We start from the raw sequence: 55,492 nt of genomic DNA on the forward strand, positions 1-55,492 counted from the left end.
CATCGAGGCGCGGGGCGACACCCCCACTCAGACGCCGGATAGATGAAAGCAAGCCAAACACGCATCAAATACAGTATTGCAGAAAAGGGGGTAACCATAGATGTAGGAGCGAGCTTGCTCGCGATGGGGCCCTCCGGATCGACATAGATCCCCGAGCGGTACTTGCATCTTGCGCACCCACCCGCATAACTAGCTGCATGAACCTGCCCATCCCCGCAGACAGTGCCCTGAGCGGCTTTCATCCCGCCGTCAGCGCCTGGTTCAACCACACGTTCGCTGCGGTCACCGCCGCCCAGGCCCGGGCGTGGCCGTTGATTCGCCAGCGCCGTTCGACCCTGGTCGCCGCGCCCACCGGCTCCGGCAAGACCCTCACCGCCTTTCTCGCCGTCATCGACGACCTAGTACACCGCGGCCTGGAACGCCCCGAAGGCTTGCCCGACGCCACCCTGGTGGTCTACGTCTCGCCTCTCAAGGCGCTGTCCAACGACATCCAGATCAACCTGCAAAACCCGTTGGCCGGCATTACCGAGCAATTGCGCGTGATGGGCCTGCCCGAACTGCAGATCAGCACCGCCGTGCGCACCGGTGACACGCCGCAAAAAGACCGCTCGGCGATGCGCAAGACGGCGCCGCACATTCTGGTGACCACACCGGAATCCCTCTACGTGCTGCTCGGATCTGATTCCGGCCGGCAGATGCTCGGCACGACACAAACGGTGATCATCGACGAGATCCACGCCATGGCCGCCAGCAAACGCGGCAGCCATCTGGCACTGAGCCTTGAACGCCTGCAAGCACTCTGCCCGGAACCACTGCTGCGCATCGGCCTGTCGGCCACGCAAAAACCTATCGAAGCAGTCTCGCGTTTTCTGGTGGGCCGCGATCGCCCCTGCGAGATCGTCGATATCGGCCACGCCCGCCCTCGCGACCTGGATATCGAAGTGCCGCCCGTGCCGCTGTCGGCGGTGATGGCCAACGATGTCTGGGAGCTGGTCTACGACCGCCTCGCCGCCCTCGCCCGGGAACACCGGACCACGCTGATTTTCGTCAACACCCGACGCCTGGCCGAACGCCTGAGCCGGCACCTGAGCGAGCGTCTGGGCAAGGATGCCGTGGCGGCCCACCACGGCAGCCTGGCCAAGGAGTTTCGCCTGGAAGCCGAGCAGCGGCTCAAGCGCGGCGACCTGCAAGTGCTGATCGCCACGGCATCGCTGGAACTGGGGATCGACATCGGCGACGTCGACCTGGTGTGCCAGATCGCCTCGCCGCGTTCGATTGCCGGGTTTCTGCAACGGGTTGGCCGCTCCGGACACCAGGTCGGCGGCACGCCCAAAGGCCGTTTGTTCGCCACCACCCGCGACGACCTGATCGAATGCGCCGCACTGCTCGACTGCGTACGCCGGGGCGAACTCGATACATTGCTGATCCCGCAAGCGCCGCTGGACGTGCTGGCTCAGCAGATCATCGCCGAAGTCAGTTGCCAGGAATGGCCGGAGCAAGCGTTGCTGGAGATGCTGCGCCGCGCCTCACCCTACGCCGCACTCGACGACAAACACTACCAGGCGCTGCTGCACATGCTCGCCGAGGGCTACAACGGCCGTCAGGGCATCCGTAGCGCCTACCTGCACCGCGACGCCGTGAGTCGCACCCTGCGCGGTCGACGGGGCGCGAAACTGACCGCGGTGACCAGTGGCGGGACCATTCCGGACAACGCCGACTACAGCGTGCTGTTGGAGCCGCAAGGGCTGAACATCGGCACCATCAACGAAGACTTCGCGGTGGAAAGTATTGCCGGGGATGTCTTCCAGTTGGGTAACACGTCCTATCGAATCCTGCGCGTGGAAAGCGGCAAAGTGCGGGTCGAGGATGCCCAGGGCCAGCCGCCGACCATTCCGTTCTGGCTCGGGGAAGCGCCGGGGCGCAGTGCCGAACTGTCCTCGGCGGTGGCGCGTTTGCAGGCACAACTCGACGACCTGCTGGGTGCCGCGCCAGGCAACTTGCAACCAGCACTCGACTGGCTGACCGAGACCTTGGGCCTGAACCTCGCCAGCGCCGAACAACTGGTGGACTACCTGGCCCGTGCGCGACAAACGCTGGGTGCCCTGCCATCGCAAGACACGTTGTTGATGGAGCGTTTTTTCGACGAGTCCGGCGGCACGCAACTGGTCATTCACACGCCGTTCGGCAGCCGCATCAACCGCGCCTGGGGCCTGGCCCTGCGCAAGCGTTTCTGTCGCACCTTCAACTTCGAGTTACAGGCGGCCGCCAGCGAAGACGCCATCGTGCTGTCGCTGTCCACCAGCCACAGTTTTGAACTGGACGATGTCTGGCGCTACCTGCACAGCAACAGCGCCGAACGCATCCTGATCCAGGCCGTGCTCGACGCGCCGCTGTTCGGCGTGCGCTGGCGCTGGAATGCCGGCGTAGCCCTGGCCCTGCCGCGCTACAGCGGCGGGCGCAAAGTCCCGCCGCAGATCCAGCGGATGAAAAGCGAAGACCTGATTGCCAGCGTGTTTCCCGATCAGATCGCCTGCGTGGAAAACCTCGCCGGTGAACGGGAGATTCCCGACCATCCGCTGGTGGAGCAAACCCTCGACGATTGCCTGCACGAAGCCATGGACACTGAAGGCTGGTTGGCCTTGTTACGGCGCATGGAACGCGGCGACATTCGCCTGATCAGCCGCGACTTGCCGGCGCCTTCGCCGCTGGCGGCGGAGATTCTCAGCGCCCGGCCCTATACCTTTCTCGACGATGCGCCACTGGAGGAACGCCGCACCCAGGCGGTGCTCAATCGGCGCTGGAGTGATCCGCAATCCACCGACGATCTCGGTGCACTGGACACCGAGGCGATTGCCGCTGTGCGCGACGAAGCCTGGCCAGCGCCCACCGGGGTCGATGAAATGCACGAAGCCTTGATGAGCCTGGTGTGCATCACCGATGCCGAGGCCGGCGCCAATGCGCAGTGGTTCGACTGGCTCACGATTCTCGCCGACAGCGGACGCGCAAGCCGTTTGCAGATCAACGCCAGGCAATCGTTGTGGCTGGCGCTGGAGCGTCTGACCTGCCTGCGGGCGATTTATCCACAGGCCAAATTGACGCCCGCCCTGCAAGCGCTGCCAGACTTCGATGACGTCTGGGAAGCCGACGAAGCCGTCTTCGAACTGATCCGCGCGCGGCTCAGCGCCTTCGGGCCACTTGCGATCGACCGCATTGCCGAACCACTCGGCTTGCCCGCTGCTCAGGTTAATCAAGCACTGGCGCAACTGGAGCGCGAAGGCTACGTGCTCCGCGGTCGCTTCACCCCAGGCACCAGTCAGGAAGAATGGTGCGAGCGGCATTTGCTGGCACGGATTCACCGCTATACGGTCAAGCGCCTGCGTCGGGAAATCGAACCCGTGGCATTGCAGGATTTCATGCGATTCCTGTTCGATTGGCAGCATGTATCGAGCGCAAGTCAGGGCCAGGGGGCGGCGGTACTGCCAGCCGTCGTCGCGCAATTCGAAGGCTACCCCGCCGCTGCTTCAGCCTGGGACAGCGACATCCTGCCGGCGCGGATCAAGGACTATTCGGCGACCTGGCTGGATGAGTTGTGCCGCAGCGGCAGACTGGTGTGGACACGCCTGACTGCGCACAACAAAAGCGCCAGCACCGCGCTGCGCAGTACGCCGATTGTGTTGCTGCCGCGCAACCGGGTCGGCCTCTGGAGCGGCTTGACCGAACAGACGCCGATCAACGAACTGTCGCCGAAAACGCAAAAGGTCCACGCCGCCCTCAGCCAGCATGGCGCGCTGTTTTTCGATGAGCTGATCCATGAGGCCCACTTGCTGCGTTCGGAGCTGGAAATCGCCCTGCAGGAACTGGTGGGCGCAGGGCTGGTGAATGCCGACAGCTTTGCCGGATTGCGCGCATTGATCACCCCGGCCAGCAAGCGCCAGCCGCGCAACCCTCGGCGCGGGCGCGGGGCATATATCGGAGGCATGGATGACGCCGGGCGCTGGGCTTTGTTGCGACGCGCGCCTGCCACGACGGTGGTGCAAAACCAGCGCCCCGCACCGATGCCTGCCGACACCCTTGAACACATCGCCATGACCTTGCTGCGCCGCTACGGCGTGGTGTTCTGGCGTTTGCTGGAACGTGAGGCGGACTGGTTGCCGAGCTGGCGTGAACTGCTGCGCACTTTCCATCGCCTGGAGGCGCGGGGCGAGATTCGTGGAGGGCGCTTTGTCAGCGGTCTGGCGGGGGAACAATTCGCCCTTCCCGAGGCGATTCCATTGCTGCGCGAGGTCCGGCGTCGGCCCCATGACGGCAGCCTGGTCGCGGTGTGCGGGGTCGATCCGCTGAACCTCGCCGGCACGCTATTGCCTGGCGCGAAAGTCCCGGCGCTGGCGAGTAATCGGCTGGTGTATCGCGATGGGTTGCCGGTGGCTGCCGAGATTGCCGGCAAACAACAGTTTTGGGGGGAACTGGATCAACAGGCGAGTGCTGAAATACATAAAAAACTGATTCAACACAATTACCTGTAGGAGCTGGCTTGCCAGCGATGAGGCCGTCAGGTTCAACATCAATGTTGCCTGACCCGGCGCCTTCGCTGGCAAGCCAGCGCCTACAGGGGGGTTGTCATTGAGACCGCGGCCGATCCGGCATCAGCACCGCCGCATGCTCTGGCTCAACCTCGGGTGGTGCTTCGACCGGATGCCGCGGTACCAGCGCCTGTTGTGGATAAGTCTGCGCAAAATTCACCCACGGGCAGTTATCCACAAGCTTTTTCAAACGCTGGTTGAAGGCTCGGCTCACCGCATATTGGCCACCAGACACCGTGCGGAATTGCGCAGTCAGCACCACACCGTTGAGGTCCATCTTGTCGACGCCGAACACATCCAGCGGCCCTTGCAGGTTGTAGCGCAGGAACGGGTCGTTGCTGATGGAGTGTCCGGCCTCGCGGATCAGTTCGATGGCCTTGTCGACATCGGTGTCGTAGGTGAACTGCACCGAGAAAAACGCATAAGCGAATTGCCGCGATTGGTTGGTCACGGCCTTGATCTGGCCGAACGGTACCGAGTGCACGAAGCCCTTGCCGTCGCGCAGGCGTAAGGTGCGGATGGTCAGGCCTTCGACCGTGCCGGCATGCCCGGAATCAAGCACCACCCAGTCGCCGATGGACAGGGTGTCTTCGATGATGATGAACAGCCCGGTAATCACGTCCTGCACCAGTTGCTGGGAACCGAAACCGATTGCCAGGCCGATGACCCCGGCACCGGCCAGGAACGGCGCGACGTTGATGCCCAGGTTGGCCATGGTGGTGATCGCGCAAATCACCACCAGGATGATTTTGATCGCGTTGCGCAGCAGCGGCAGGATGGTTTTCACCCGCGTGCTCGGTTGGCGCGCCGAGCGCTTGTTGGTCGGTGGTTTCAAGGCCTCCTGTATCGCCGTGTCGAGCAACACCCAGACCATCCATGTCACCAGCAGGATCAAACCGATGTGGCTCAGGGAATCACTGATCGCCCGGCCCACGGCATTGGTCACTGCGAACTCGAACAGCGACACGCCCCAGATTCGCCCGAGAATATCGATGAACACGATGGCCATGCCGATGCGCAGCAAGGCATGGGACAGATTGAGAAAGCGTTCCTTGTAGGCGCTGCTGCGGCGCAGGTCCGCTTCGCTGCGGGCCTTGAACAAATGGTGCAGCGTGGTACTGAGAAACACCGTGGCAATCAGCAACACCGTGGAGAACAAGGCGCTGCGCAGGACTCTCTGGTTGTCTGCCCCGGCGCCGATCAGGTTGATGATCGAGACCAGCACCATCAACAGAATCGGCCAATACCAGAGCCCGGAAAATATCCGCAGGGTTTCACGCAATGCCGGTTGGCTGAGGCGCTGGGCCAGCGGCAGGATGCGGATGACCTGGGCTACCGGGCGACGCATGCGGATCACCAGCAAGCCGAAGGAAATCGACGCTGCCAATCCGGTGAACACGGCGATGCTGCTGGTGAGATTGCTGCCCAGTTGATGGGCGATCTGCGGACTGGTCAGGGCATCGCTCAAGGCCACCAGAAAGCCGATAAAGAACAAGGGTCGGGGACTCTTCTCGCGGATGATCTGCACCGCCCGCCGCTTGTGCCCGGCATTGAACACCACCACCAGCGACAGCACCAATGACGCGGCAAATATCCCTGCGCTAGCGGCATAAGCCAGACACAGCGCCAGCGCCCGCCCCGCCGATATCGGCAAAAACTGGCTGGCATAAATGGTCAACGGCAGACTGACCACCGCCGGAAGGGTGTAGGGCAGTACGTAACCGAGCAACGCCTGGCCCCGTTCACGACTGAGCAGCAGACGATGCTCGCACAGGCGTCTGGCGGCCATCCGCCCAAGCAGCCAAAGACAGGCAAACACGGCCGCCCATACGCAGGTCAACAGCAGGAAATCGCCCGCGACGCTCCAGGGCGAACGGGCCGATGGCTGATTGACCAACTGATCCACTTCATCGGCCGCGCGGTCGGCACGCAGGCGCCAGACGTCGACGAGGTTTTCGTTGAGATCGAGTTTGGTCTGGACCTCGTCGATGCTTGAGCTGATGGCCCCCAATAATCCGCCTTGCACCAGCGGTTCGGGGTGCGCCGGCGGCGTCGCGGCGGTCGCGGCGGCCGGCAATCCCGGTATCGCGGCGGCCTCCAGTTGCTCGCTGCCCACGAACAGTAATGCTCCCAGCAGTATCGCCGTCTTGAGCCTGATCAAAGCACCCGCTCCTTTGGCTGTGTCTGTAAGAAACTGATCGAGAAATGCCGGCCAAGTTCGGATATTGCCACCGCAAAACCGGATGGCAATACCCTCTGTGGCGAGGGGGGTTGTCGGATCGCCGCATCGCCCCGCTCGGCTGCCAAGCAGTCGTAAACCCATTGCATGCGGTGTATCAGATGAACTCGAACGGTAGGTTTTAGGGGCGCTTCGCACCCCAACGGGGGCAAGCCCCCTCGCCACAAGTATGCCCCCGCGCTCGCGATCTTTGCGTCCAAGGCAAATATCAAATGTCCATCCCTGTATTTTTCTGAACGAGCCAAATCCCGACACTGCACTCCATCACATCATTGCACCGGAGTTGCAGCCATGCCCATTGCCTTGCTCGCGCTGACCCTCAGCGCCTTTGCCATCGGGACGACCGAGTTCGTCATCGTTGGCCTGTTACCCACCATAGGCGCCGACCTCGGCGTCAGCCTGCCATCCGCCGGGTTGTTGGTCAGCCTGTATGCCCTTGGTGTCGCCGTCGGCGCCCCGGTACTGACGGCCCTCACCGGCAAGGTCCCGCGCAAGTTGCTGTTGTTGTCGCTGATGGTGCTGTTCACCCTCGGCAACCTGCTGGCCTGGCAAGCACCGAGCTACGAGTCGTTGATCCTCGCACGAATCGTCACCGGCCTGGCCCACGGGGTGTTTTTCTCGATCGGTTCGACCATCGCCACCAGTCTAGTGCCGAAGGAAAAAGCCGCCAGCGCGATTGCCATCATGTTCACCGGCCTGATACCGGCGTGCCGCTGGGGACATTCATCGGCCAGGCTGAGGGCTCCCTCCGCGTTGTAACAGGTCACTGAAAATCCCTGTGGGAGCTTGCTCGCGATGACGGCGGACCATTCAACATGGATGTGACGGATAAACCGCTTTCGCGAGCAAGCTCTCCCACACTTGTTCGGTGGTGTTCTGTAGAAAATGTACCGCCCGTAGCCCCATCGAAACTTTCGTCGCCGCCCCAGAGTCATCCAAAGACAGAAGCCGTCAGGCGGGAGGCGACATGACAGTGAATCACACCGATATTCCCGCACACTCAAACGTTACCGATATACGGGGACAGAGTCCGTCCGTCACTTGTCGCTTCACGGTGCTGACGGTCAACACCCATAAAGGTTTCACCGCGCTCAACCGGCGTTTCATCCTGCCGGAACTGCGTGAAGCGGTGCGCAGTGTGTCTGCCGATGTGGTGTTTTTGCAGGAAGTCCACGGCACCCACGAACAGCACCCCAAGCGCTACACCAATTGGCCGGCGATGCCGCAATACGAGTTTCTCGCCGATACCCTGTGGCCGCAGTTCGCCTATGGCCGCAATGCGGTGTATCCGACGGGTGATCACGGGAATGCACTGTTGTCGAAGTTCCAGATCATCCGCCACGACAACCTCGACGTGTCCATCAGCGGCCACGAGAACCGCGGGCTCTTGCATTGCGTGTTGCGTCTGCCCGGCGACGGTCGGGAGGTGCATGCGATTTGTGTGCACCTGGGGCTACGCGAAAGCCATCGCACCGCGCAACTGAAGTTGCTCACCCAGCGCCTGGATGCCCTGCCCGGAGATGCCCCGGTGATGGTCGCCGGGGATTTCAACGACTGGCGCCAGCGCGCCGATGCGGTGCTCAAACCCAGTGGTCTGCGTGAAGTCTTCGCCGCGCAGCATGGCAAACCGGCGCGCAGTTTTCCCGCGCGCTTGCCGGCATTGCGCCTGGACCGCATTTACGTACGCAATATGAAGGCCAGCCATCCGCAAGTACTGACCTCCCGGCCCTGGTCGCACCTTTCCGACCACGCCCCGCTATCGGTGGAGATCGAGTTATGAGCACCCGACCGATGGAAAAAACCACGATGGAACACATCCCTGCTCCGCCCACGCGCGAGCCGACAGCGGTCGATGTCGAATACGGCTGGCAAGGCAGCAATCGCGTCGAGTTGCTGGAAAATGGCGAGGAGTACTTTCCCCGGGTGTTTGAAGCCCTGCGTCGGGCACAGAGTGAAATCCTGCTGGAAACTTTCATTCTGTTTGAGGACAAGGTCGGCAATGAGCTGCAACAAATCCTGATCGAAGCCGCTCAGCGCGGTGTGCGCACTACCGTCAGCCTCGACGGCTTTGGGTGCGGCGAACTGAGCACCGGGTTTCTCACCGCCCTGACTGCGGCCGGCGTGCACCTGCAGATGTTCGACCCGGCGCCGAAACGCCTGGGTATCCGCACCAACTGGTTCCGGCGCCTGCACCGCAAGATTGTGGTGGTGGATGGCAGTATCGCGTTCGTCGGCGGGATCAACTTTTCCGCCGATCATCTGGCCGACTTCGGTCCCGAGGCCAAACAGGATTATTCCGTGGAGGTGCAAGGCCCGGCCGTGGCCGATATCCATCACTTCGCCCTGCTGCAATGCGGTCGCCCGGTGCGGGCCAAATACTGGTGGCAACGGCGCCGGTTGCGGCGTTCGGAACTGGCCTTCAGCGATCACGATGGCCAGGTGCGTCTGGTGTACCGCGACAACGGTGAACACCCGACCGACATCGAAGAGGTTTACCGCCAGGTATTGCGCCAGGCACAGCGCCGAGTGGTGATCGCCAACGCTTACTTCTTTCCCGGTTTCCGCCTGCTGCGCGAGATCCGCAATGCGTCCCGCCGGGGCGTGGAGGTACGGCTGATCCTGCAGGGCCAGCCGGACATGCTGGTGGCCAAGCTCGCTGCGCGCATGACCTACGATTACCTGCTCAAATCCGGGGTGAAGATCTACGAATATTGCGACCGCCCACTGCACGGCAAGGTCGCGTTGGTGGATGAAGACTGGAGCACCGTCGGCTCCAGCAACCTCGACCCGTTGAGCCTGTCGATGAATCTGGAAGCCAACGTACTGATCCGCGACCGCGGCTTCAATCGACATCTGTTCGATCGCCTGGAAGACCTGAGCGACAACCACTGCAAGATCATGTCTTGCGACCTCACGCCACGCGGGCGTGTCTGGCACATGACCATCGGTTTTCTGGTGTTTCATTTCCTGCGGCATTTCCCGGCATGGGCCGGTTGGTTGCCGGCGCATAAACCTCGCCTGAAACCCTTCCACCCGCCAACCGGGAGCGCCGACCATGAACCGCGCTGAGACCCACGCGCCAGCCCACGCAAACAGCTCGGGCAAGCCCCATTGGAGCCGCTGGAAACGACCACTGACGATGCTGTTTTTCCTGATGCTGATCGTGCTGTTCGCGACACTCGCCCAGCGCATCGAATGGAACGAAGTGTTCGATAACCTGGCCGATTTCAAAGTGCGCACGCTGATCATTGCCTCGGGGCTGACCCTGGTGAGCTTTCTGGTGTACGCCTGCTTCGATTTGATCGGCCGCACCTACATCCGCCAGAACCTGACATGGAAGCAGATCCTGCCCGTGGGGATCATCAGCTACGCCTTCAACCTGAACCTGAGCGCCTGGGTCGGCGGCATCGCCATGCGTTACCGGTTGTATTCGCGGCTCGGGGTCAGCAAGAGCAACATCGCGAAAATCCTCGGCCTGAGCCTGGCGACCAACTGGTTCGGCTACATGGTGATTGCCGGCGCTGTGTTCAGCAGCGGGTTGGTGCGCATGCCACCGGGCTGGAAGCTCAGCAGTAGCGCGCTGCAAGGCGTGGGGGTTTTGTTGTTGCTGCTGAGCGCCGGGTACCTGGCGGCGTGCCGGTTTGCCAAACGTCGGGAGTGGGCGATTCGTGGCATCGAGATTGACCTGCCGTCGCTGCGCATGGCAGTGCTGCAACTGGCCCTCGGCGCCCTGAACTGGTCGCTGATGGCAGCGGTGATTTTCACCTTGCTGCCGGGCAAGCTGGACTATCCACTGGTGCTGGGCGTGCTGTTGATCAGCGCCATCGCCGGGGTCATCACCCACATCCCGGCCGGGCTCGGCGTGCTCGAGGCGGTGTTCGTGGCGCTGCTGCAACATGAGGCTTCGCGGGGCAGCCTGGTGGCGGGACTGCTGGCCTATCGGGCGATTTACTTCATTCTGCCGCTGTTGATTGCCCTGGTGATGTATTTGCTGGTGGAGGCCAAGGCCAAGTCGTTGCGGATTTCCAGGAAACCCAAGTGATTTTGTGTTGATTGTGAGGACGCCTTCGCATCCACCAACAGACCCTGTGGGAGCGGGCTTGCCCGCGAAGGCGTCCGCAAGATCACCACAAATCTCAGGACGATTGAATAATGCTCAACCGCTCCCCCACCACCATCTCGGTAATCCAGTCGACGAGAATCGAGGTGTACGCCTGTTGGGAAACCGGCTCGCTCAAGGCATGGTCGGCGCCGTCGATGATGCGGTGGGTCAGCGAGTGCGTCTGCTGACACGCCGCGCGGTAACTCATGATCGTCGCATGGGGCACGTGGTCGTCAGTCTCGGACTGCACCAGCAGGACATCCCCGGTGAATTGCGAACAGGCGTGCAAGGCGCGGTTACTGTCGGCACGCACCAGAGTACTTCGATAGTCACGCAGATCCAGCTTGTCCAGCTCGCGTTTCGGCGCGTGCCATTGCTCGTCGCGATACAGCGCCGGTACCCGTAGCGCCAGCCAGCGCACGGGTCTGAGCGAGGTCAGGATCGAGGCCAGATACCCCCCGTAACTGGTGCCTACAACGGCAATTGCCGAGGTATCGAGCGCTGGGTGCGCGAGCAAGCGGTCATAGGCGGCCAGCAGGTCGCGCAGGTTGTCTTCGCGGGTTACGCGGGACAATGGAATGCCGGTGCCGCCGGTGTGCCCGCGCAGGTCGAAGGTCAGGCAGACGCAGCCCAACCCGGCGATGCCTTTGGCGCGCTCCAGGTCCCGCTCCTGACTGCCGCCCCAACCGTGCACGAAGAGCACGCCGGGGACTTTCGATTTTGGGCTCAGAAAAGTCCCGCTCATCTGTTCGTTGTCGATGTCGATCTGTATGGATTCGCTTCTAGCCGTCATAGGATTTAACCGTTACGTACTTGAGAAGAAAGTCACTGGACTGCGCCGGCCCGCGATACACCTCGATAGCGTCTGCCGGCAACGGCTGATCGCTGTAGGTTTCCACCGAAGACACACGAATCGCGCGCATCTGCGGATCGTTGACGAAACTCTGCAAGGCCGCCACCTCGGCGCTGCTGGCACCGCCCATACGCCAGGACTGTTCGAGCACGCCGCTGCGCGGCTGGCCGTCACTGTCAACGCCCTGGGCGATGTCGTAGTTGCGCCGCGAGGCATAAAAACCGGGATAGGCTTCATCTGCCGCCGTGTCGAACACCTGTGCCTGATGGATTGCCAGGCGCACATCTTCCGGCAGATCGAGCTCCAGCAATTGGTCATAGCCACCCGGTACGACCAGCAGGTTGGACCCGCCATATACAGCCTCGCCCTGCGCGTCTTCAGTCAGGTATTGATCACCGCAGTAACTGAGCACCTTGCCACCAATAAAACTCTGGCCGACGCTGTGGGTGATCACCTGGTCCAGATCCTGTTCGAACACCACGCCTTCGCTGAACGTAGTCTCGGCCTCCGGCCTGGCAAGCACTTCATCGAACTGGTCGAGGCTTTTGACCACTTCCTGACCACGTCCGGCGCAGGCATGGATCGGCTTCAGGCGGATCGGCCCGGTGTACAACAGATGCTCCGCCGCCGGGCGCGCGTCCTTCAGGGAAAACACGCTGAGACCGTCGAGCACCACGCTGCGCACCCGCTCGGCAAACAATGGCGCCCAGCCTGGCGGCGCATGGGCGTGGCGGTTGAGCAATCCGTGACTGATGGCCTTGGTGCAGATGAAGTCGTGGTCGACATAACCACCCCACAAATCTTCCGGCCCCTTGATCCCCAGTTGCCTGGCAGCCGCAGCGCCCACAAGAGTCTGAGTCGGCAACAGGTAGAGATCCCGCCCGTCGTGCAACTGCGGGTCGTAGCTGCCGCCGTACTTGAGCCCCAATATCTGCGCCAGCCAGCGGGCCAGCGCACGGTTGGTTTCGACTTCATGCAGCGGTGCGTCGGCGAGCACCGAATGGGCGACCACCAGTTTCTTGCTATTTGTTGGGGTCATGCATCCCCCTTCAATCGACGCTTGATGAATGTAGCTGAAGGGGTGCAGGGATCAGGCCAAGGCTCGTTTCGGCATAAGGCGTATTAAATCAGCCCGTTGCGCAGAAAGTGATGGCGGGGGGCCTGTTTTATTCTGCACGACCCCCGTCGAAACTCCGGCATTTTGCACGACTCCAACCAGCACACCCGCTCCTGTGGGAGCGAGCTTGCTCGCTCCCACGATGGATTTGTGGTGCTGCGCCTACCGCGTCGCGGCCCCCGGCGTCACCCCAAACCGCGTCCGATAATCACTCGGCGCCAGCCCGGTGATTTTCTTGAATGTCGCGCGAAACGCCCCGGGATCCTGATAACCCACGGTCCAGGCAATGTGGTCGATGGTGCCGTTGGTGAATTCGAGCATTTCCCGGGCCTTGCCGACTCGCAGATGCTGGCAGTATTCGGTGGGTTTGAGCGCGGTGGCCGCACGGAATCGTCGCAGGAAGGTACGTTCTTCCATGCCTGCCTTTTCGGCCATTGCCGCCAGCGATACATCAGTCGCCCCGGTGCTTTGCAGCCAGTGCTGAACCTTGAGGATCGCGACATCGCCATGGCTGAGAATCGGCGCAAAATTACTGCCGCACTCACTGGCACTGTCGCTGTGCTCCACCACCAGAAACCGAGCGGTGCTGGTGGCAATGCTCGGCCCCAGGAGACGGTTGACCAGTCGCAACCCCAGCTCGGACCAGGCCATCAACCCGGCGGTGGTGATCAGGTCGCCGTCATCGACGATCGGCGTATCGGCCTTGAGCCTGATTGCCGGGTAACGTTCGGCGAAGGTTTTGGCCGAGGTCCAGTGGGTGGTGGCGCTGCGACCGTCGAGCAGGCCGCTTTCGGCCAACAGGATAGAGCCCACGCAAACCCCGCCTAGTGTCGCGCCCCTGGCATGTTGCTCGCGTAACCAGCGGATCAATCCCAGTGGGGCTTGGCCCTCGGTAAATCCGGCAATCGACGGTGGAATCAACACGGCCACCAGAGCGCGCTCCGGGGCGGGATGACTGTCGAAGACCCGAACCGGCGGTTGATCGCCCTCGACCTGCCAATGGCTGATGCGCAGTAGCGGCAACTGCGCAGACTGATGTTCGGCGGCGATCCGGTTGGCCACCCCGAACAAGTCCGTCAAGCCATGCACCGCCGCCATCTGCGCGCCGGGATAGATCAGCACACCGAGTTCGGCGATTGCCCTTTCTGCGTCCATTGTCAGTTTTCCCCCTCTTATTGTCGGTGCGGCCAATCCCCGGATCGCCTGCCAGCGCCAATACTTGATTCCACACCAATACACACTTCGAGGAAACAGTCATGGCCAAGCAAGCGCTCATCGTAGTCGATATCCAGAACGACTACTTCCCCCAAGGCAAGTGGCCGCTGGTCGGTGCCGACGCCGCTGCAGACAACGCCGTTCGCCTGATCAAGGCCTTCCGCGACGCAGGGGATTCGGTGGTGCACATCCGCCACGAATTCACCTCCGAAGAGGCGCCGTTTTTCACCCCGAACTCCGAAGGCGCCAAGCTGCACCCCAAAGTGATCAACCGCGCCGACGAGCCAGTGGTGCTCAAGCATTTCGTCAACTCGTTCCGCGAAACCGAGCTGAAATCTATCCTCGACGAGCAAGGCATCAAGGAGCTGGTCGTCGTGGGCAGCATGAGCCACATGTGCGTGGACGGCATCACCCGCGCGGCGGCTGACTTTGGCTACAAGGTGACCGTGATCCACGACGCCTGCGCCACCCGTGACCTGGAATTCAATGGCGTGAATGTACCGGCGGCCCAGGTTCATGCAGCGTTCATGGCGGCCTTGGCGTTTGCGTATGCCAGCGTGGTGTCGGCCAACGATTTTCTCGCGGCCTGAGTCTGCGATTAAATTCCACCGCCCATAAAAAACCCGCACTTCCAGGGAGGTGCGGGTTTTGTGTTTCAGCTTGCCGCTTGTAGCTTGAGGCTTGAGGCTTGCAGCTGCTTTAGAACGGAATATCGTCATCAAAGCTGTCGAAGTCCGGAGCCGGCTGAGGAGCCGCCTGCTGTGGAGCAGGACGCGACTGTTGCGGCGCCGACTGCTGTGGACGCGGAGCCTGTTGGCGCGGAGCGGATTGCTGGTAGTTGTTACCGCCACCCTGGCCTTGTTGGTCGCCCTGTGGACGGCCGCCCAGCAGTTGCATGGTGCCTTGCATGTCGACCACGATTTCGGTGGTGTAACGCTTGATACCGTCTTTTTCCCACTCACGGGTCTGCAGCTTGCCTTCGATGTAGACCTGCGAACCTTTACGCAGGTATTCGCCAGCGATTTCCGCCACTTTGCCGAACATCGAAACACGGTGCCATTCGGTCTTTTCGACTTTCTGACCGGTTTGCTTGTCGGTCCATTGTTCGCTGGTCGCCAGACTCAGGTTGGTCACGGCGTTACCGTTAGGCAAGTAGCGAACTTCGGGATCCTGGCCGCAAGTGCCGACCAATATGACTTTGTTAACCCCACGGGCCATAACGTTCTCCTAGGCTACGCACGCTGCCCCGGCCGGGTTGTTCACCAGGCGCTCAAGGGTGGTGCGATCCAATAGTTCGGTGTCCAGTTTGATGTAAATCGCCGCCTCTTCCGCGACGATGACTGCATCTGTTACCCCTACGACCGCCTTCAGGCGCTCGACCAGACCCGCTTCGCGGATCGCCTCGGGCGACAACGGCAAGCGCAGGCTTGTGACGTAGGGAGGTTCGCGCATGGTAACAGCAAAGGCCAGCCAGAGGGCAGCGAGACCGGCGCATCCGAGGAACACAACCGACAGACCGCCATGCTGGAACAGCCAGCCACCGAGGATTCCCCCCAGTGCCGAACCAAGGAACTGGCTGGTGGAATAAACCCCCATCGCCGTGCCCTTGCCACCTGCCGGTGAAACCTTGCTGATCAGCGACGGCAATGAAGCCTCCAGCAGATTGAAAGCGGTGAAGAACACCACCGTACCGATCACCAGAGACCGCAGGCTGTCGCCGAACTGCCAGAAGAATAGCTCAGTGAGCAGTAGCGTCACGACGGCGCCGAGCAAAACTCGTTTCATTTTGCGTTTCTTCTCGCCGTAGATAATGAACGGGATCATGGCGAAGAAAGAAATCAACAGCGCGGTCAGGTACACCCACCAGTGCTGCTCTTTGGGCAGCCCCGCCTTCTCGACCAGCGCCAGCGGCAAGGCGACGAAGCTGGACATCAGCATCGCGTGCAAGACAAAAATGCCCAAGTCCAGGCGCAGCAGGTCCGGATGCTTGAGCGTCGGCATCAGCGCCTGGCGCGCGACACCGGATTCGCGATGCTGCAACGGGCCGGTGGAGCGCGGCACCATGAACATCACGATCACGATGCCGATCATTGCCATGCCGCCGGTGGCGAGGAACAGCCCCGACAGGCCGAAAGCGCGGGTCAGCAGCGGGCCGACCACCATGGCGACCGCAAATGACAGGCCGATGGTCATGCCGATCATGGCCATGGCCTTGGTCCGGTGCTGCTCGCGGGTCAAGTCAGACAGCAAGGCCATGACCGCCGCAGAAATCGCCCCGGCGCCCTGCAGGATTCGCCCGGCGATCACGCCCCAGATCGAATCGGCATTGGCTGCCAGCAGACTGCCGAGGGCAAATACGATCAGGCCCAGGTAAATCACCGGGCGGCGACCGATGCGGTCGGAAATGAAACCGAAAGGAATCTGGAAAACCGCCTGGGTCAGGCCATAAGCGCCAATCGCCAGGCCGATCAGGGCCGGCGTGGCTCCAGCCAGGTCCATCCCATAGGTCGCCAGTACCGGCAACACCATGAACATGCCAAGCATACGGAAGGCGAACACCAGGGCCAGACCGCTTGCTGCGCGGGTCTCGCTACCACTCATGCGCTCGCTGTGGGGATCGTGCATGGAAAAACCTCATGTGAACCGGCGGCGATTCTACCAGTCCCATCGATTGGCGGGGTATATCGCGACGCTTTGACGCGCATTGCTGACACACTCTTCATGTAAGACAGTAACCCACTCGTTTGATAGTGTGCATCCATCCAGTATTTGGCCGTATACTCCTACGTTTTCGACGCCCGCCGAGCGAGGCCACCTTGGACAAGATCCTGATTCGTGGGGCTCGAACCCACAACCTGAAGAACATCGACCTGACCCTGCCACGGGACAAGCTGATCGTCATCACCGGCCTGTCCGGCTCCGGCAAGTCGTCCCTGGCTTTCGACACCCTGTACGCCGAAGGTCAGCGCCGCTACGTCGAATCGCTGTCGGCCTACGCCAGGCAGTTCCTGTCGATGATGGAAAAGCCCGACGTCGACACCATCGAAGGCCTGTCGCCGGCAATCTCCATCGAACAGAAATCCACCTCGCACAACCCCCGTTCGACGGTCGGCACCATTACCGAAATCTACGACTACCTGCGTCTGCTTTATGCACGCGTGGGTATTCCTCGTTGCCCGGATCACGACATCCCGCTGGAAGCACAGACCGTCAGCCAGATGGTCGACCTGGTCCTCGCCGAGCCGGAGGGCAGCAAGCTGATGCTGTTGGCCCCGGTCATCCGCGAGCGCAAAGGCGAACACCTGTCTGTCTTCGAAGAGCTGCGCGCACAAGGGTTCGTCCGTGCCCGAATCAACGGCAAGCTTTACGAGCTGGACGAAGCGCCCAAGCTCGACAAGCAGAAAAAACACACTATTGATGTCGTGGTCGACCGCTTCAAGGTCCGCGCCGACTTGCAACAACGCTTGGCCGAATCCTTCGAGACCGCGCTGAAACTGGCGGACGGCATCGCCCTGGTGGCACCGATGGACGACGAGCCCGGTGAAGAGATGATCTTCTCCGCACGCTTCGCCTGCCCGATCTGCGGTCACGCCATCAGCGAGCTGGAGCCCAAGCTGTTCTCCTTCAACAACCCGGCCGGCGCCTGCCCGACCTGTGATGGTCTGGGGGTAAAGCAATTCTTCGACATCAAGCGTCTGGTCAACGGCGAACTGACCCTGGCCGAAGGGGCAATTCGCGGCTGGGACCGGCGCAATGTCTATTACTTCCAGATGCTCGGGTCGTTGGCGGCCCACTATAAATTCAGCCTGGAAGTGCCGTTCAACGAACTGGCCGCTGATCAGCAGAAAAATATCCTGCACGGCAGCGGCTCGCAAAACGTCGACTTCAAATACCTGAACGACCGTGGCGACATCGTCAAACGCTCGCATCCGTTCGAAGGCATCGTGCCGAACCTGGAGCGCCGTTACCGCGAAACCGAATCGGCATCGGTGCGCGAAGAGCTGGCCAAGTTCCTCAGCACCCAGTCGTGCCCGGACTGCCGTGGCACCCGCCTGCGTCGCGAAGCGCGGCACGTTTGGGTCGGCGAGAAAACCCTGCCGGCGGTGACCAACCTGCCGATCGGCGATGCGTCCGAGTACTTTGGCGGGCTCAAGCTCACCGGCCGGCGTGGCGAAATTGCCGACAAGATCCTCAAGGAAATCCGCGAGCGCCTGCAGTTCCTGGTCAACGTCGGCCTCGACTATCTGTCGCTGGACCGCAGCGCGGACACCTTGTCCGGTGGCGAGGCCCAGCGTATTCGCCTGGCCAGCCAGATTGGCGCCGGCCTGGTGGGGGTCCTGTACATCCTCGACGAACCCTCCATCGGCCTGCATCAGCGCGATAACGACCGGCTGTTGGGCACCCTCAAGCACCTGCGCGATATCGGCAATACGGTAATCGTGGTAGAGCACGACGAAGATGCCATTCGCCTGGCTGACTACGTGGTGGACATCGGCCCGGGGGCTGGCGTGCACGGCGGTCATATCGTCGCCGAAGGCACACCGGCCGAGGTCATGGCGCATCCAGACTCGCTGACGGGCAAATACCTATCGGGCCGGGTGAAAATCGAGGTCCCGGCCAAGCGCACACCGCGCAACAAGAAACTGACGCTGTCCCTCAAGGGCGCGCGTGGCAACAACCTGCGCAATGTCGACCTGGAGATTCCGATCGGCCTGCTGACCTGTGTGACCGGCGTATCCGGCTCAGGCAAGTCGACGCTGATCAACAACACGCTGTTCCCGTTGAGCGCCACCGCGCTGAATGGCGCCACGACGCTTGAAGCAGCTGCCCACGACAGCATCAAAGGCCTGGAGCACCTGGACAAGGTGGTGGACATCGACCAGAGCCCGATCGGCCGGACTCCGCGTTCCAACCCGGCGACCTACACCGGATTGTTCACACCAATCCGCGAGTTGTTCGCCGGCGTACCGGAGTCCCGCTCCCGTGGCTACGGACCGGGACGTTTCTCCTTCAACGTCAAGGGCGGCCGCTGCGAAGCCTGCCAAGGCGACGGCCTGATCAAGGTGGAGATGCACTTCCTGCCGGACATCTACGTGCCGTGCGACGTGTGCAAGAGCAAGCGCTACAACCGCGAAACCCTGGAGATCAAGTACAAGGGCAAGAGCATCCACGAGACCCTCGAGATGACCATAGAGGAAGCGAGGGAGTTCTTTGACGCGGTGCCGGCCCTGGCGCGCAAGCTGCAAACCCTCATGGATGTAGGCCTGTCGTACATCAAGCTGGGGCAATCGGCGACCACGCTGTCCGGGGGTGAAGCCCAGCGGGTGAAACTGTCCCGCGAACTGTCCAAGCGCGATACCGGTAAGACCCTGTACATCCTCGATGAACCGACCACCGGCCTGCACTTCGCGGATATCCAGCAACTGCTGGACGTGCTGCATCGCCTGCGCGACCACGGCAACACCGTGGTGGTGATCGAGCACAACCTGGACGTGATCAAGACCGCTGACTGGCTGGTGGACCTCGGTCCGGAGGGTGGCTCCAAGGGCGGGCAGATCATTGCCGTCGGTACGCCGGAGGAGGTGTCCGAGATGAAGCAGTCTCACACCGGCTACTACCTAAAGCCTTTGCTGGAGCGCGATCGGGCCTAACCGAGCCAATAAAAAAGCCCCTGTCACTTCATCAGTGACAGGGGCTTTTTTGTATCTGCTGAATCAGGCGTGGGATTGCAGGTAGTTTTCAAGCCCGATCAACTTGATCAGACCCAACTGCTTTTCGAGCCAGTAGGTGTGATCTTCTTCAGTGTCATGTAATTGAACCCGCAGCATTTCGCGGCTGACATAATCCTTGTGTTGCTCGCAGAGCTTGATGCCCTTGCACAGCGCGGCCCGCACCTTGTACTCCAGGCGCAAATCCGCTTCGAGCATCTCGGTGACCGTGGTGCCGACATCGAGATCGTCCGGACGCATGCGCGGCGTGCCTTCGAGCATCAGAATCCGGCGCATCAGAGCATCAGCGTGCCCGGCCTCTTCTTCCATCTCGTGGTTGATTCGTTCGTAGAGCTTGGTGAAACCCCAGTCCTCATACATCCGCGAATGGACGAAATATTGATCACGCGCAGCCAATTCGCCGGTCAGCAACGTGTTGAGGTAATCGATCACATCTGGGTGGCCTAGCATCGCCCTACATCTCCCTGCTTGAAAGTTGTAGTTTGAACCAACTCGGCCATATCGTCACCCTGAAGACGCAATAAAAGCGAAGATATTCTGAGAAAAGTAGCTTAAATAACGCAAAAACCGCCCAAACAAGGGCGGTTCTGCTTCTCATTTAGACTTCGTTAAGCTGTACGTTGAGCAGCTTTGCGATTGCTTCTCCATACGCCGGGTCGGCCTTGAAGAAATGCTGCAACTGGCGATCAACCACGTCACTCGAGACACCCGCCATCGCGCCGGCGATGTTGCCAACCAGCAGTGATTTCTGCTCGTCAGACATCAAGCGGAACAATGCACCGGCGTGACTGTAGTAGTCGGTATCTTCGCGGTGATCATAACGATCGGCTGCACCGCTCAGGGCCAATGCTGGCTCTGCGTAACGAGGCGCCTGCTTCGGCGACTCGACGTAGCTGTTTGGCTCGTAGTTCGGCGCCGCACCGCCATTGCTGCCAAATGCCATCGAGCCGTCGCGCTGGTAAGTGTTGACCGAGCTGCGCGGAGCATTGACTGGCAGTTGTTGGTGATTGGTGCCGACACGGTAGCGGTGCGCATCCGCATAAGCGAATACCCGGCCTTGCAGCATACGATCCGGCGAGAGACCAACGCCCGGCACCATATTGCTGGGACCGAACGCCGCCTGCTCGACTTCCGCAAAGTAATTCTGCGGATTGCGATTGAGCTCCAGTTCGCCCACTTCAATCAGTGGAAACTCTTTCTGCGACCAGGTTTTGGTCACATCAAACGGGTTCTCGTAATGCGCAGCCGCCTGCGCCTCGGTCATGATCTGAATACACACTCGCCATTTTGGGAAATCACCCTGCTCGATCGCATTGAACAGGTCGCGCTGGGCGTAATCCGGATCGGTACCCGCCAGGCGCGCAGCCTCGGCAGGAGCAAGGTTCTTGATCCCTTGCTGGGTTTTGTAGTGCCACTTCACCCAGTGACGCTCACCTTGAGCGTTGATAAGGCTGTAAGTGTGGCTACCAAAGCCGTGCATGTGACGGTAGCCGTCAGGAATGCCTCGGTCGGAGAACAGGATGGTGACCTGATGCAACGCCTCGGGCGAATGCGACCAGAAGTCCCACATCATCTGGGCACTCTTCAGGTTGCTTTGCGGCAAACGTTTCTGGGTGTGGATAAAGTCTGGAAACTTCAGTGGATCGCGAATGAAGAACACGGGAGTGTTGTTGCCGACGATGTCCCAGTTACCTTCCTCGGTGTAAAACTTCAGGGCAAATCCACGCGGATCGCGCTCGGTATCGGCCGAACCGCGCTCACCACCCACAGTGGAAAATCGCAGGAACGTTGGAGTTTGCTTGCCAACCGCTTCGAACAGCTTGGCACTGGTGTATTGGCTGATATCGCGTGTCACGGTGAACGTACCGTAAGCACCCGAGCCTTTGGCGTGCACACGGCGCTCAGGGATGTTTTCACGGTTGAAGTGGGCAAGCTTCTCGATCAGGTGGAAGTCGTCGAGCAGCAGCGGGCCACGAGAGCCGGCGGAACGGGAATTCTGGTTATCGGCAACAGGAGCGCCACTGGCGGTAGTAAGCGTTGTGTTTTGGCTCATGCGAAATTCCTTCCTCTGTCGGTCTTTAACTGCCGGCTAATCGGCTGAGAAGGAGTATTGATCATCAATATGACAGCTACAAATTCATTAACCTGCAGACATCGATAGAGAAATACTAATGATCATCCCCATCCCATAATGACAACGGGAAGGATTCGAGGATTGTACGAACGGCGCGTTTCTTACAGGCACAAAAAACCGGGCACTAGGCCCGGCTCTTTGTTTCAGACTGACGTCTTACTCGGCGGATACAGCTTCGCCAGCAGTAGCACGATCAACCAACTCGACGTACGCCATAGGCGCGTTGTCGCCAGCGCGGAAACCGCACTTGAGGATGCGCAGGTAGCCACCCTCACGGGTAGCGTAACGCTTGCCCAGGTCGTTGAAGAGCTTACCAACGATAGCTTTCGAACGAGTACGGTCGAAAGCCAGACGACGGTTAGCAACGCTATCTGTCTTGGCCAGAGTGATCAGCGGCTCGGCAACGCGGCGCAGTTCTTTGGCTTTTGGCAGAGTAGTTTTGATCAGCTCGTGCTCGAACAGCGACACCGCCATGTTTTGGAACATGGCCTTGCGGTGCGAGCTGGTGCGGCTCAGGTGACGACCACTTTTACGATGACGCATGGTTCATTCCTTACCAAACACTACGTTCGGTGATTACGACGATCAGGCAGTCGCCTTGTCGTCCTTCTTAAGACTTGCAGGCGGCCAGTTGTCGAGGCGCATGCCGAGGGACAGACCGCGGGAGGCCAGAACGTCCTTGATTTCAGTCAAGGATTTCTTGCCCAGGTTCGGAGTCTTCAACAGTTCCACTTCGGTACGCTGAATCAGGTCACCGATGTAGTAAATGTTTTCCGCCTTAAGGCAGTTAGCCGAACGTACAGTCAGTTCCAGATCGTCAACCGGGCGAAGCAGGATCGGATCGATCTCGTCTTCCTGCTCGACAACCACTGGCTCACTGTCACCTTTGAGGTCGACGAACGCAGCCAACTGCTGTTGCAGAATGGTTGCAGCGCGGCGAATAGCCTCTTCAGGATCCAGAGTACCGTTGGTTTCCAGATCAATAACCAGCTTGTCCAGGTTAGTACGCTGCTCGACACGGGCGTTTTCCACCACGTATGCGATACGGCGAACCGGGCTGAACGAAGAATCAAGCTGCAAGCGACCGATGCTGCGGCTTTCGTCTTCATCGCTCTGACGCGAGTCTGCCGGTTCATAACCACGACCACGAGCTACCACGAGCTTCATGTTCAGGGCGCCGTTAGACGCCAGGTTAGCGATTACGTGATCGGGATTAACGATCTCGACATCATGATCCAGCTGAATATCGGCAGCGGTAACCACCCCCGAACCCTTCTTCGACAAGGTCAGCGTAACTTCGTCACGACCGTGCAGCTTGATAGCCAGACCTTTAAGGTTCAACAGGATTTCAATTACGTCTTCCTGTACACCTTCGATGGCGCTGTACTCGTGGAGCACACCGTCAATCTCGGCCTCGACTACTGCACAGCCGGGCATTGAGGACAACAGGATGCGGCGCAGCGCGTTGCCCAGGGTATGGCCGAAACCACGCTCGAGAGGCTCGAGAGTGATTTTGGCGCGGGTTGGACTGACAACCTGCACATCAATGTGGCGGGGTGTCAGGAACTCATTTACCGAAATCTGCATGGATGCACCTATTTTCTAGCCCTTACTTGGAGTAGAGCTCGACAATCAGGCTTTCGTTGATGTCGGCGGACAGATCACTGCGAGCTGGAACGTTCTTGAAAACGCCCGACTTCTTCTCAGTGTCTACTTCTACCCATTCTACGCGGCCACGTTGGGCACACAGATCGAGAGCTTGGACAATGCGAAGTTGATTTTTTGCTTTCTCGCGAACAGCAACCACGTCACCAGCACGAACCTGGTAAGACGGAACGTTAACGGTCTGACCGTTTACGCTGATCGACTTGTGCGATACCAGCTGACGGGATTCGGCACGAGTCGAACCAAAGCCCATACGGTATACAACGTTGTCCAGACGGCATTCGAGCAGTTGCAGCAGGTTCTCACCGGTTGCACCTTTCTTGCCAGCAGCTTCTTTGTAGTAGCCGCTGAACTGACGCTCGAGAACGCCGTAGATACGACGGACCTTCTGCTTTTCACGCAGTTGGGTGCCGTAGTCGGACTGGCGACCGCGGCGTTGGCCGTGGATACCAGGTGCTGCTTCAATGTTGCACTTCGATTCGATCGCGCGCACGCCGCTCTTCAGGAAGAGATCGGTGCCTTCGCGACGAGCGAGTTTGCATTTTGGACCAATGTAACGAGCCATTCTTTACAATCTCCTGGATTACACGCGGCGCTTCTTCGGCGGACGGCACCCGTTGTGCGGGATTGGCGTCACGTCGGTGATGCTGGCGATCTTGTAGCCACAGCCGTTCAAAGCGCGGACTGCGGATTCACGACCTGGACCTGGACCTTTGACGTTGACGTCGAGGTTTTTCAGGCCGTATTCCAGCGCAGCTTGACCAGCACGTTCAGCAGCTACTTGAGCAGCAAACGGGGTGGACTTGCGGGAACCGCGGAAACCCGAACCACCGGAGGTAGCCCAGGAAAGAGCGTTACCTTGACGGTCGGTAATGGTCACGATGGTGTTGTTAAAAGATGCATGGATGTGGGCGATGCCATCAACCACTGTCTTTTTAACTTTTTTACGAGGACGAGCAGCAGGTTTTGCCATGATTAAATTCCTGTCGATTCGCTGGGGCGATTACTTGCGGATCGGCTTACGCGGACCTTTACGGGTACGCGCGTTGGTCTTGGTACGCTGACCGCGTACTGGAAGACCGCGACGATGACGCAGACCGCGATAGCAACCGAGGTCCATCAAGCGCTTGATTTTCATGTTGATTTCGCGACGCAGGTCACCTTCAGTGGTGAACTTCGCCACTTCGCCACGCAGCTGTTCAATTTGCTCGTCGCTCAGATCTTTGATCTTTGCTGCTGGGTTTACCCCAGTCTCTGCACAAATTTTCTGTGCAGTAGTGCGACCAACACCATAGATGTAGGTCAGCGAGATAACAGTATGCTTGTTATCTGGAATGTTAACGCCTGCAATACGGGCCATTCAGTGGGACTCCAATTGACAGCTACCTACGCCCCGGAAGCCAAGAAATAGGGCGCGAGATAATATCGCTGTAATAACAAATAATCAACCCGGCAGCGCACTAGCTGCCGGGCTTGAAGCACAATCACACTCAGCCTTGGCGCTGTTTGTGACGCGGTTCCGCGCTGCAAATTACTCGAACAACACCTTCGCGGCGAATAATCTTGCAGTTACGGCACAGCTTTTTCACCGATGCACGAACTTTCATCACCAACTCCTCGAACCTTATGGGTCAGCGCAGCATGCCGCTGCCGTAACCCTTCAGGTTGGCTTTCTTCATCAGGGATTCGTACTGGTGCGAAACGAGGTGCGATTGTACTTGGGACATGAAGTCCATCACAACCACGACGACGATCAGCAACGAGGTCCCGCCAAGGTAGAACGGTACGTTGGCTGCAACCACCAGGAACTGGGGCAACAGGCAGACGGCCGTCATGTAAAGAGCACCGAACATGGTCAAGCGAGTCAGAACGCCATCAATGTAGCGCGCAGACTGCTCACCTGGACGGATGCCCGGAATAAAGGCACCGGACTTCTTCAGGTTTTCCGCTACGTCTTTCGGATTGAACATCAACGCCGTATAGAAGAAGCAGAAGAAAATAATCCCTGCACTAAACAGCAGAATATTCAACGGCTGACCAGGAGCGATCGACTGCGAGATGTCCTGCAACCAGCCCATACCTTCAGACTGACCGAACCAGGCACCCAACGAAGCCGGGAACAGCAAAATGCTGCTCGCGAAAATAGCCGGAATAACACCGGCCATGTTCACCTTCAGCGGCAAGTGGCTGGTCTGCGCAGCGAAGACCTTGCGGCCCTGCTGACGCTTGGCGTAGTGAACAGCAATACGACGCTGACCACGCTCAATGAACACCACGAAACCGATAATCGCTACTGCCAGCAAACCGATGGCAACCAGGGCGAAGATGTTGATATCACCCTGACGCGCAGACTCGAAAGACTGCCCGATCGCTCTCGGAAGACCGGCGACGATACCCGAAAAAATCAACATCGAGATACCGTTGCCAACACCACGCTCAGTAATCTGCTCACCCAGCCACATCATGAACATCGCACCAGCCACAAACGTGGATACCGCGACGAAATGGAAGCCAAAGTCACCAGTGAACGCAACGCCCTGCCCCGCCAGACCAATGGACATGCCAATGGCCTGAACGAGAGCGAGGACGACAGTGCCGTAGCGGGTGTACTGGCTGATCTTGCGACGGCCAGCTTCACCTTCCTTCTTCAACTGTTCCAGCTGCGGGCTGACGGCGGTCATCAGCTGCATGATGATCGATGCCGAGATGTACGGCATGATCCCCAGTGCAAAGATGCTCATCCGCTCCAGCGCGCCGCCGGAAAACATGTTGAACAAGCTAAGAATGGTCCCCTCATTCTGTCGAAACAGGTCCGCGAGTCGGTCCGGGTTGATACCTGGAACCGGGATGTGTGCGCCTATTCGGTAGACGATAATCGCCAGGAACAGAAAACGCAGACGAGCCCAAAGTTCAGACATACCGCCTTTGCCGAGCGCAGAGAGAGCACCTTGCTTAGCCATTTATTCCTCGAACTTGCCGCCAGCTGCTTCGATAGCCGCACGCGCACCTTTGGTGGCGCCGATTCCCTTGCCGATAGTGACAGCGCGAGTCACTTCACCGGACAGCATGATTTTCACACGCTGTACGTTGACGTTGATCACGTTGGCATCTTTCAGGGACTGCACGGTGACGATGTCGCCTTCCACTTTAGCCAGCTCGGACAGACGCACTTCTGCGCGGTCCATGGCTTTCAGGGAAACGAAACCGAACTTCGGCAGGCGACGATGCAGCGGCTGTTGACCGCCTTCAAAGCCTGGAGCAATGGTGCCACCGGAGCGAGAGGTCTGACCTTTGTGACCACGGCCACCAGTCTTACCCAAACCGCTACCGATACCACGGCCCGGACGATGCTTTTCGCGACGGGAACCCGGCGCTGGACTCAGATCATTGAGTTTCATCGATTAACCCTCGACACGCAGCATGTAGTAAGCCTTGTTGATCATCCCGCGATTCTCGGGAGTATCCTGGACTTCTACAGTGTGACCGATGCGACGCAGACCCAGACCCTTAACGCACAGTTTGTGGTTAGGGATGCGGCCGGTCATGCTTTTGATCAGCGTAACTTTAACGGTAGCCATGATCAGAAGATCTCCTTGACGCTTTTGCCACGCTTGGCGGCAATGGATTCAGGAGATTGCATTGCTTTCAAACCCTTGAAAGTGGCGTGAACCACGTTTACCGGGTTAGTCGAGCCGTAGCACTTGGCCAGAACGTTCTGAACGCCAGCAACTTCGAGGACAGCACGCATAGCGCCGCCAGCGATGATACCGGTACCTTCAGAAGCAGGCTGCATGTACACCTTCGAAGCGCCGTGAGCGGACTTCATTGCGTACTGCAGGGTGGTGCCGTTCAGATCAACCTGGATCATGTTGCGGCGAGCAGCTTCCATTGCCTTCTGGATCGCAGCAGGCACTTCACGCGACTTGCCACGGCCGAAGCCAACACGGCCTTTACCATCACCAACCACGGTCAACGCGGTGAAAGTGAAGATACGGCCGCCTTTAACGGTTTTGGCTACGCGGTTAACTTGAACCAGCTTCTCGATGTAGCCTTCGTCGCGCTTTTGGTCGTTATTTGACATAACTTAGAACTCCAGCCCAGCTTCACGAGCAGCATCAGCCAGCGCTTTAACGCGGCCGTGGTACTTGAAGCCAGAGCGGTCGAAAGCCACTTGCGAGACGCCAGCGGCCTTAGCACGCGTAGCGACCAGCTGGCCAACCTTAGTGGCCGCGTCGATGTTGCCGGTGGCACCATCACGCAGTTCTTTATCCAAAGTCGAGGCGCTTGCCAGGACTTTGTTGCCGTCGGCCGAAATGACCTGGGCGTAGATGTGCTGCGAAGAGCGGAACACGCAGAGACGCACGACTTCGAGTTCGTGCATTTTCAGGCGTGCTTTGCGAGCGCGACGCAGTCGAGTAACTTTTTTGTCGGTCATTTGCTATGCCCTACTTCTTCTTGGCTTCTTTACGACGGACGACTTCGTCCGCGTAGCGCACACCTTTGCCTTTGTACGGCTCTGGTGGACGGAAGTCGCGGATCTCGGCGGCCACTTGACCTACCAGCTGCTTGTCGATGCCCTTGATCAGGATATCGGTCTGGCTAGGAGTCTCAGCGGTGATGCCTTCCGGCAGTTCGTAATCCACTGGGTGCGAGAAGCCAAGAGCCAGGTTCAGCACTGTGCCTTTTGCTTGCGCTTTGTAACCAACACCGACCAGCTGGAGCTTGCGCTCGAAGCCTTGGCTTACGCCTTGGACCATGTTGTTTACCAACGCACGAGTGGTACCAGCCATTGCGCGAGTCTGTTGATCGCCATTGCGAGCAGCGAAACGCAGCTCACCAGCCTCTTCAACGATCTCAACGGACGAATGGATGTTCAGTTCGAGAGTGCCCTTGGCACCCTTCACCGAAAGCTGTTGGCCTGCGAATTTTACTTCGACACCGGCTGGCAGCTTAACGGGGTTCTTAGCGACGCGAGACATGCTTATCCCCCCTTAGAACACAGTGCAAAGAACTTCGCCGCCGACACCGGCAGCGCGCGCAGCACGATCAGTCATCACACCCTTGTTGGTGGAGACGATAGACACACCGAGACCGCCACGAACTTTTGGCAGATCATCGACGGACTTGTACTGACGCAGGCCTGGACGGCTAACGCGCTTCACTTCTTCGATAACCGGACGGCCTTCGAAGTACTTCAGCTCGATGGACAGCAGAGGTTTGATTTCGCTGCTGATCTGATAACCCGCAATGTAACCTTCGTCCTTCAGGACTTTGGCAACAGCTACCTTCAACGTGGAAGATGGCATGCTTACGACGGACTTTTCAGCCATCTGGGCATTACGGATACGAGTTAGCATGTCCGCTAACGGGTCCTGCATACTCATGGGCTAGACGCTCCTAATACAAAAAAATTAGCCTTGCGGCTATTACGTGTCGCCGAGAATCTCCGAGCATGAAAAACACGGGCTCAGGCGAGCCGGGTATTCTAGACACACCCCAGAAATGAATCAAGCCCCAAAAGGGGCTTGATTCAGATTCAAGGCCACCAGTGGTCAGGATCTTGCGATCCTGGACACCGAGACTTTGACAGTACTTACCAGCTGGCTTTAACCAGACCCGGTACGTCACCACGCATGGCAGCTTCACGCAGCTTGTTACGGCCGAGGCCGAACTTGCGGTAAACGCCGTGTGGACGACCGGTCAGGCGGCAGCGGTTACGCATGCGCGAAGCGCTTGCGTCACGTGGCTGCTTCTGCAGGGCTACTGTAGCTTCCCAACGCGCTTCTGGACTTGCGTTCAGATCAACGATGATAGCTTTCAGTGCTGCACGCTTCTTGGCGTACTTGGCAACCGTGAGCTGACGCTTCAGCTCGCGGTTTTTCATGCTCATCTTGGCCATGGTCCTACTCCAATCAGTTGCGGAACGGGAATTTGAACGCACGCAGCAGAGCGCGGCCTTCATCATCGTTCTTGGCAGTGGTGGTCAGGGTGATGTCCAGACCGCGGAGAGCATCGATCTTGTCGTAGTCGATTTCCGGGAAGATGATCTGCTCTTTCACGCCCATGCTGTAGTTGCCACGACCATCGAAGGACTTGGCATTCAGGCCGCGGAAGTCGCGAACCCGAGGCAGGGAGATCGACAGCAGACGATCCAGGAACTCGTACATACGCTCACGGCGCAGGGTCACTTTGACGCCGATCGGCCAACCTTCACGGACTTTAAAGCCAGCGATGGATTTGCGAGCGTAGGTCACAACGACTTTCTGGCCGGTGATCTTTTCCAGGTCAGCAACAGCGTGCTCGATGACTTTTTTGTCGCCGATCGCTTCGCCCAGACCCATGTTCAGGGTGATTTTGGTAACGCGCGGAACTTCCATCACGTTCGAAAGCTTAAGTTCTTCCTTAAGTTTCGGAGCAATTTCCTTCCGGTAAATCTCTTTTAGTCGTGCCATGGTCTCATCTACCTAGCAGTGTTCAAGCATCAACCGCTTTTTGGGTCGACTTGAAGACACGAATTTTCTTGCCGTCTTCTACTTTGAAACCAACGCGGTCAGCCTTGTTGGTTTCGCCGTTGAAAATGGCGACGTTAGAAGCATCCAGTGGAGCTTCTTTTTCGACGATACCGCCCTGCACGCCCGACATCGGGTTAGGCTTGGTATGACGCTTGACCAGGTTCAGACCACCAATAACCAAACGGTTGTTAGCGAGAACCTTAAGCACCTTACCGCGCTTACCTTTGTCTTTGCCGGCGATCACGATGATCTCGTCGTCACGACGAATCTTTTGCATGTCGGATCTCCTTACAGCACTTCTGGGGCGAGCGAGACGATCTTCATGAACTTCTCAGTACGAAGTTCACGGGTCACTGGCCCAAAGATACGGGTGCCGATCGGCTCTTGCTTGTTGTTCAACAGAACAGCAGCGTTGCCATCAAAGCGGATAATGGAGCCATCAGCACGACGTACGCCGTGACGAGTGCGGACTACAACAGCAGTCATCACCTGGCCTTTTTTCACTTTACCGCGAGGAATTGCTTCCTTCACGGTAACTTTGATGATGTCACCGATACCAGCGTAACGACGATGGGAGCCACCCAGCACCTTGATGCACATAACGCGGCGAGCGCCGCTGTTATCGGCCACATCGAGCATGGATTGAGTCTGAATCATATAATTTCTCCGACCCCTAGTCCTTAGACTTCCACAGCGCGTTCGAGAACATCAACCAGCGCCCAAGACTTGGTCTTGGCCAAAGGACGAGTTTCACGAATAGTGACTTTGTCGCCGATGTGGCACTGATTGGTTTCGTCGTGCGCGTGCAGCTTAGTCGAACGCTTAACGTATTTACCGTAGATCGGGTGCTTAACGCGACGCTCGATCAGAACGGTGATGGTTTTGTCCATCTTGTCGCTGACAACACGGCCAGTCAGCGTACGGACAGTTTTTTCGGCTTCAGCCATGATTACTTACCTGCCTGCTGGTTGAGCACAGTCTTCACGCGAGCGATGTCACGCTTAACTTGCGAGAGCAGATGAGACTGCCCCAACTGGCCAGTTGCTTTCTGCATACGCAGATTGAACTGGTCGCGCAGCAAGCCGAGCAGTTGCTCGTTCAGCTGCTGTGCGGATTTTTCACGAAGTTCATTCGCTTTCATCACATCACCGTCCGTTTAACAAAGGAGGTGGCGAGCGGCAGCTTTGCAGCAGCCAGGGCGAAAGCCTCACGCGCCAGCTCTTCAGAAACACCCTCGATTTCATACAGGACTTTGCCTGGCTGAATCTGGGCAACCCAGTATTCGACGTTACCCTTACCTTTACCCATCCGAACTTCGAGTGGCTTCTTGGAAATAGGCTTGTCCGGGAATACACGGATCCAGATCTTGCCGCCACGTTTTACGTGACGGGTCAGAGCACGACGCGCTGACTCGATCTGACGAGCGGTGAGACGACCACGAGCTACAGACTTCAGCGCGAACTCGCCGAAGCTGACTTTGCTACCGCGCTGAGCCAGACCACGGTTGTGGCCGGTCATCTGCTTGCGGAACTTCGTACGCTTTGGTTGCAACATTTGGCGTACCCCTTACTTAGCAGCTTTTTTACGAGGCGCTGGTGCTTGTGGTTTCAGTTCTTCTTGGCGACCACCGATTACTTCGCCTTTGAAGATCCAAACCTTTACACCGATCACACCGTAAGTGGTGTGAGCTTCGTAGTTGGCATAGTCGATGTCGGCACGCAGGGTGTGCAATGGCACACGACCTTCGCGATACCATTCAGTACGTGCGATTTCAGCACCGCCGAGACGACCGCTCACTTGGATTTTGATGCCTTTGGCACCAATGCGCATTGCGTTCTGTACAGCGCGCTTCATAGCGCGACGGAACATTACGCGACGCTCCAGCTGCTGAGCTACGCTCTGCGCAACCAGCATACCGTCGAGTTCCGGCTTGCGGATCTCTTCGATATTGATGTGCACAGGCACACCCATTTGCTTGGTCAGGTCCTGACGCAGTTTCTCAACATCTTCACCTTTCTTCCCGATAACGATACCTGGACGAGCGGTGTGGATGGTGATGCGTGCAGTTTGGGCCGGACGATGGATATCGATACGGCTTACGGACGCGCTTTTTAGTTTGTCTTGGAGGTACTCACGCACATTCAGATCTGCGAGCAAATAGTCCGCATAAGTCCGACCGTCTGCGTACCAGACGGAGGTGTGCTCCTTGACGATTCCCAGGCGAATGCCAATGGGATGTACTTTCTGACCCATCTCTTCGACTCCGTTACTTGTCAGCAACCTTGACAGTGATATGGCAAGACCGCTTGACGATGCGATCAGCACGGCCTTTGGCACGTGGCATGATGCGCTTCAGCGAACGCCCTTCGTTGACGAAAACAGTGCTGACCTTCAGGTCATCAACGTCTGCGCCTTCGTTATGCTCGGCGTTGGCTACGGCCGACTCCAGCACTTTCTTCATGATCTCGGCGGCTTTCTTACTGCTGAAAGCCAACAGGTTGAGCGCTTCGCCCACCTTCTTCCCGCGGATCTGGTCGGCGACCAAGCGGGCTTTCTGGGCGGAGATTCGAGCGCCCGACAACTTAGCGGCTACTTCCATTTCCTAACCCCTTAACGCTTGGCTTTCTTGTCTGCCACGTGCCCGCGATAAGTGCGGGTACCGGCGAACTCGCCCAGTTTGTGGCCGACCATGTCTTCGTTCACGAGAACTGGGACGTGCTGACGACCGTTGTGTACTGCGATGGTCAGACCGACCATTTGTGGCAGGATCATCGAACGACGCGACCAGGTTTTCACCGGTTTGCGATCGTTCTTTTCCGCCGCCACTTCGATCTTCTTCAGTAGGTGAAGATCGATAAAAGGACCTTTTTTCAGAGAACGTGGCACTGTCGTATCCCTCTATTTACTTGCGACGACGGACGATCATTTTGTCGGTACGCTTATTACCACGAGTCTTCGCGCCCTTAGTCGGGAAGCCCCATGGCGATACCGGATGACGACCACCAGAGGTACGACCTTCACCACCACCATGTGGGTGGTCAACCGGGTTCATGGCAACACCACGAACGGTTGGGCGAACGCCACGCCAGCGCTTGGCACCAGCTTTACCCAGCGAACGCAGGCTGTGCTCGGAGTTCGAGACTTCGCCCAGGGTCGCACGGCATTCAGCCAGGACTTTACGCATTTCACCGGAACGCAGACGCAGGGTAACGTACACGCCTTCACGAGCGATCAGCTGAGCCGAAGCACCAGCGGAACGAGCGATCTGAGCGCCTTTACCTGGCTTCAATTCGATGCCGTGTACAGTGGAACCCACTGGAATGTTGCGCAGTTGCAGAGCGTTACCTGGCTTGATTGGAGCCAGGGCACCTGCGATCAGCGTGTCGCCAGCACTTACGCCTTTAGGGGCGATGATGTAGCGACGCTCGCCGTCTGCGTAGCAGAGCAGTGCGATGTGAGCAGTACGGTTTGGATCGTATTCGATACGCTCGACAGTGGCGACGATGCCATCTTTGTCGTTGCGACGGAAATCGACCATACGGTAATGCTGCTTATGACCACCACCGATGTGACGAGTGGTAATACGGCCATTGTTGTTACGACCACCAGTCTTCGATTTTTTCTCGAGCAGCGGTGCGTGAGGAGCGCCTTTATGCAGCTCCTGGTTGACCACCTTGACCACAAAACGGCGGCCAGGGGAAGTCGGTTTGCATTTAACGATTGCCATGATGCACCCCTTCCTTACTCAGCACTGCTGCTGAAATCGAGATCTTGGCCTGGCTGAAGGGAGATAACTGCCTTCTTCCAGTCATTACGCTTGCCCAGACCGCGAGCAGTGCGCTTGCTCTTACCCAGAACATTCAGGGTAGTAACACGCTCTACTTTCACGCTGAACAGGCTTTCGACGGCCTTCTTGATTTCCAGCTTGGTTGCATCGGTAGCAACCTTGAAAACGAACTGGCCTTTCTTGTCTGCCAGAACCGTAGCCTTCTCGGAAACGTGCGGGCCAAGCAGAACTTTAAATACGCGTTCCTGGTTCATCCCAGCAGCTCCTCGAATTTCTTCACGGCCGACACGGTGATCAACACCTTGTCGTATGCGATCAGACTAACTGGATCGGAACCTTGCACGTCACGTACATCTACGTGTGGCAGGTTACGAGCAGCCAGGTACAGGTTCTGATCAACAGCGTCCGACACGATCAGAACGTCGGTCAGGCTCATGTTGTTCAGCTTGCCCAGCAGGTCTTTGGTTTTCGGCGTTTCAACGGCGAAATCCTGAACCACGACCAGACGATCAGTACGCACCAGCTCAGCAAGGATGGAACGCATTGCTGCGCGATACATCTTCTTGTTCAGCTTCTGGGAGTGATCCTGAGGACGAGCTGCGAAAGTGGTACCGCCGCCACGCCAGATTGGGCTACGGATAGTACCGGCACGAGCACGGCCAGTACCTTTCTGACGCCATGGGCGCTTACCGCCACCACGAACGTCGGAACGGGTCTTTTGCTGCTTGGAACCCTGACGACCGCCAGCCATGTAGGCTACGACTGCTTGGTGAACCAGCGTCTCGTTGAATTCGCCGCCAAATGTCAGTTCGGAAACTTCGATCGCTTGAGCGTCATTTACATTTAATTGCATGTCAGCTTCCCCTTAACCGCGAGCCTTGGCTGCTGGACGTACAACCAAGTTGCCGCCAGTAGCGCCAGGAACAGCGCCCTTGACCAACAACAGATTGCGTTCAGCGTCCACGCGCACTACTTCGAGGGACTGCACGGTCACGCGCTCAGCGCCCATATGACCGGACATTTTTTTGCCCTTGAATACACGACCAGGAGTCTGGCACTGGCCGATAGAGCCTGGAACGCGGTGGGATACGGAGTTACCGTGGGTGTTATCTTGCCCGCGGAAATTCCAACGCTTGATCGTACCCTGGAAGCCCTTACCTTTGGACTGACCGGTTACATCAACCAGTTGACCAGCGGCGAAGATTTCAGCGTTGATCAGATCGCCGGCCTGGTACTCGCCTTCTTCAAGGCGGAATTCCATTACGGTACGACCAGCGGCAACGTTCGCTTTAGCGAAGTGGCCAGCCTGAGCTGCTGTTACACGCGAAGCACGACGCTCGCCGACAGTGACTTGCACTGCACGATAGCCATCGGTCTCTTCAGTTTTGAACTGGGTGACGCGATTCGGCTCGATCTCAATGACCGTGACCGGAATGGAGACACCTTCTTCGGTGAAAATACGGGTCATACCGCATTTACGACCGACTACACCAATAGTCATGTTGTAAACCTCATGAGTGTACGGGGCTTTCACCCGCTATGGCCGCCCATTTCAGAGCGTTACACGACTAAGACCGAGTCTTAGCCGAGGCTGATCTGCACTTCCACACCGGCCGCAAGATCAAGCTTCATAAGAGCATCAACGGTTTTATCCGTTGGCTGGACGATGTCCAGAACGCGCTTATGAGTACGGATCTCGTACTGGTCACGCGCGTCTTTGTTGACGTGCGGGGAGACCAGAACAGTGAACCGCTCTTTACGGGTAGGCAGTGGAATTGGACCACGCACTTGAGCACCAGTACGTTTCGCGGTTTCCACGATTTCCTGGGTTGATTGGTCGATCAGGCGATGGTCGAAAGCCTTCAACCTGATACGGATTTGCTGATTTTGCATTGGATTTCAGACTCCGGCTGCTATTCCCACCGGGCGCAATACGCCCGTTAAAAGGAGGCGCAATTCTATAGACGCCCCAGATGGGTGTCAACCCAATAAAAAAGCCCCCGCTGAGCGGGGGCCTTTCAAAGCATCGAAGCTATCTCAAAAGAGATGCTTACTCGATGATTTTAGCTACGACGCCAGCGCCGACGGTACGACCGCCTTCACGGATAGCGAAACGCAGGCCGTCTTCCATTGCGATGGTCTTGATCAGGGTAACTTCCATCTGGATGTTATCACCTGGCATTACCATTTCAACGCCTTCTGGCAGCTGGCAGTTACCAGTCACGTCAGTAGTACGGAAGTAGAACTGTGGACGGTAGCCTTTGAAGAACGGAGTGTGACGACCGCCTTCTTCCTTGCTCAGTACGTAAACTTCTGCGGTGAACTTGGTGTGCGGCTTAACCGAACCTGGCTTAACCAGAACCTGGCCACGCTCAACGTCGTCACGCTTGGTACCACGCAGCAGAACGCCGCAGTTCTCGCCAGCACGACCTTCGTCGAGCAGCTTGCGGAACATTTCAACACCGGTGCAGGTGGTGGTGGTGGTGTCACGCAGACCAACGATTTCCAGTGCATCTTGAACGCGAACGATACCGCGCTCGATACGACCAGTCACAACAGTACCACGACCCGAGATCGAGAATACGTCTTCGATTGGCATCAGGAATGGCTTGTCGATAGCACGCTCTGGCTCTGGGATGTAGCTGTCCAGGGTTTCAACCAGTTTACGAACGGCAGTGGTGCCCATTTCGTTGTCGTCTTTGCCTTCCAGCGCCATACGAGCCGAACCGATGATGATTGGAGTGTCATCGCCCGGGAAGTCGTAGGTGGAGAGCAGGTCGCGAACTTCCATCTCGACCAGTTCCAGCAGCTCAGCGTCGTCTACCAGGTCAGCCTTGTTCAGGAAAACCACGATGTACGGAACGCCTACCTGACGGGACAGCAGGATGTGCTCACGGGTTTGTGGCATCGGACCATCAGCGGCCGAGCAAACCAGGATGGCGCCGTCCATCTGGGCAGCACCGGTGATCATGTTCTTCACGTAGTCAGCGTGACCTGGGCAGTCAACGTGAGCGTAGTGACGGATCTTCGAGTTGTACTCGACGTGCGCGGTGTTGATGGTGATACCACGAGCTTTTTCTTCTGGAGCGCTGTCGATTTTATCGAAATCAACGATTGCGGAACCGAAAACTTCGGAGCAAACGCGAGTCAGAGCTGCGGTCAGAGTGGTTTTACCGTGGTCAACGTGACCGATGGTGCCAACGTTGACGTGCGGTAGGGAACGATCAAATTTTTCTTTAGCCACGACAATTAACTCCTTGCCTAAAGGACTGAATCAGCCTTGTTTTTTGGTTACAGTTTCGACGATGTGCGACGGAGCTGTATTGTATTTTTTGAATTCCATAGAGTAGCTTGCGCGACCCTGGGACATCGAACGAACGTCAGTCGCATAACCGAACATCTCGCCCAACGGAACTTCAGCACGGATTACCTTGCCGGAGACCGTGTCTTCCATACCCAGAATCATGCCGCGACGACGGTTAAGGTCGCCCATCACGTCACCCATATAGTCTTCAGGCGTAACAACCTCTACCGCCATGATCGGCTCGAGCAACTCACCACCACCCTTCTGGGCCAGTTGCTTGGTCGCCATGGAAGCAGCCACCTTAAACGCCATCTCGTTCGAGTCGACGTCGTGGTAAGAACCATCAAACACGGTAGCCTTCAGGCCGATCAGCGGATAGCCGGCAACTACGCCGTTCTTCATCTGCTCTTCGATACCCTTCTGGATAGCCGGGATGTATTCCTTAGGAACCACACCACCCACTACTTCGTTCACGAATTGCAGACCTTCCTGACCTTCGTCAGCAGGAGCAAAACGGATCCAGCAATGGCCGAACTGGCCACGACCACCGGACTGACGAACGAACTTGCCTTCGATTTCGCAGTTCTTCGTGATGCGCTCACGATACGAAACCTGAGGCTTGCCGATGTTGGCTTCGACGTTGAACTCACGGCGCATCCGGTCAACCAGGATGTCCAGGTGAAGCTCGCCCATGCCAGAGATGATCGTTTGACCAGTCTCTTCATCAGTCTTGACGCGGAAAGACGGGTCTTCCTGAGCAAGCTTGCCCAGAGCGATACCCATTTTTTCCTGGTCATCCTTGGTCTTAGGCTCAACGGCAACCGAAATAACCGGCTCCGGGAAGTCCATGCGAACCAGGATGATTGGCTTGTCAGCGTTGCACAAGGTTTCACCAGTGGTGACGTCCTTCATGCCGATCAAGGCCGCGATGTCGCCAGCGCGTACTTCCTTGATCTCTTCACGGGCGTTTGCGTGCATCTGCACCATACGACCCACACGCTCTTTCTTGCCTTTGACCGAGTTGATCACGCCGTCGCCGGAGGCCAACACGCCCGAGTAAACACGGACGAAAGTCAAGGTACCCACGAATGGGTCGGTAGCGATCTTGAACGCCAGAGCCGAGAACGGCTCGTTGTCGTCTGCATGACGCTCCATTTGCTTTTCCTCGTCATCAGGATCGGTACCCTTGATGGCAGGAATGTCGGTCGGAGCCGGCAGGTAGTCGATAACGGCGTCGAGAACCAGGGGAACACCCTTGTTCTTGAAGGAAGAACCGCAAACAGCCAGAACGATCTCACCAGCGATAGTACGCTGACGCAGAGCACCCTTGATTTCCTCGATGGTGAGCTCTTCACCTTCGAGGTACTTGTTCATCAGCTCTTCGCTGGCTTCAGCCGCAGCCTCAACCATGTTGTTGCGCCACTCTTCAGCCAGTTCCTGCAGTTCAGCAGGGATAGCTTCGCGACGTGGAGTCATACCCTTGTCAGCATCGTTCCAGTAAACCGCTTCCATGGTCATCAGATCGATCTGACCCTGGAAATTGTCTTCGGAACCGATAGCCAACTGGATTGGCACCGGAGTGTGACCCAGGCGCTGCTTGATCTGAGCGATCACACGCAGGAAGTTCGCACCGGCACGGTCCATCTTGTTCACGTAAACGATACGTGGAACACCGTACTTGTTGGCTTGACGCCAAACGGTTTCGGACTGAGGCTCAACGCCGGAAGTACCGCAGAACACAACGACCGCGCCGTCGAGTACACGCAGGGAACGCTCAACTTCAATAGTGAAGTCTACGTGGCCCGGGGTATCGATGACGTTGAAACGGTACTGGTCCTTGTGCTGCTTCGCAGAACCCTGCCAGAAGGCGGTAATAGCAGCAGAAGTAATGGTAATACCACGCTCCTGCTCCTGCACCATCCAGTCTGTGGTCGCGGCGCCGTCATGCACCTCGCCCATCTTGTGGCTTTTGCCCGTGTAAAAAAGGACGCGCTCGGTGGTGGTGGTTTTACCAGCATCCACGTGAGCAACGATACCAATGTTACGGTAGCGATTAATCGGTGTAGTACGAGCCATAAAGCCCTCGCAAAATTAGTGACGCAAAAATTAGAAGCGGTAGTGCGAGAAAGCCTTGTTGGCTTCAGCCATACGGTGCACGTCTTCACGCTTCTTAACTGCAGCACCTTTACCTTCGGCAGCGTCCAACAGTTCGCCAGCCAAACGCAGAGCCATAGACTTCTCGCCACGCTTACGGGCGTAGTCTACCAACCAGCGCATTGCCAGAGCGTTACGACGGGAAGGACGAACCTCGACCGGAACCTGGTAAGTAGCACCACCAACGCGGCGCGACTTCACTTCGACCAGCGGAGCGATGGCGTCGAGTGCTTTTTCGAAGAGTTCCAGGGGATCGGTGCCGGCCTTACGAGCCTTCACGGTATCCAGGGCACCATAAACGATACGCTCGGCAACGGCTTTCTTGCCGCTTTCCATTACGTGGTTCATGAATTTGGCGAGGATTTGGCTTCCGTATTTCGGATCGTCCAGAATCTCACGCTTGGCTGCTACGCGACGTCTTGGCATTGATAAGCCCTCAAACGGTCTTCAGGTTAGCCCGGGACAGATCCTGTGGATACGTGCCCGACCTTACTCTTATCGACTCAATAAAATGAAAAACTGCAAAACGACCGATTACTTCGGACGCTTGGTACCGTACTTCGAACGACCCTGGTTACGGCCTTTAACGCCGGAAGTATCCAAGGAGCCGCGAACGGTGTGGTAACGAACACCTGGCAAGTCTTTTACACGACCGCCGCGGATCAGTACCACGCTGTGCTCTTGCAGGTTGTGGCCTTCACCACCGATGTACGAGGAAACCTCGAAACCGTTGGTCAGACGCACGCGGCATACTTTACGCAGTGCCGAGTTAGGTTTTTTCGGCGTAGTGGTGTACACACGGGTGCACACGCCACGACGTTGCGGGCAGTTCTGCAGCGCAGGCACGTCGGATTTCTCGACGATACGCTTACGCGGCTGACGTACCAGCTGGTTGATAGTTGCCATCTACTAGCTCCACTGTTGTCTTGCGACGCTATTGTCTTGCAAGAAAAGCAAAATGGCAGGAACGAGTTCCCGCCAAATTTAGGGGTACAAGAGTCTAAAGAGGATCTTGTCCCCAGTCAAGGCAAGGCCCCGCCCTCCCCGCTCATCCAGTCTCGACAAATTGTCTCGATTCGATGAACGGAGTGACCAGGGCCTCACACTCACTTACCGCAGAACTCAGTTACCGCTCGAGTTCAGCGCTTCGGTCAGTGCAGCTTCCACTTCACTGGCGCTTACGCGCAACGGCTTGTCTGCATCACGGCGGCGCTTACGCTCGCTGTGATAAGCCAGACCGGTACCAGCCGGGATCAGACGACCCACGACCACGTTTTCTTTCAGGCCGCGCAGGTAATCGCGCTTGCCGGTTACCGCCGCTTCGGTCAGTACGCGAGTGGTTTCCTGGAAGGAAGCCGCCGAGATGAACGATTCGGTGGACAACGACGCCTTGGTGATACCCAGCAGAACGCGAGTGAACTTGGAGACAAATTTGTCTTCGCCGCTCAAACGCTCGTTCTCTACCAGTACGTGAGTCAGCTCCATCTGGTCGCCCTTGATGAAACTCGAATCGCCAGACTCAGCGATCTCAACTTTACGCAGCATCTGACGCAGGATGGTCTCGATGTGCTTGTCGTTGATCTTCACGCCTTGCAGACGATAAACGTCCTGGATCTCGTTAACGATGTACTTGGCCAGCGCACTCACACCCAGCAGACGCAGGATGTCGTGTGGATCGCTCGGGCCGTCGGAGATAACTTCGCCGCGGTTTACCTGTTCGCCTTCGAACACGTTAAGGTGACGCCACTTCGGAATCAGCTCTTCGTACGGATCGGTACCGTCGTTCGGGGTGATAACCAGACGGCGCTTGCCCTTGGTCTCTTTACCGAACGCGATGGTGCCGCTGACTTCAGCCAGAATCGACGCTTCTTTCGGACGACGGGCTTCGAACAAGTCGGCAACACGTGGCAGACCACCGGTGATGTCGCGAGTTTTCGAAGTCTCTTGCGGGATACGAGCGATAACATCACCGATCGCGATCTTCGCACCATCCGCTACACCGACCAGGGCGTTGGCTGGCAGGAAGTACTGAGCGATAACGTCAGTACCTGGCAGCAACAGATCCTTGCCGTTGTCGTCGACCATCTTAACGGCAGGACGGATGTCCTTACCGGCAGCTGGACGATCTTTGGCGTCGAGCACTTCAATGTTGGTCATACCGGTCAATTCGTCAGTCTGACGCTTGATCGTGATGCCTTCTTCCATGCCCACGTAGGTCACGGTACCTTTCATTTCGGTAACGATTGGGTGAGTGTGCGGATCCCACTTGGCCACGATTGCGCCAGCTTCGACCTTGTCACCCTCTTTAACCGAAATCACGGCACCGTACGGCAGCTTGTAACGCTCACGCTCACGACCGAAGTCATCAGCGATGGCCAGCTCACCGGAACGGGACACGGCAACCAGGTGACCATCCACTCGCTCAACGTGCTTCAGGTTATGCAGACGGACGGTACCGCCATTCTTCACCTGAACGCTGTCGGCTGCGGAGGTCCGGCTTGCCGCACCACCGATGTGGAACGTACGCATCGTCAGCTGGGTACCCGGCTCACCGATGGACTGGGCAGCGATAACGCCGACCGCTTCACCGATGTTCACCTGGTGACCACGAGCCAGATCGCGGCCGTAGCACTTGGCGCAAATGCCGAAGCGGGTTTCGCAGCTGATCGGCGAGCGCACAATCACTTCGTCGATGCTGTTCAGCTCGATGAACTCGACCCACTTCTCGTCTACCAGGGTGCCGGCAGGAACGATGACGTCCTCGGTACCTGGCTTGAATACGTCACGGGCGATAACACGACCCAATACGCGCTCACCCAACGGCTCTACAACGTCACCGCCTTCAATGTGCGGAGTCATCAGCAGACCGTGTTCGGTGCCGCAATCGATCTCGGTTACAACCAGATCCTGCGCCACGTCTACCAGACGACGAGTCAGGTAACCCGAGTTCGCCGTTTTCAACGCGGTATCCGCCAGACCTTTACGAGCACCGTGAGTGGAGATGAAGTACTGAAGTACGCTCAAACCTTCACGGAAGTTCGCAGTAATCGGCGTTTCAATGATGGAACCGTCCGGCTTGGCCATCAGGCCACGCATACCGGCCAGCTGACGAATCTGTGCTGCGGAACCCCGCGCACCCGAGTCAGCCATCATGTACATCGAGTTGAAGGATTCCTGGTCGACTTCGACGCCATGACGGTCGATGACTTTCTCTTTCGAGAGGTTGGCCATCATCGCCTTGGAAACTTCGTCGTTCGCTTTCGACCAAAGGTCGATCACTTTGTTGTACTTCTCGCCCTGGGTTACCAGGCCGGAGGCGTACTGGCTTTCGATCTCTTTCACTTCGTCGGTGGCAGCACCGATGATGCGGGCTTTTTCATCCGGGATAACGAAGTCGTTAACACCGATGGAAACGCCGGAGATGGTCGAGTAAGCAAAACCGGTGTACATCAACTGGTCAGCGAAGATCACGGTCTCTTTCAGACCAACCACGCGGTAGCACTGGTTGATCAGCTTGGAGATCGCCTTTTTCTTCATCGGCAGGTTGACGACGTCGTACGACAGACCTTTTGGCACAACTTGATACAGCAACGCACGGCCGACAGTAGTGTCGACGATACGGGTGCCGCTCACGCTGCCGCCGTCACGGTCGTTGACGGTTTCGTTGATCCGCACCTTGACCTTGGCGTGCAGTGCGGCTTCGCCGGCACGGAACACACGGTCAACTTCCTGCAGATCCGCGAACACACGACCTTCGCCCTTGGCGTTGATCGCTTCACGAGTCATGTAGTACAGACCCAATACAACGTCCTGCGAAGGAACGATGATTGGCTCACCGTTGGCTGGCGACAGAATGTTGTTGGTCGACATCATCAACGCACGCGCTTCGAGCTGGGCTTCCAGCGTCAGCGGTACGTGCACGGCCATTTGGTCGCCGTCGAAGTCAGCGTTGTACGCGGCGCAGACCAGAGGGTGCAGCTGGATAGCCTTGCCTTCGATCAGTACCGGTTCAAACGCCTGGATACCCAGACGGTGAAGGGTCGGTGCACGGTTGAGGAGAACCGGGTGTTCACGGATCACTTCAGCGAGAACGTCCCAAACCTCTGGCAGCTCGCGCTCGACCATCTTCTTGGCAGCTTTGATGGTGGTAGCGAGACCACGCATTTCCAGCTTGCCGAAAATGAACGGCTTGAACAGCTCGAGAGCCATCTTCTTCGGCAGACCGCACTGGTGCAGACGCAGGGTCGGACCTACGGTAATTACCGAACGACCCGAGTAGTCAACACGCTTACCGAGCAAGTTCTGACGGAAACGACCCTGCTTACCCTTGATCATGTCAGCCAGGGATTTCAGAGGGCGCTTGTTCGAACCGGTGATAGCGCGGCCACGACGGCCGTTATCGAGCAGTGCGTCGACGGCTTCCTGCAACATACGTTTTTCGTTGCGCACGATGATGTCCGGAGCGGACAGATCCAGCAGGCGCTTCAAACGGTTGTTACGGTTGATCACTCGACGATACAGATCGTTGAGGTCGGAAGTCGCGAAGCGACCGCCATCCAGCGGGACCAGTGGACGCAGATCTGGCGGCAGAACCGGCAGAACGGTCAGCACCATCCACTCTGGCAGGTTGCCGGAACCCTGGAAGGCTTCCATCAACTTCAGACGCTTGGACAGCTTCTTGATTTTAGTTTCGGAGTTGGTTTGCGGAATTTCTTCACGCAGACGGCCAATCTCGTGTTCCAGGTCGATAGCGTGCAGCAGTTCGCGGACAGCTTCGGCACCCATGCGGGCATCGAAATCGTCACCGAATTCTTCCAGCGCTTCGAAGTACTGCTCGTCGTTCAGCAGCTGACCTTTTTCAAGGGTGGTCATGCCTGGATCGATAACGACGTAGCTCTCGAAGTAGAGAACGCGCTCGATATCACGCAGGGTCATGTCCATCAGCAAGCCAATACGGGACGGCAGCGATTTCAGGAACCAGATGTGGGCAACAGGCGAGGCCAGCTCGATGTGCGCCATGCGCTCACGACGAACTTTTGCCAGTGCAACTTCAACGCCGCACTTCTCGCAGATCACACCACGGTGCTTCAAGCGCTTGTACTTACCGCACAGGCACTCGTAATCCTTTACCGGGCCAAAGATCTTGGCGCAGAACAGGCCGTCACGCTCAGGTTTGAACGTACGGTAGTTGATGGTTTCCGGCTTTTTAACTTCACCGAACGACCACGAACGGATCATCTCAGGCGATGCCAGTCCGATACGGATGGCGTCGAACTCTTCGACTTGACCCTGGTTTTTCAGCAAATTCAGTAGGTCTTTCAAGGCCTTTCCTCCTGGCGGAGCAGAGAGCGGGCAATCCTGCCCCGCTCTCGATTCGCGTCACGTGTTATTCGGTTTCCAGATCGATATCGATGCCGAGGGAACGAATTTCCTTGATCAACACGTTGAAGGACTCGGGCATGCCCGGCTCCATACGGTGATCGCCATCCACGATGTTTTTGTACATCTTGGTACGGCCGTTCACATCGTCCGACTTCACTGTGAGCATTTCTTGCAGAGTGTAAGCGGCACCGTATGCTTCCAGTGCCCAGACCTCCATCTCCCCGAAACGCTGACCACCGAACTGCGCCTTACCACCCAGCGGCTGCTGGGTAACCAGGCTGTACGAACCGGTAGAACGAGCGTGCATCTTGTCGTCTACCAAGTGGTTCAGCTTCAGCATGTACATGTAGCCAACGGTAACCGGGCGCTCGAACTTGTTGCCGGTACGGCCGTCAGTCAGCTGCATCTGGCCGCTTTCTGGCAGGTCTGCCAGTTTCAGCATGGCCTTGATTTCGCTTTCCTTGGCGCCGTCGAACACTGGAGTGGCCATTGGAACGCCGCCACGCAGGTTTTGAGCCAGATCCAGGATTTCCTGGTCCGAGAAGTCATCGAGGCTTTCCTGACGACCGCCGATCTCGTTGTAGATCTCGTGCAGGAATTTACGCAGCTCGGCAACCTTGCGCTGCTCTTCAATCATGCGGTTGATCTTCTCGCCCAAGCCCTTGGCCGCGAGGCCCAGGTGGGTTTCGAGGATCTGACCAACGTTCATACGCGAAGGTACGCCCAACGGGTTGAGGACGACGTCGACCGGGGTGCCATTGGCATCGTGCGGCATGTCTTCAACCGGCATGATCACGGAGACCACACCCTTGTTACCGTGACGACCGGCCATCTTGTCGCCCGGCTGGATGCGACGACGGATTGCCAGGTAAACCTTGACGATTTTCAACACGCCTGGAGCCAGGTCATCGCCCTGCTGCAGTTTGCGTTTCTTGTCTTCGAACTTGTCGTCCAGCAGACGGCGACGATCAACGATGTAGGCCTGAGCCTTCTCGAGCTGCTCGTTCAGAGCATCTTCAGCCATGCGCAGTTTGAACCACTGGCCGTGCTCAAGACCGTCGAGAACTTCGTCGGTGATGTCCTGGCCTTTCTTCAGACCGGCGCCGCCTTCGGCTTTGTGGCCGACCAGAGCGGAACGCAGACGTTCGAAAGTAGCACCTTCAACGATACGGAACTCTTCGTTCAGGTCCTTGCGGATCTCGTCCAGCTGGGACTTCTCGATCGACAGGGCACGAGCATCACGCTCAACGCCGTCGCGGGTGAAGACCTGTACGTCGATGACAGTACCTTTGGTACCGGTAGGTACACGCAGGGAGGTGTCTTTAACGTCGCTGGCTTTTTCACCGAAGATCGCGCGCAGCAGTTTTTCTTCCGGAGTCAGTTGGGTCTCGCCTTTCGGAGTGACCTTACCAACCAGGATGTCGCCTGCGCCGACTTCAGCACCTACGTAAACGATACCGGCTTCGTCCAGCTTGTTCAGTGCAGCTTCACCCACGTTCGGGATGTCCGCAGTGATTTCCTCTGGGCCAAGCTTGGTGTCACGGGCCACACAGGTCAGTTCCTGAATGTGGATCGTGGTGAAACGGTCTTCCTGAACTACACGCTCGGACAGGCAGATGGAGTCTTCGAAGTTGAAGCCGTTCCATGCCATGAACGCGATGCGCATGTTCTGACCCAGTGCCAGTTCACCCATGTCGGTGGACGGGCCGTCGGCCATGATGTCGCTACGCTGAACCCGATCACCTTTACGCACCAGCGGACGCTGGTTGATGCAGGTGTTCTGGTTGGAGCGGGTGTACTTGGTCAGGTTGTAGATGTCGACACCGGCTTCACCAGTTTCAACTTCGTCATCGGCAACACGAACCACGATACGGCTGGCGTCGACGGAGTCGATCACGCCGCCACGACGAGCCACGACGCAAACGCCGGAGTCACGGGCTACGTTACGCTCCATGCCGGTACCTACCAGCGGCTTATCAGCGCGCAGGGTTGGTACAGCTTGACGCTGCATGTTCGAACCCATCAACGCACGGTTGGCGTCGTCGTGCTCGAGGAACGGAATCAGCGACGCAGCAACCGAAACTACCTGCTTCGGCGATACGTCCATCAAGGTGACGTCTTCCGGCGCCTTGACGGTGAATTCGTTCAGGTGACGAACAGCTACCAGCTCGTCGACCAGGACTTTCTTGTCGTTCATCGTGGCCGAAGCCTGAGCGATCACGTGATCAGCCTCTTCGATGGCGGACAGGAACACGATCTCATCGGTGACCAGGGCGTCTTTCACCACGCGGTACGGGCTTTCCAGGAAGCCGTACTGGTTGGTGCGCGCATAGGCAGCCAGAGAGTTGATCAGACCGATGTTCGGACCTTCCGGCGTTTCGATCGGGCAAACACGACCGTAGTGGGTCGGGTGTACGTCACGAACTTCAAAGCCGGCACGCTCACGAGTCAAACCACCAGGGCCGAGTGCAGAAACACGACGTTTGTGGGTGATTTCGGACAGCGGGTTGTTCTGGCCCATGAACTGGGACAGCTGGCTGGAACCGAAGAACTCTTTCACCGCCGCAGCCACTGGCTTGGCGTTGATCAGGTCTTGCGGCATCAGGCCTTCGCTTTCAGCCATCGACAGACGCTCTTTGACCGCACGCTCAACACGTACCAGGCCAACGCGGAACTGGTTCTCGGCCATTTCGCCTACGCAGCGAACACGACGGTTACCCAGATGGTCGATGTCATCGACGATGCCTTTACCGTTACGGATGTCGACCAGAGTCTTCAGTACCGCAACGATGTCTTCCTTGCACAGCACGCCCGAACCTTCGATCTCAGTACGACCGATACGACGGTTGAACTTCATCCGGCCGACCGCAGACAGGTCATAGCGCTCAGGGCTGAAGAACAGGTTGTTGAACAGGGTCTCGGCAGCGTCTTTGGTTGGCGGCTCGCCAGGACGCATCATGCGATAGATCTCTACCAGCGCTTCCAATTGGTTACTGGTGGAGTCGATCTTCAGAGTGTCGGAGACGAACGGACCGCAGTCGATATCGTTGGTGTACAGAGTTTCGATGCGAACAACCTGAGCCTTGGCGATTTTGGCCAGGATCTCGGTGTTCAGCTCAGTGTTGCACTCTGCCAGGATTTCGCCGGTTGCCGGATGCACGATGACCTTGGCGGTTGTGCGACCCAGGACGTAGTCCAGAGGCACATCCAGCTCTTTGATACCGGCTTTTTCCAGCTGGTTGATGTGGCGAGCGGTGATACGACGACCCTGCTCGACAATAACCTTGCCTTTGTCATCCTGAATATCGAGGACAGCGATTTCACCACGCAGGCGCTGAGGCACCAGCTCCAGGCTCAGGGTCTCGCCCTTCACGTGGAATACGTTGGTGGTATAGAACGCGTCCAACACTTCTTCAGTGGTATAGCCCAGCGCGCGCAGCAGTACCGAGGCAGGCAGCTTGCGACGACGGTCAATACGCACGAATACGCAGTCTTTCGGGTCGAACTCGAAGTCCAGCCACGAACCGCGGTAAGGAATGATGCGCGCGGAGTACAGCAGTTTACCGGAGCTGTGCGTCTTGCCACGGTCGTGGTCGAAGAACACGCCCGGGGAACGGTGCAGCTGGGAAACGATTACACGCTCAGTACCGTTGATTACGAAGGTACCGTTTTCAGTCATCAGGGGAATTTCACCCATGTAGACTTCTTGCTCTTTGATGTCCTTGATCGCTTTGTTCGACGATTCTTTGTCGAAAATGATCAGGCGCACTTTTACCCGCAAAGGTACGGCGTAAGTTACACCGCGCAATACGCATTCTTTGACATCAAATGCCGGTTCGCCCAGACGATATCCGACGTACTCCAGCGCAGCATTGCCGGAGTAGCTGATGATCGGGAAAACGGATTTGAAGGCCGCATGCAGGCCCACGTCGCGGAACTGATCTTTAGTCGCTCCCGCTTGCAAGAATTCACGATACGAATCCAGCTGGATGGCCAGGAGGTACGGCACATCCATGACGTCCGGCAACTTGCTAAAGTCCTTGCGGATACGTTTTTTCTCAGTATATGAGTAAGCCATCAGCGTTCCCCAGCTTGGTCACCTGCTTGTTTGGCCCCTCCCGACGGGAGCAGCCAGAAAATCGTGCAAACCCCATGGTTTGCGCCACCGCATCGGGTGGTTACAGCACGTTATCGGCACCGACCCAGTCGGCTGCCAATAACGGAAAAAGGCCGGTGGCAAGAGCCACCAGCCATCAGCCTGTCGCTTAACGCTCGGGCTGGAGGAGCAAAGTCGATGCTTACTTCAGCTCGACTTTAGCGCCTGCTTCTTCCAGAGCTGCTTTGGCTTTGTCAGCTGCGTCTTTGGCAACAGCTTCCAGAACCATGGCAGGTGCGCCGTCAACTACAGCCTTGGCTTCTTTCAAGCCCAGACCGGTCAGTTCACGTACAGCCTTGATCACGTTAACTTTCTTCTCGCCAGCTTCGGTCAGCATGACGTTGAATTCGGTTTGCTCTTCAGCAACGGCAGCAGCAACAGCTGGACCAGCCGATGCAGCAGCAGCGGTAACGCCGAATTTTTCTTCGAAAGCTTTGATCAGCTCAACAACTTCCATTACGGACATGTTGCCAACTGCTTCAAGGATATCGTTCTGAGAGATAGACATGAATCTAATTCCTGATATTGGGGACGGCCTACGCGACCATCGAAAAAAACAAAAAACGCGAGAAGTTGACGAGCCTTAGGCTGCAGCAGCTTCTTTCTGGTCGCGAATTGCCGCCAGAGTACGAGCCAATTTGCTGGTAGCGCCTTGAATCACGCTCATCAGCTGAGAAATTGCTTCGTCACGGGTCGGCAGAGTTGCCAGTACGTCGATTTGGTTAGCTGCGAGGAACTTGCCCTCGAACGCAGCTGCCTTGATCTCGAACTTGTCCTGACCCTTTGCGAATTCCTTGAAGATCCGGGCAGCAGCGCCTGGATGTTCTTTGGAGAACGCAATCAGGGTAGGGCCAGTGAACACGTCGTTGAGGACACTGAATTCAGTGTCAGCAACAGCGCGCTTGAGCAGAGTGTTACGTACAACACGTACGTAAACGCCAGCTTCACGAGCCTCTTTACGGAGTCCGGTCATCGCGCCTACTGTTACGCCACGGGCATCAGCCACGACAGCGGACAGAGCGACTTTGGCAGCCTCGTTGACTTCAGCGACGATGGCCTTCTTGTCTTCGAGTTTAATTGCCACGGGTTTAACTCCTGCTTGTTACCGTTTCATCTGGTCGAAACCGGATGTCGTTTTGGTGTCTGATTCGGTAAGGAACCGGGAGCACCATCTGCGTAGGCTTGAGGTTTAAGACTTGCGTCGCCTACGGTCTTGGATAGCCCCCGCCAGGCAGGGACCCCAATTTTTCAATTGGCGCAATCGCTTGCGCCAATCTTTGTCTTACGCGTCGAGCGAGCTTTGGTCGATGACCAGACCTGGGCCCATAGTGGTGCTCAGGGTAACGCGCTTGACGTAAATGCCTTTCGAGGAAGCTGGCTTGATACGCTTCAGATCAGCGATCAGGGCTTCAACGTTTTCCTTCAGCTTGACGGCGTCGAAGCCGATCTTGCCAACGGAAGTGTGAATGATGCCGTTTTTGTCGGTGCGATAACGAACCTGACCAGCCTTGGCGTTTTTAACCGCGGTAGCTACGTCTGGAGTTACGGTGCCGACTTTAGGGTTAGGCATCAGGCCACGTGGACCGAGGATCTGACCCAACTGACCTACAACACGCATGGCATCCGGGGATGCGATCACTACGTCATAGTTCAAGTCGCCGCCTTTCATTTCGGCAGCCAGGTCGTCCATGCCTACGCGGTCAGCGCCGGCAGCCAGAGCGGCTTCAGCAGCTGGACCCTGGGTGAACACAGCAACGCGAACGGTCTTGCCAGTGCCGTGTGGCAGCACGGTAGCGCTACGAACGACCTGGTCGGATTTACGCGGGTCAACACCCAGGTTAACAGCTACGTCGAACGACTCGCTGAACTTGACAGTCGACAGCTCAGCCAGCAGGGCAGCGGCGTCTACAAAGTTGTAGGCCTTGCCTGCTTCGATTTTGCCGGCGATAGCCTTTTGACGCTTGGTCAGCTTAGCCATTACACACCCTCCACGTTAAGGCCCATGCTACGAGCAGAACCGGCGATAGTACGCACGGCTGCTTCCATATCAGCTGCAGTCAGATCCGCGTTTTTGGTTTTCGCGATTTCTTCCAGCTGAGCACGAGTCACAGTGCCAACCTTAACGGTGTTCGGACGAGCGGAACCGCTGGTCAGACCGGCCGCCTTCTTCAGCAGAACCGAAGCAGGGGTGGATTTGGTTTCGAAAGTGAAGCTACGGTCGCTGTAGACAGTGATGATCACTGGAGTCGGCAGACCTGGCTCAAGACCCTGAGTACGGGCGTTGAAAGCCTTGCAGAATTCCATGATGTTCACGCCGTGCTGACCCAGAGCAGGACCAACAGGTGGGCTTGGGTTAGCCTGAGCGGCCTTCACTTGCAGCTTGATGTAAGCGGTAATCTTCTTGGCCATGAGGCACTCCAATTACGGGTTCGAACGCCTCGAGAGGCTCCCCGGTTACTTGCGCGTTTATCCCAGTGACGACAAAACCCCACAGCCTACGGCTGCGGGGTTGGGATTTTTGTTCAACTAGACCTTTTCGACCTGGCTGAACTCGAGCTCCACCGGAGTAGAGCGACCGAAAATGAGCACTGCGACCTGAATCCGGCTCTTTTCGTAGTTAACTTCTTCAACAACACCGGTAAAGTCCGCAAACGGACCGTCATTGACACGCACCGACTCACCCGGCTCGAACAACGTCTTCGGCTTCGGCTTGTCGCTACCATCAGCAACGCGGCGCAGAATCGCTTCTGCTTCTTTATCAGTGATTGGCGCAGGCTTATCGGCAGTACCGCCAATGAAACCCATCACCCGAGGAGTGTCCTTGACCAAGTGCCAAGTACCCTCATTCATATCCATCTGCACCAGCACATAGCCAGGGAAGAATTTACGCTCACTTTTGCGCTTCTGGCCATTGCGCATCTCAACCACTTCTTCAGTGGGAACCAGAATTTCGCCGAAGCCATCTTCCATACCAGCCAGCTTCACGCGCTCGACCAGCGAGCGCATTACATGCTTCTCGTAACCGGAGTAAGCATGCACAACATACCAACGCTTAGCCACGGGACACCCTTAGCCGACAATCAAGGAAACAAGCCAGCCGAGCAGGGAATCAAGCCCCCACAACAGCAACGCCATAACCAGAACAACAGCCACCACAATCAGGGTGGTCTGCGTGGTTTCTTGGCGAGTTGGCCAAACGACTTTACGAATTTCGGTGCGCGCTTCCTTAACCAGTACAAAGAAAGACTTGCCCTTGACTGTCTGCAGGCCTACAAAGGCAGCTACAGCAGCAATGGCGAGCAATGCGAGTACGCGGTACAGGATCGGCGAAGCAGAGAAGTACTGATTGCCAACAACGCCAACAACCACCAGAGCGACTACTACAAGCCACTTGAGGAGATCGAAACGAGAGCCTTGAGCTTCAGCTTTAGGAGTCATCTATGAAGATCCTGTGAAAAGAAAGCCAGACACACCAGGTGAATCTGGCAGGTCAGGAGGGAATCGAACCCCCAACCTACGGTTTTGGAGACCGTCGCTCTGCCAATTGAGCTACTGACCTAAAACAAAATCAGGCCGACCATTATGCCGACCCGAAAAAGACTTTACAACCACTACCAGGCAACTCCAGCTGCAATACCAGCACCTCAGCACCGGAAAACCTCAATAACACAATGAGGCGCAACCACAACCACCTAAAACAAAGGCAGATATTTTCATATCTGCCTTGTTATATGGAGCTCTTGAGCGGATTTGAACCGCTGACCTCACCCTTACCAAGGGTGTGCTCTACCAACTGAGCTACAAGAGCGTAACACTGTGCAAAACCTGTAAACTTGGAGCGGGTAGCGGGAATCGAACCCGCATCATCAGCTTGGAAGGCTGAGGTTCTACCACTAAACTATACCCGCGAGGCTTACAGCTCTCGCTAAAAATGGTGGAGGGGGAAGGATTCGAACCTTCGAAGTCGTAGACGTCAGATTTACAGTCTGATCCCTTTGGCCGCTCGGGAACCCCTCCTAAGCGAGCCGGCATTCTACATCATGCCAGCCTTCTGTCAAGCATTTTCTCAATTAAATCTTGAGGTTAGCTGCGTTGACCTCGCCTCACATCGCTAACCGTTTCCGGTGTTCGCTGTGGAGCGGGCGCCATTCTATGCAAACTATTCAGTGGGCGCAACCCCCTCGCACGGCATTATTTTATGTTTTAACTCATTGAATTCTTTAGAAAGGTTTTGCAGCTGCAGATCGTCCAGCCAACGCCGGCTTTCCGGTGCGATACGCACCCAATACCCTGCACCTTCAGCCGCAGCTTTCGGCATGGGTTGATACTTGACCTCCATCCCGATCAAGCGTCGCTCAACCGCCTGCGCGGCCTCCTGGCGCGCATAGCCGCCCAGATAAAGGCAGCCATTATCTGTCGAGACAGCTTTACCCTTGTCTTTCGATACGTCACTCGCTTCACTCAACAAGCGGATATCTTGCTGAGACCCGCGATACAGACTCAAAGGCGTGACATCCTTTGCACGCAGAGGAGCCTCTTGTTGATGCCAGATGTAATAGAACCCATTGAGGACAAGCAGCAGCAGAAACAACCAACGCATAAAAACCTCAGGACAAGGGACAGGCCATGGCCAATCCGACAAACACCAAGTCCGGAACCACCCTGGCCTGAGGCACAACCTCAGAAACCAGGCTTGCATCCCCCCCGGTCAGGAATACAACAAAATCCTCACCCCAGTAGCTGCGCGCCAACTCAAGCTGAGTCAGAACGAAGCCGCGCAACATCAACAAACAACCACGCTCTACAGCCTCAACAGTCGCGCGACCCGGAACAAGACTTTCCAGTGCCTGCTCAGCCGCCAGATCCCCATAACGAATTTTTCGAGTGTGGGTACGCAACTGGTTACGCATCAACGGCATCCCCGGACAGATAAACCCCCCTAGGTGCTCTCCATCCGCATCGATAAAATCAGCAGTCACGGCCGTTCCGAAGTCGAGCACCAGGCATGCCCCCGAAGCCAGATGAAAGCCCCCAAGCATTGCAAGCCACCGATCCAAGCCCAGCCGCTCAAACTCCTCATACCCGTTGCGCACACCTGACATTTCGCGCGCAGGCGCCGCACAAACTACCGACACATCAAAGGCATCCTTCAGCAAAGACGTCAGGGCACCGGTCTCCTCTGCAGTCCTGACACTCACCAGCCGGCAAAACGTGAGGGCAAGCCCTTTGAGCGCCTCCAACCCCTCAAGCAATGCGAGATTGGAATCGACGACCCCCTCACCAAGCACCTGCGCGGCATTAACGGCAAGCACGCGCCATTTGATGAAACTGTTCCCACAATCGAGCTCAAGAATCATCACGCAACCTCAGGCTCAACTCACCACCACTGAAGACTTTCTCCACACCATCCACCTTCAGGCGCAAGGCACCCTGGCCATCGATGCCAAGCACCTCACCATCAATTTGATTGACACCGGCAATCAACGACACGCTTCGCCCCTGCCACAGGTGATTTTGTTCCCACTCTGACTGGATGGCCAAAAAACCACCCGCCTGGTGACGAGCCAGGTATCGCTGCAGCATCTCACCCAACAGAGCGACCAATTGGTTGCGATCAAACATTTTGCCTGACTCGAGCCGCATGGATGTCCATTGCTGCTCTACCTCATCAGCAGATTGCATGTTCACATTGATTCCCACCCCGAGAACCACATGACACACGTCCGCCGGGTCGCCCACCAATTCGAGCAATATTCCCGCAATCTTTTTCTGCCCCACAAGAACATCGTTAGGCCACTTCAATCCAGCAGCTGCTATACCGAGCTCACGTAACGTCTGTAAAACAGCGAGCCCAACGACGAGACTCAAGCCCTCCAACTGGCGCATCCCACCATCAATACGCAGTACCAGGCTGTAATAGACGTTTTCTGCAAATGGACTGACCCACTTGCGACCACGACGCCCACGCCCGGCCGTCTGCCGCTCAGAAAGCACGACAAATGGTGCCGCCTGCCCACGTTCTACAGCCCGCAGCGCCTCGGCATTCGTGGAGTCGATTGAGTCGTAGACCTGGGCGGGCCAGTCGTAAGAAACAGCTTTTGCGCTTATCTCGGACGAATCGAGTAGCGCCAATGGCGCGGACAATTGATAGCCACGCCCACGAACCTTATGAATAGACAAACCTAGCTCAGCCTCTAAATGCTGAAGCTGCTTCCACACGGCACTACGACTGACGCCCAGGGCAGCACCCAACGCCTGACCCGAATGGAATCGGCCATCTTTAAGAAGCTTTAACAACGTCAGCATGCAGGTCTCGCCTCACAATGAGGCCCGCATGATAGCCACGCGCCGAGCGATTGCATAGAAATCCAGTAGCCGTGGCTTTCCTGCGGCCAAAAACAAAACCCCTACCTGCATACGCAGATAGGGGTTTCGGAATTTAATCTTGACGATGACCTACTCTCACATGGGGAAACCCCACACTACCATCGGCGATGCATCGTTTCACTGCTGAGTTCGGGATGGGATCAGGTGGTTCCAACGCTCTATGGTCGTCAAGAAAT

At 57.5% G+C, this 55,492-nt stretch carries 57 protein-coding genes, 4 tRNA genes, 1 rRNA gene and 1 pseudogene; 7 read left to right on the forward strand and 56 right to left on the reverse strand.

Translation table 11 applies throughout. From position 1 onward, the window contains the following. Window positions 1-197: 197 nt before the first annotated feature. Window positions 198-4,523 carry a DNA glycosylase AlkZ-like family protein gene (locus B0D71_RS30235; RefSeq protein WP_103397972.1) on the forward strand — a complete coding sequence of 1,442 codons (4,326 nt, stop codon included), beginning with the start codon at window positions 198-200 and terminating at the stop codon, window positions 4,521-4,523. 94 nt (window positions 4,524-4,617) lie between these two features. On the opposite strand, the gene B0D71_RS30240 is transcribed toward B0D71_RS30235, so the two are convergent. Beyond that, window positions 4,618-6,741: a mechanosensitive ion channel family protein gene (locus B0D71_RS30240; RefSeq protein WP_103397973.1), complete on the reverse strand. Its 2,124-nt coding sequence runs from the start codon at window positions 6,739-6,741 to the stop codon at window positions 4,618-4,620. A 369-nt stretch (window positions 6,742-7,110) separates the two neighbouring features. Between B0D71_RS30240 and B0D71_RS30250 the strand changes: the two are divergent. From B0D71_RS30250 to B0D71_RS30265, 4 genes and pseudogenes are all read left to right on the forward strand, one after another. Continuing rightward, a pseudogene (locus B0D71_RS30250) lies at window positions 7,111-7,562 on the forward strand (MFS transporter); the annotation flags it as partial. A gap of 224 nt (window positions 7,563-7,786) precedes the next feature. Continuing rightward, on the forward strand, window positions 7,787-8,599 hold the full coding sequence (locus tag B0D71_RS30255; RefSeq protein WP_103397974.1) for an endonuclease/exonuclease/phosphatase family protein: 813 nt from the start codon (window positions 7,787-7,789) through the stop codon (window positions 8,597-8,599). Then, window positions 8,596-9,888, forward strand: coding sequence for a cardiolipin synthase ClsB (clsB, locus tag B0D71_RS30260; RefSeq protein ID WP_103397975.1), 1,293 nt, complete (start codon window positions 8,596-8,598; stop codon window positions 9,886-9,888). The genes B0D71_RS30255 and clsB overlap by 4 nt, the downstream gene beginning before the upstream one ends. Beyond that, the gene (locus B0D71_RS30265) at window positions 9,875-10,861 is read left to right on the forward strand and encodes a lysylphosphatidylglycerol synthase domain-containing protein (RefSeq protein WP_103397976.1); all 987 of its coding nucleotides are present in this window, start codon (window positions 9,875-9,877) and stop codon (window positions 10,859-10,861) included. The genes clsB and B0D71_RS30265 overlap by 14 nt, the downstream gene beginning before the upstream one ends. A 94-nt stretch (window positions 10,862-10,955) precedes the next feature. Here B0D71_RS30265 and B0D71_RS30270 read toward each other — a convergent pair whose 3' ends face one another. The 3 genes from B0D71_RS30270 to B0D71_RS30280 all read right to left on the reverse strand — a co-directional run bounded on the left by B0D71_RS30270 (window position 10,956) and on the right by B0D71_RS30280 (window position 14,046). After that, window positions 10,956-11,714: an alpha/beta hydrolase family protein gene (locus B0D71_RS30270; protein WP_103397977.1), complete on the reverse strand. Its 759-nt coding sequence runs from the start codon at window positions 11,712-11,714 to the stop codon at window positions 10,956-10,958. Then, window positions 11,704-12,813 carry a DUF3182 family protein gene (locus tag B0D71_RS30275; RefSeq protein WP_103397978.1) on the reverse strand — a complete coding sequence of 370 codons (1,110 nt, stop codon included), beginning with the start codon at window positions 12,811-12,813 and terminating at the stop codon, window positions 11,704-11,706. Before B0D71_RS30275 ends, B0D71_RS30270 begins: the two co-directional genes overlap by 11 nt. 240 nt (window positions 12,814-13,053) lie before the next feature. Continuing rightward, entirely contained in the window at window positions 13,054-14,046 is a 993-nt protein-coding gene (locus B0D71_RS30280) for a GlxA family transcriptional regulator (protein ID WP_103397979.1), read from the reverse strand. A gap of 101 nt (window positions 14,047-14,147) precedes the next feature. Between B0D71_RS30280 and B0D71_RS30285 the strand changes: the two genes are divergently transcribed. Beyond that, window positions 14,148-14,696 carry a cysteine hydrolase family protein gene (locus B0D71_RS30285; RefSeq protein ID WP_103397980.1) on the forward strand — a complete coding sequence of 183 codons (549 nt, stop codon included), beginning with the start codon at window positions 14,148-14,150 and terminating at the stop codon, window positions 14,694-14,696. Between the two features lie 109 nt (window positions 14,697-14,805). Here the strand turns inward: B0D71_RS30285 and B0D71_RS30290 are convergent, their stop codons facing one another. Beyond that, window positions 14,806-15,324, reverse strand: coding sequence for a single-stranded DNA-binding protein (locus B0D71_RS30290; RefSeq protein ID WP_007984430.1), 519 nt, complete (start codon window positions 15,322-15,324; stop codon window positions 14,806-14,808). Between the two features lie 9 nt (window positions 15,325-15,333). After that, a complete protein-coding gene (locus B0D71_RS30295) occupies window positions 15,334-16,731 on the reverse strand; it encodes an MFS transporter (RefSeq protein WP_103397981.1) in 1,398 nt (465 codons plus the stop codon). 191 nt (window positions 16,732-16,922) lie between these two features. Here B0D71_RS30295 and uvrA point away from each other — a divergent pair, with 191 nt between their 5' ends. Beyond that, complete coding sequence (gene uvrA, locus B0D71_RS30300) at window positions 16,923-19,757, forward strand: excinuclease ABC subunit UvrA (RefSeq protein ID WP_103397982.1); 2,835 nt, start codon at window positions 16,923-16,925, stop codon at window positions 19,755-19,757. Window positions 19,758-19,820: 63 nt separating this feature from the next. Here uvrA and bfr read toward each other — a convergent pair whose 3' ends face one another. From bfr to rrf, 50 genes are all read right to left on the reverse strand, one after another. After that, window positions 19,821-20,285, reverse strand: coding sequence for a bacterioferritin (gene bfr / locus B0D71_RS30305; protein ID WP_085727994.1), 465 nt, complete (start codon window positions 20,283-20,285; stop codon window positions 19,821-19,823). Between the two features lie 148 nt (window positions 20,286-20,433). After that, a complete protein-coding gene (locus tag B0D71_RS30310; protein ID WP_103397983.1) occupies window positions 20,434-21,888 on the reverse strand; it encodes a catalase in 1,455 nt (484 codons plus the stop codon). 237 nt (window positions 21,889-22,125) lie between these two features. Next, a complete protein-coding gene (gene rplQ, locus B0D71_RS30315; RefSeq protein ID WP_007970429.1) occupies window positions 22,126-22,512 on the reverse strand; it encodes a 50S ribosomal protein L17 in 387 nt (128 codons plus the stop codon). A gap of 42 nt (window positions 22,513-22,554) precedes the next feature. Beyond that, complete coding sequence (locus B0D71_RS30320; RefSeq protein WP_007970428.1) at window positions 22,555-23,556, reverse strand: DNA-directed RNA polymerase subunit alpha; 1,002 nt, start codon at window positions 23,554-23,556, stop codon at window positions 22,555-22,557. 22 nt (window positions 23,557-23,578) lie between these two features. Next, window positions 23,579-24,199 carry a 30S ribosomal protein S4 gene (gene rpsD, locus B0D71_RS30325; protein ID WP_003176404.1) on the reverse strand — a complete coding sequence of 207 codons (621 nt, stop codon included), beginning with the start codon at window positions 24,197-24,199 and terminating at the stop codon, window positions 23,579-23,581. Between the two features lie 18 nt (window positions 24,200-24,217). Further along, window positions 24,218-24,607, reverse strand: a complete 390-nt coding sequence (rpsK, locus tag B0D71_RS30330; RefSeq protein WP_002555466.1) for a 30S ribosomal protein S11 — start codon at window positions 24,605-24,607, stop codon at window positions 24,218-24,220. A gap of 30 nt (window positions 24,608-24,637) precedes the next feature. Beyond that, window positions 24,638-24,994 carry a 30S ribosomal protein S13 gene (gene rpsM / locus B0D71_RS30335; protein WP_009045849.1) on the reverse strand — a complete coding sequence of 119 codons (357 nt, stop codon included), beginning with the start codon at window positions 24,992-24,994 and terminating at the stop codon, window positions 24,638-24,640. Between the two features lie 130 nt (window positions 24,995-25,124). Then, window positions 25,125-25,241, reverse strand: coding sequence for a 50S ribosomal protein L36 (gene rpmJ / locus B0D71_RS30340; RefSeq protein ID WP_002555468.1), 117 nt, complete (start codon window positions 25,239-25,241; stop codon window positions 25,125-25,127). Window positions 25,242-25,265: 24 nt separating this feature from the next. After that, entirely contained in the window at window positions 25,266-26,594 is a 1,329-nt protein-coding gene (gene secY / locus B0D71_RS30345) for a preprotein translocase subunit SecY (RefSeq protein WP_003228718.1), read from the reverse strand. After that, window positions 26,595-27,032, reverse strand: coding sequence for a 50S ribosomal protein L15 (gene rplO / locus B0D71_RS30350; RefSeq protein ID WP_003228720.1), 438 nt, complete (start codon window positions 27,030-27,032; stop codon window positions 26,595-26,597). Between the two features lie 3 nt (window positions 27,033-27,035). Next, the gene (gene rpmD / locus B0D71_RS30355) at window positions 27,036-27,212 is read right to left on the reverse strand and encodes a 50S ribosomal protein L30 (RefSeq protein WP_003176408.1); all 177 of its coding nucleotides are present in this window, start codon (window positions 27,210-27,212) and stop codon (window positions 27,036-27,038) included. A gap of 2 nt (window positions 27,213-27,214) precedes the next feature. Further along, the gene (gene rpsE, locus B0D71_RS30360; RefSeq protein WP_003186035.1) at window positions 27,215-27,715 is read right to left on the reverse strand and encodes a 30S ribosomal protein S5; all 501 of its coding nucleotides are present in this window, start codon (window positions 27,713-27,715) and stop codon (window positions 27,215-27,217) included. Window positions 27,716-27,718: 3 nt separating this feature from the next. Further along, on the reverse strand, window positions 27,719-28,069 hold the full coding sequence (gene rplR, locus B0D71_RS30365; RefSeq protein WP_003186037.1) for a 50S ribosomal protein L18: 351 nt from the start codon (window positions 28,067-28,069) through the stop codon (window positions 27,719-27,721). Window positions 28,070-28,079: 10 nt separating this feature from the next. Continuing rightward, the gene (rplF, locus tag B0D71_RS30370) at window positions 28,080-28,613 is read right to left on the reverse strand and encodes a 50S ribosomal protein L6 (protein ID WP_003176412.1); all 534 of its coding nucleotides are present in this window, start codon (window positions 28,611-28,613) and stop codon (window positions 28,080-28,082) included. Window positions 28,614-28,625: 12 nt separating this feature from the next. Further along, entirely contained in the window at window positions 28,626-29,018 is a 393-nt protein-coding gene (gene rpsH, locus B0D71_RS30375; protein ID WP_003186040.1) for a 30S ribosomal protein S8, read from the reverse strand. A 209-nt stretch (window positions 29,019-29,227) separates the two neighbouring features. Further along, entirely contained in the window at window positions 29,228-29,533 is a 306-nt protein-coding gene (rpsN, locus tag B0D71_RS30380) for a 30S ribosomal protein S14 (RefSeq protein WP_003176414.1), read from the reverse strand. Window positions 29,534-29,546: 13 nt separating this feature from the next. After that, window positions 29,547-30,086, reverse strand: a complete 540-nt coding sequence (gene rplE / locus B0D71_RS30385) for a 50S ribosomal protein L5 (RefSeq protein ID WP_003210069.1) — start codon at window positions 30,084-30,086, stop codon at window positions 29,547-29,549. A 22-nt stretch (window positions 30,087-30,108) separates the two neighbouring features. Beyond that, window positions 30,109-30,423, reverse strand: coding sequence for a 50S ribosomal protein L24 (rplX, locus tag B0D71_RS30390; protein WP_003176416.1), 315 nt, complete (start codon window positions 30,421-30,423; stop codon window positions 30,109-30,111). 11 nt (window positions 30,424-30,434) lie between these two features. Continuing rightward, window positions 30,435-30,803, reverse strand: a complete 369-nt coding sequence (rplN, locus tag B0D71_RS30395; RefSeq protein ID WP_002555479.1) for a 50S ribosomal protein L14 — start codon at window positions 30,801-30,803, stop codon at window positions 30,435-30,437. 23 nt (window positions 30,804-30,826) lie between these two features. Then, on the reverse strand, window positions 30,827-31,093 hold the full coding sequence (rpsQ, locus tag B0D71_RS30400; RefSeq protein WP_003176419.1) for a 30S ribosomal protein S17: 267 nt from the start codon (window positions 31,091-31,093) through the stop codon (window positions 30,827-30,829). Window positions 31,094-31,095: 2 nt separating this feature from the next. Then, entirely contained in the window at window positions 31,096-31,287 is a 192-nt protein-coding gene (gene rpmC / locus B0D71_RS30405) for a 50S ribosomal protein L29 (RefSeq protein WP_002555481.1), read from the reverse strand. Next, entirely contained in the window at window positions 31,287-31,700 is a 414-nt protein-coding gene (rplP, locus tag B0D71_RS30410; protein WP_003176421.1) for a 50S ribosomal protein L16, read from the reverse strand. The genes rpmC and rplP overlap by 1 nt, the downstream gene beginning before the upstream one ends. Before the next feature lie 12 nt (window positions 31,701-31,712). Beyond that, window positions 31,713-32,399, reverse strand: a complete 687-nt coding sequence (gene rpsC / locus B0D71_RS30415; RefSeq protein WP_007970424.1) for a 30S ribosomal protein S3 — start codon at window positions 32,397-32,399, stop codon at window positions 31,713-31,715. A 13-nt stretch (window positions 32,400-32,412) separates the two neighbouring features. Next, a complete protein-coding gene (rplV, locus tag B0D71_RS30420) occupies window positions 32,413-32,745 on the reverse strand; it encodes a 50S ribosomal protein L22 (RefSeq protein WP_003103908.1) in 333 nt (110 codons plus the stop codon). 11 nt (window positions 32,746-32,756) lie between these two features. Beyond that, window positions 32,757-33,032 (reverse strand): 30S ribosomal protein S19, encoded by a 276-nt coding sequence (gene rpsS / locus B0D71_RS30425; RefSeq protein ID WP_002555486.1) that lies wholly within the window; start codon window positions 33,030-33,032, stop codon window positions 32,757-32,759. 16 nt (window positions 33,033-33,048) lie between these two features. Beyond that, complete coding sequence (rplB, locus tag B0D71_RS30430) at window positions 33,049-33,873, reverse strand: 50S ribosomal protein L2 (RefSeq protein ID WP_008018194.1); 825 nt, start codon at window positions 33,871-33,873, stop codon at window positions 33,049-33,051. Between the two features lie 14 nt (window positions 33,874-33,887). Then, the gene (gene rplW / locus B0D71_RS30435; RefSeq protein ID WP_002555488.1) at window positions 33,888-34,187 is read right to left on the reverse strand and encodes a 50S ribosomal protein L23; all 300 of its coding nucleotides are present in this window, start codon (window positions 34,185-34,187) and stop codon (window positions 33,888-33,890) included. Beyond that, entirely contained in the window at window positions 34,184-34,786 is a 603-nt protein-coding gene (rplD, locus tag B0D71_RS30440) for a 50S ribosomal protein L4 (protein ID WP_003228735.1), read from the reverse strand. The genes rplW and rplD overlap by 4 nt, the downstream gene beginning before the upstream one ends. A gap of 12 nt (window positions 34,787-34,798) precedes the next feature. After that, window positions 34,799-35,434: a 50S ribosomal protein L3 gene (gene rplC, locus B0D71_RS30445; protein WP_003186059.1), complete on the reverse strand. Its 636-nt coding sequence runs from the start codon at window positions 35,432-35,434 to the stop codon at window positions 34,799-34,801. An 80-nt stretch (window positions 35,435-35,514) separates the two neighbouring features. Beyond that, complete coding sequence (gene rpsJ / locus B0D71_RS30450; protein WP_003186070.1) at window positions 35,515-35,826, reverse strand: 30S ribosomal protein S10; 312 nt, start codon at window positions 35,824-35,826, stop codon at window positions 35,515-35,517. 157 nt (window positions 35,827-35,983) lie between these two features. Next, window positions 35,984-37,177, reverse strand: coding sequence for an elongation factor Tu (gene tuf, locus B0D71_RS30455; protein WP_008053875.1), 1,194 nt, complete (start codon window positions 37,175-37,177; stop codon window positions 35,984-35,986). A gap of 30 nt (window positions 37,178-37,207) precedes the next feature. Further along, the gene (gene fusA, locus B0D71_RS30460) at window positions 37,208-39,313 is read right to left on the reverse strand and encodes an elongation factor G (protein WP_007994652.1); all 2,106 of its coding nucleotides are present in this window, start codon (window positions 39,311-39,313) and stop codon (window positions 37,208-37,210) included. A 30-nt stretch (window positions 39,314-39,343) separates the two neighbouring features. After that, the gene (rpsG, locus tag B0D71_RS30465; protein WP_007994653.1) at window positions 39,344-39,817 is read right to left on the reverse strand and encodes a 30S ribosomal protein S7; all 474 of its coding nucleotides are present in this window, start codon (window positions 39,815-39,817) and stop codon (window positions 39,344-39,346) included. Window positions 39,818-39,925: 108 nt separating this feature from the next. Beyond that, window positions 39,926-40,297: a 30S ribosomal protein S12 gene (gene rpsL, locus B0D71_RS30470; RefSeq protein ID WP_003186084.1), complete on the reverse strand. Its 372-nt coding sequence runs from the start codon at window positions 40,295-40,297 to the stop codon at window positions 39,926-39,928. A gap of 216 nt (window positions 40,298-40,513) precedes the next feature. Further along, window positions 40,514-44,713, reverse strand: coding sequence for a DNA-directed RNA polymerase subunit beta' (gene rpoC / locus B0D71_RS30475; protein ID WP_103397984.1), 4,200 nt, complete (start codon window positions 44,711-44,713; stop codon window positions 40,514-40,516). A 64-nt stretch (window positions 44,714-44,777) separates the two neighbouring features. Then, entirely contained in the window at window positions 44,778-48,851 is a 4,074-nt protein-coding gene (rpoB, locus tag B0D71_RS30480) for a DNA-directed RNA polymerase subunit beta (protein ID WP_103397985.1), read from the reverse strand. A 220-nt stretch (window positions 48,852-49,071) separates the two neighbouring features. After that, window positions 49,072-49,437 carry a 50S ribosomal protein L7/L12 gene (rplL, locus tag B0D71_RS30485; RefSeq protein WP_007970414.1) on the reverse strand — a complete coding sequence of 122 codons (366 nt, stop codon included), beginning with the start codon at window positions 49,435-49,437 and terminating at the stop codon, window positions 49,072-49,074. Between the two features lie 75 nt (window positions 49,438-49,512). Beyond that, on the reverse strand, window positions 49,513-50,013 hold the full coding sequence (gene rplJ, locus B0D71_RS30490) for a 50S ribosomal protein L10 (protein ID WP_007970413.1): 501 nt from the start codon (window positions 50,011-50,013) through the stop codon (window positions 49,513-49,515). Between the two features lie 198 nt (window positions 50,014-50,211). After that, window positions 50,212-50,907 (reverse strand): 50S ribosomal protein L1, encoded by a 696-nt coding sequence (gene rplA / locus B0D71_RS30495; RefSeq protein WP_003186095.1) that lies wholly within the window; start codon window positions 50,905-50,907, stop codon window positions 50,212-50,214. Beyond that, on the reverse strand, window positions 50,907-51,338 hold the full coding sequence (gene rplK / locus B0D71_RS30500; protein WP_007933726.1) for a 50S ribosomal protein L11: 432 nt from the start codon (window positions 51,336-51,338) through the stop codon (window positions 50,907-50,909). The genes rplA and rplK overlap by 1 nt, the downstream gene beginning before the upstream one ends. Before the next feature lie 117 nt (window positions 51,339-51,455). Next, window positions 51,456-51,989, reverse strand: coding sequence for a transcription termination/antitermination protein NusG (gene nusG, locus B0D71_RS30505; RefSeq protein WP_046041611.1), 534 nt, complete (start codon window positions 51,987-51,989; stop codon window positions 51,456-51,458). Window positions 51,990-51,998: 9 nt separating this feature from the next. Continuing rightward, window positions 51,999-52,367 (reverse strand): preprotein translocase subunit SecE, encoded by a 369-nt coding sequence (gene secE, locus B0D71_RS30510; protein ID WP_007984402.1) that lies wholly within the window; start codon window positions 52,365-52,367, stop codon window positions 51,999-52,001. A 45-nt stretch (window positions 52,368-52,412) separates the two neighbouring features. After that, a tRNA-Trp gene (locus B0D71_RS30515) sits at window positions 52,413-52,488 on the reverse strand. A gap of 173 nt (window positions 52,489-52,661) precedes the next feature. Next, window positions 52,662-52,737 (reverse strand) — tRNA-Thr (locus B0D71_RS30520). 26 nt (window positions 52,738-52,763) lie between these two features. Then, window positions 52,764-52,837, reverse strand: a tRNA-Gly gene (locus B0D71_RS30525). Window positions 52,838-52,861: 24 nt separating this feature from the next. Further along, window positions 52,862-52,946 (reverse strand) — tRNA-Tyr (locus tag B0D71_RS30530). A 142-nt stretch (window positions 52,947-53,088) separates the two neighbouring features. Next, window positions 53,089-53,529 carry a hypothetical protein gene (locus tag B0D71_RS30535; RefSeq protein WP_103397986.1) on the reverse strand — a complete coding sequence of 147 codons (441 nt, stop codon included), beginning with the start codon at window positions 53,527-53,529 and terminating at the stop codon, window positions 53,089-53,091. 7 nt (window positions 53,530-53,536) lie between these two features. Continuing rightward, entirely contained in the window at window positions 53,537-54,286 is a 750-nt protein-coding gene (locus tag B0D71_RS30540) for a pantothenate kinase (RefSeq protein WP_103397987.1), read from the reverse strand. Beyond that, window positions 54,276-55,235, reverse strand: coding sequence for a bifunctional biotin--[acetyl-CoA-carboxylase] ligase/biotin operon repressor BirA (gene birA / locus B0D71_RS30545; RefSeq protein WP_103397988.1), 960 nt, complete (start codon window positions 55,233-55,235; stop codon window positions 54,276-54,278). Before birA ends, B0D71_RS30540 begins: the two co-directional genes overlap by 11 nt. A 137-nt stretch (window positions 55,236-55,372) precedes the next feature. Then, a 5S ribosomal RNA gene (gene rrf / locus B0D71_RS30550) occupies window positions 55,373-55,488 on the reverse strand. Window positions 55,489-55,492: the final 4 nt, after the last annotated feature.

It is taken from the genome of Pseudomonas laurylsulfativorans (assembly GCF_002906155.1).
GTDB classification, from domain to species: domain Bacteria; phylum Pseudomonadota; class Gammaproteobacteria; order Pseudomonadales; family Pseudomonadaceae; genus Aquipseudomonas; species Aquipseudomonas laurylsulfativorans.

Bases quoted from the DNA above. Each gene is read 5' to 3' on its own strand.
- B0D71_RS30235 (WP_103397972.1), top strand. From the start codon at position 198: ATGAACCTGCCCATCCCCGCAGACAGTGCCCTGAGCGGCTTTCATCCC.
- B0D71_RS30255 (WP_103397974.1), top strand. From the start codon at position 7,787: ATGACAGTGAATCACACCGATATTCCCGCACACTCAAACGTTACCGAT.
- clsB (WP_103397975.1), top strand. From the start codon at position 8,596: ATGAGCACCCGACCGATGGAAAAAACCACGATGGAACACATCCCTGCT.
- B0D71_RS30265 (WP_103397976.1), top strand. From the start codon at position 9,875: ATGAACCGCGCTGAGACCCACGCGCCAGCCCACGCAAACAGCTCGGGC.
- B0D71_RS30270 (WP_103397977.1), bottom strand. From the start codon at position 11,714: ATGACGGCTAGAAGCGAATCCATACAGATCGACATCGACAACGAACAG.
- B0D71_RS30275 (WP_103397978.1), bottom strand. From the start codon at position 12,813: ATGACCCCAACAAATAGCAAGAAACTGGTGGTCGCCCATTCGGTGCTC.
- B0D71_RS30280 (WP_103397979.1), bottom strand. From the start codon at position 14,046: ATGGACGCAGAAAGGGCAATCGCCGAACTCGGTGTGCTGATCTATCCC.
- B0D71_RS30285 (WP_103397980.1), top strand. From the start codon at position 14,148: ATGGCCAAGCAAGCGCTCATCGTAGTCGATATCCAGAACGACTACTTC.
- B0D71_RS30290 (WP_007984430.1), bottom strand. From the start codon at position 15,324: ATGGCCCGTGGGGTTAACAAAGTCATATTGGTCGGCACTTGCGGCCAG.
- B0D71_RS30295 (WP_103397981.1), bottom strand. From the start codon at position 16,731: ATGCACGATCCCCACAGCGAGCGCATGAGTGGTAGCGAGACCCGCGCA.
- bfr (WP_085727994.1), bottom strand. From the start codon at position 20,285: ATGCTAGGCCACCCAGATGTGATCGATTACCTCAACACGTTGCTGACC.
- B0D71_RS30310 (WP_103397983.1), bottom strand. From the start codon at position 21,888: ATGAGCCAAAACACAACGCTTACTACCGCCAGTGGCGCTCCTGTTGCC.
- rplQ (WP_007970429.1), bottom strand. From the start codon at position 22,512: ATGCGTCATCGTAAAAGTGGTCGTCACCTGAGCCGCACCAGCTCGCAC.
- B0D71_RS30320 (WP_007970428.1), bottom strand. From the start codon at position 23,556: ATGCAGATTTCGGTAAATGAGTTCCTGACACCCCGCCACATTGATGTG.
- rpsD (WP_003176404.1), bottom strand. From the start codon at position 24,199: ATGGCTCGTTACATTGGTCCAAAATGCAAACTCGCTCGTCGCGAAGGC.
- rpsK (WP_002555466.1), bottom strand. From the start codon at position 24,607: ATGGCAAAACCTGCTGCTCGTCCTCGTAAAAAAGTTAAAAAGACAGTG.
- rpsM (WP_009045849.1), bottom strand. From the start codon at position 24,994: ATGGCCCGTATTGCAGGCGTTAACATTCCAGATAACAAGCATACTGTT.
- rpmJ (WP_002555468.1), bottom strand. From the start codon at position 25,241: ATGAAAGTTCGTGCATCGGTGAAAAAGCTGTGCCGTAACTGCAAGATT.
- secY (WP_003228718.1), bottom strand. From the start codon at position 26,594: ATGGCTAAGCAAGGTGCTCTCTCTGCGCTCGGCAAAGGCGGTATGTCT.
- rplO (WP_003228720.1), bottom strand. From the start codon at position 27,032: ATGAAACTCAATGATCTGAGTCCAGCGCCGGGTTCCCGTCGCGAAAAG.
- rpmD (WP_003176408.1), bottom strand. From the start codon at position 27,212: ATGGCTACCGTTAAAGTTACGCTGATCAAAAGCATGACCGGCCGCATC.
- rpsE (WP_003186035.1), bottom strand. From the start codon at position 27,715: ATGTCAAATAACGACCAAAAGCGCGACGAAGGCTACATCGAGAAGCTG.
- rplR (WP_003186037.1), bottom strand. From the start codon at position 28,069: ATGACCGACAAAAAAGTTACTCGACTGCGTCGCGCTCGCAAAGCACGC.
- rplF (WP_003176412.1), bottom strand. From the start codon at position 28,613: ATGTCTCGCGTCGCTAAGAACCCCGTTAAGCTGCCAGCCGGTGTCGAA.
- rpsH (WP_003186040.1), bottom strand. From the start codon at position 29,018: ATGAGTATGCAGGACCCGTTAGCGGACATGCTAACTCGTATCCGTAAT.
- rpsN (WP_003176414.1), bottom strand. From the start codon at position 29,533: ATGGCCAAGATGAGCATGAAAAACCGCGAGCTGAAGCGTCAGCTCACG.
- rplE (WP_003210069.1), bottom strand. From the start codon at position 30,086: ATGGCACGACTAAAAGAGATTTACCGGAAGGAAATTGCTCCGAAACTT.
- rplX (WP_003176416.1), bottom strand. From the start codon at position 30,423: ATGCAAAAGATTCGTCGTGACGACGAGATCATCGTGATCGCCGGCAAA.
- rplN (WP_002555479.1), bottom strand. From the start codon at position 30,803: ATGATTCAGACTCAATCCATGCTCGATGTGGCCGATAACAGCGGCGCT.
- rpsQ (WP_003176419.1), bottom strand. From the start codon at position 31,093: ATGGCTGAAGCCGAAAAAACTGTCCGTACGCTGACTGGCCGTGTTGTC.
- rpmC (WP_002555481.1), bottom strand. From the start codon at position 31,287: ATGAAAGCGAATGAACTTCGTGAAAAATCCGCACAGCAGCTGAACGAG.
- rplP (WP_003176421.1), bottom strand. From the start codon at position 31,700: ATGTTGCAACCAAAGCGTACGAAGTTCCGCAAGCAGATGACCGGCCAC.
- rpsC (WP_007970424.1), bottom strand. From the start codon at position 32,399: ATGGGTCAGAAAGTACATCCCATTGGCATTCGCCTGGGAATCGTCAAG.
- rplV (WP_003103908.1), bottom strand. From the start codon at position 32,745: ATGGAAGTAGCCGCTAAGTTGTCGGGCGCTCGAATCTCCGCCCAGAAA.
- rplB (WP_008018194.1), bottom strand. From the start codon at position 33,873: ATGGCAATCGTTAAATGCAAACCGACTTCCCCTGGCCGCCGTTTTGTG.
- rplW (WP_002555488.1), bottom strand. From the start codon at position 34,187: ATGAACCAGGAACGCGTATTTAAAGTTCTGCTTGGCCCGCACGTTTCC.
- rplD (WP_003228735.1), bottom strand. From the start codon at position 34,786: ATGCAATTAAATGTAAATGACGCTCAAGCGATCGAAGTTTCCGAACTG.
- rplC (WP_003186059.1), bottom strand. From the start codon at position 35,434: ATGACTATTGGTGTAGTCGGTCGTAAATGCGGTATGACCCGTATTTTC.
- rpsJ (WP_003186070.1), bottom strand. From the start codon at position 35,826: ATGCAAAATCAGCAAATCCGTATCAGGTTGAAGGCTTTCGACCATCGC.
- fusA (WP_007994652.1), bottom strand. From the start codon at position 39,313: ATGGCTCGTACTACACCGATTAATCGCTACCGTAACATTGGTATCGTT.
- rpsG (WP_007994653.1), bottom strand. From the start codon at position 39,817: ATGCCAAGACGTCGCGTAGCAGCCAAGCGTGAGATTCTGGACGATCCG.
- rpsL (WP_003186084.1), bottom strand. From the start codon at position 40,297: ATGGCAACTATCAACCAGCTGGTACGTCAGCCGCGTAAGCGTATCGTC.
- rpoB (WP_103397985.1), bottom strand. From the start codon at position 48,851: ATGGCTTACTCATATACTGAGAAAAAACGTATCCGCAAGGACTTTAGC.
- rplL (WP_007970414.1), bottom strand. From the start codon at position 49,437: ATGTCTATCTCTCAGAACGATATCCTTGAAGCAGTTGGCAACATGTCC.
- rplA (WP_003186095.1), bottom strand. From the start codon at position 50,907: ATGGCTAAGCTGACCAAGCGTCAAAAGGCTATCGCCGGCAAAATCGAA.
- rplK (WP_007933726.1), bottom strand. From the start codon at position 51,338: ATGGCCAAGAAGATTACCGCTTACATCAAGCTGCAAGTGAAGGCCGCT.
- secE (WP_007984402.1), bottom strand. From the start codon at position 52,367: ATGACTCCTAAAGCTGAAGCTCAAGGCTCTCGTTTCGATCTCCTCAAG.
- B0D71_RS30535 (WP_103397986.1), bottom strand. From the start codon at position 53,529: ATGCGTTGGTTGTTTCTGCTGCTGCTTGTCCTCAATGGGTTCTATTAC.
- B0D71_RS30540 (WP_103397987.1), bottom strand. From the start codon at position 54,286: ATGATTCTTGAGCTCGATTGTGGGAACAGTTTCATCAAATGGCGCGTG.
- birA (WP_103397988.1), bottom strand. From the start codon at position 55,235: ATGCTGACGTTGTTAAAGCTTCTTAAAGATGGCCGATTCCATTCGGGT.